Source organism: Nocardioides sp. NPDC047086 (assembly GCF_040643685.1).
Classification (GTDB): domain Bacteria; phylum Actinomycetota; class Actinomycetes; order Propionibacteriales; family Nocardioidaceae; genus Nocardioides.
This window is the reverse complement of sequence record NZ_JBEYUV010000032.1, coordinates 1-56989: the sequence shown is the minus strand read 5'-3', so window position 1 is coordinate 56989 and position 56989 is coordinate 1. Positions and strand designations below refer to the sequence as shown.

Below are 56989 nucleotides of genomic sequence, written 5' to 3'. Positions count from 1 at the left end.
GCCGACCGGCTGGTACGTCAAACCCGAGGATGGGAGTTACGTCATTGGTGCGCCAGACGATGCAGATGGTTTCTCGCCTGGTTCCGGGATCTTTAACGTTGGGACGACCCTTGCTTCTGACGTCGATGAGCTTGCAGAGGCGGCGCTATCGCGCGTGGAGACGGCCTACCCGGATGGGAAGCGACTTCCCGACGTGAAGTACGGCGGCAGCACTTTCTTTCACCTCCGCGGCACAAACGACACTGAAAGGTTCGATCACTACGGCACTGTGGTGGGCGGGTCGGAGGTTCTGGTTGCTTGGTCGTTCAACCCCAAGTGGGTCACGAGAGACGAAACTGACGAGCTCATCAACCAGGTGATGCCGTCGTTCAAGTTCGAGGGCTGATCGATGTCGGGTCGTTTGTGGTGGGCTTCAAGGTAGGCGACTGAACCGCCTCAGTAGGTAGGTCCCCAGTCCAAGGATCTGATGTCGGCGGTCACCGATAGGTTGCGGTCTGTGGTCGTACATCTGCACCGCGCACCGCGGACCGATCTGCTCGCCGACTCGCTCGGCGAGCTGCTGTCGGTGCCGCTCCGGGATCCGTTCGCGACGGAGGTCGTGGTGGTGCCGGCGCGGGGGGTGGAGCGGTGGTTGTCGCAGCGGCTCTCGCACCGGCTCGGGGCAGCGGAGGGGCGGTCCGACGGGATCTGTGCGGGGGTCGACTTCCGGACGCCGTGGTCGCTGTTCGCCGAGGTGGCGGGCACGGGGGATGAGGATCCCTGGGCGCCGGAGTCGCTGACCTGGCCGGTGCTGGCGGCGATCGACGCATCGCTGGACGAGCCCTGGGCCAAGCCCCTCGCGATGCATCTGGGGCACGGGGATGTGACGGAGGAAGGCGTACGCCGGAGGGGGCGGCGGTTGGCGCTGGCCCGGCGGATGGCGCGGTTGTTCGCTGCGTACGCGGACCAGCGGCCGGCGGTGGTCGCCGACTGGAGTGCGGGGCGGGACACCGACGGGCTGGGCGCGGAGATCGCCGAGGATCTCAGCTGGCAGCCGCCGTTGTGGCGGGCCGTTGCCGGGCTGGTCGGCGGTCCGACGCCGGTGGAGCGGCAGGCCGCGACGGTCGCAAGGCTGAAGGAGGCGCCGGGGGAGTTCGCGCTGCCGGAGCGGGTCTCGTTGTTCGGCCACACCAGGCTCTCGGCGACCGACGTCGAGCTGGTCGCGGCGCTGGGGGAGCACCGGGAGGTGCACCTGTGGTTGCCGCATCCCTCTGCGGCGCTGTGGGAGGCGCTCGCCGGGCTGGACGGGGCGGTCGCGCGGACGGCGGACCGGTCGCACGATGCGGTCGGGCACCCGTTGCTGGCGACGCTGGGGCGCGATACGCGGGAGCTGCAGCGGGGCCTGGCGGAGCTCGCGGCGGTTGACGACTGTGTTGGTTTCGACACGCCTTCTCCTAGCGGCTCCGGCGGCTCAACCAACGGCGGACTGCTCGGGTGGCTGCAGGAGGACATCCGGGCCAACACGCTGGGCGAGGCGGCCGAGCGGGCGCTCGACCCGGAGGACCGTTCGATCCAGGTGCATGCGTGCCACGGCGAGGCACGGCAGGTGGAGGTGCTGCGCGAGGTGCTGCTGGGGCTGCTCGAGGACGACCCGACGCTCGAGCCACGCGATGTCTTGGTGATGTGCCCCGACATCGAGACCTTCGCGCCGCTGATCGAGGCCGGTTTCGGGCTCGGGGAGATGACTGGTGCGACCGGACACCCCGCTCACCGGCTGCGGGTGAAGCTGGCGGACCGGTCGTTGACGCGTACGAACCCACTGCTGGACGTGGCCACCAGGCTGCTGGACCTGGCCGGCGGCCGGGCGGGGGTCAGCGACGTACTCGATCTTGCTCATCTCGATCCGGTGCGGCGCCGCTTCGGGCTCAACGACGATGCCCTCGAGCAGCTCGAGGACTGGGCCAAGGACGCCGGGATCCGATGGGGCTTCGACGCGGAGCACCGCGAGCCCTTCGGGCTGGAGACGTACGTCGCCAACACCTGGCGCTTCGGGATGGACCGGATCCTCACCGGGGTCGCGATGTCCGAGGACTCGGCGACCTGGCTCGACACGACGCTGCCGTTGGACGACGTAGGGAGTGGCAGCGTCGAGCTGGCCGGGAAGTTCGCCGAGCTCGTCGACCGGCTGGTGGGGGTGACCGACGAGCTCGCCGGGGTGCATCCGCTGGAGCACTGGTTGAAGGTCATCGAGGAGGGTGTCGCCGCGCTGACGTCGGTCTCGACCGACGACGAGTGGCAGTCGGGCCAGGTGACTCGTGAGCTGTCCCGGGTCAGAGACGCCGCCCAGAACCACGAGGTCGACGAGCTGCGCCTGCCGGACGTGCGGGCGCTCCTGGGGGCTCGGCTGGCCGGGCGCGCGACGCGCGCCAACTTCCGCACCGGCACGCTGACCGTGTCGACGCTGGTGCCGATGCGGTCGGTGCCCCATCGCGTGGTCTGCCTGCTCGGCATGGACGACGGGGTGTTCCCGCGGGTCGGGATCACCGACGGCGACGACCTGCTGGCCCGCGACCCGCAGACGGGCGAGCGCGACCTGCGCAGCGAGGACCGGCAGCTGTTCCTCGACGCCCTGCTGGCGGCGACCGAGACGCTGGTGGTGACCTACACGGGCGCCAACGAGTACTCCGGCCAGCCGCGGCCGCCCGCGGTGCCGCTGGGAGAGCTGCTGGACACGCTGGACGCGACGGCCGTCTCCGCCGACGGGAGGCCGGTCAAGGAGGTCGTGACAACCAGGCACCCGCTGCAGCCGTTCGACCCGCGCAACCTGACTCCCGGGGCGCTGGTGGCCGGACACTCCTTCTCCTTCGACAAGGCCGCCGAGGCCGGCGCTCTCGCGGCGCTGTCCGACCGCGTCGAGCCGCCGGAGTTCCTGCCCGCGCCGCTGGCGCCGGCCGCAGCCGGAGACCTGACGCTCGAGGAGCTGCTCGCCTTCTACCGCGCGCCGGTGCGCGCCTTCTTCCGCGACCGGCTGGACCTGGCGCTGCCGCGTGATGACGACCCGCTCTCCGACGGTCTGCCGGTCGAGCTCGACGGTCTGGGGCAGTGGTCGGTGGGCGACCGGCTGCTCCACGACCTGCTCGCCGGGATGTCGGAGGAGCAGGCGACCCAGCAGGAGTGGCGCCGCGGCGTACTGCCTCCGAAGTGGCTCGGCTGGCGCATCCTCACCGACGTGATCACCAAGGCGAAGCCGATCGCGGCCGAGGCGCTGCGGGTGCGACAGGCGGGCATCTCGACCGGACAGGCGCGAGCGGTCGACGTCGAGGTCGATCTCGGCGACGGCCGCCGCCTGACCGGCACCGTCCCACAGGTCTATGGCGACAGGCTCGCTCCGGTGACGTACTCCCGCCTGGGCGCCAAACAGCGGATCGAGTCGTGGGTGCAACTGGTCGCGCTGGCCGCCTCCGACGAGGACCGGGCCTGGAGCGCCTGGACGCTGGGCCGTCCCGGCAACTCCCGTTCGCGTACGCCATTCGGGCTCTCCCAGCTCGGGCCGCTCGACCACACCGCCGTCGACGTGTTGCGTGACCTGGTGCGCCTGCGCGACCAGGGGCTCGCCGCGCCGCTGCCGCTGCCGCTGAAGACCTCGCTCGCCTACGCGCGCCAGCGGCGGACCCAGGCCGGCATCGACGACGCGCTCTACAAGGCCGGCTGGGAGTGGAACGACGGACGGTTCGAGGGCGAGGAGTCCGATGTGGAGCAGGTGCGGGCCTGGGGCAAGGGGTCCGGGATCCCCGGTCTGGGTGATCTCCCAGGGCCCGGCGAGGAGTTCGACGGGGAGACGTCCCGCTTCGGTGCGCTCGCGATGCGGGTGTGGTCGCCGCTGCTCACGGCCGAGCAGGGGAGCTGGTGATGGACGGTTTCGACCTGACCGGTCCGCTCCCGACCGGAACCATGCTGATCGAGGCGTCGGCCGGCACCGGGAAGACCTTCACCATCGGCGCCCTGGTCACCCGCTACGTCGTCGAGGGGGAGGCGACGCTCGACGAGATCCTGGCGATCACCTTCGGTCGCGCCGCCTCCCAGGAGCTGCGTGACCGGGTGCGCTCCCACCTCGTCGAGGCCGAGCGAGCCTTCGCGGCCGCGGTCGCCGGACAGCGCCCGACCCCGCTCGACGCCCACCTCGAGCTGCTGCTGGAGGTGAGCGACGAAGAGATCCTGGTACGCCATGAGCGCGTGCGCGACGCGCTCGCCTCCTTCGACGGGGCGACGATCGCGACGACCCACCAGTTCTGTCAGCTCGTGCTGCGTTCGCTGGGCGTGGCCGGTGACACCGACGCCGGTGCCGAGCTGGTCGAGTCGCTCGACGAGCTGGTCGTGGAGGTCGTCGACGACCTCTACCTGAAGTGGTTCGGCGAGGCCCGGGAGCGGCCGCCCTTCGACCGCGACGACGCGTTGGGGCTGGCGCGCATCGCCGTGGAGGACCCGCAGTCGGTGCTGGCCCCGGCGCCGGCCGAGGACCCGGTCGCGGGCGCGCGGGTGCGGTTCGCCGAGGCGGTGCGGGACGAGGTCGACCGGCGCAAGCAGATGCGCGGCGTGCTGTCCTACGACGACCTGCTCTCCCGGCTCGCGGTCGCGCTCGAGGACCCGTCGGCGCCGGCACGGGCACGGATGCGACAGCGGTGGCGGATCGTCCTGGTCGACGAGTTCCAGGACACCGACCCCGTGCAGTGGCAGGTGCTCTCCCGGGCGTTCGACGGCCACGCCACCCTCGTGCTCATCGGTGACCCGAAGCAGGCGATCTACGCCTTCCGCGGCGGCGACGTCTTCACCTACCTGACGGCCGCCCGAGCCGCTGAGACGCAGGCGACGCTCGACACCAACTGGCGCAGCGACGCCCCCCTGGTCGAGCGGCTCCAGGTGGTCCTGCGAGGCGCCGCGCTGGGCTCTCCCGAGATCGTCGTCCACGACGTGAAGGCGCATCACGACGGGTCCCGGCTGGCCGGTGCCCCGAATCCCTCGCCGTTCCGGATCCGCCGGGTGGGCCGCAGAGGCTTCAAGCTGACCCGCGGCAAGATGATCACCGCCGGCGACGCCCGCAACCACATCGCCCGGGATCTCGCCGGGGACATCGCCGAGCTGCTCGGCTCCGGGGCCACCTGGTGCGATGCTCCGGTCCAGGCAGGGGACGTCGCGGTCATCGTCGCGGTGCGTTCCCACGGGCTGCTGGTCCAGCGCGTGCTGCAGGAGCACGGCATCCCGGCGGTGATGGCCGGCGGCGGCGACGTCTTCCTGACGCCCGCCGGCGAGGACTGGCTCGCGCTGCTCCAGGCGCTCGACTCACCCCATCGGACGCCGCTGGTGCGGGCGGCTGGGCTGAGCGTGTTCTTCGGCTACACCGCGACCGAGCTCGACGCGGGCGGAGAGGCCCTGACCTCGCGCATCGCCGACACCCTGCGTGGCTGGGCGCTGCTGCTCCGCGGCCGAGGTGTCGCCGCGCTGATCGAGGCGGCCGAGGAGCGCGGGCTCACCGCGCGCGTGCTGCGGCGCACCGACGGGGATCGGCTGCTCACCGACGTACGTCATCTGGGGCAGCTGCTCCACGACATCTCGGTGCGCGACTCGCTCGGGCTGCCGGCGCTGCTGGCCTGGTTCCGTGACGAGCGGCGGCGTTCTGCCGCCGCCGAGCGGCCGCGGCGGCTCGACTCGGACGCCGCGGCGGTGCAGATCGTGACGGTGCACGGGTCCAAGGGCCTGCAGTACCCGATCGTCTACCTGCCCTTCGCCTACGACTTCTTCGTGCGTGACCCCGAAGTCGCCCGATTCCACGACGCCCAGGGGCAGCGGACGATCGATGTCACCCGGACCGGTGCGCAGTGGGCCCAGCACCTGGCCCGACACCAGGCCGAGGAGCTGGGGGAGGAGCTGCGCGACCTCTACGTCGCCCTGACCCGGGCGCAGTCGCAGGTCGTCGCGTGGTGGGCGCCGACCGCCAACACGGCCACCGGCGGACTGCACCGGCTGCTGTTCGGGCGCGGCCCCGGCCAGGCGACGGTTCCCGACACCGTGGCCGTGCCGAGCGACGGGGACGCGGCAAGCCTGCTGGGCAACGTCGCTCGCCACAACGGCCCGACAGCCGAGGAAGCGGTGCCGGTGACGGCGGCGACGCCCGTGCGTGAGGCGCCTTCCGGCGTCCTCGCCGCGCGGCCGTTCACCCGTGAGGTGGACGCTGAGTGGCGACGTACGTCCTACTCGGGGCTCATCCGGGTCGACGAGGGCGTCGCGGCGACCTCGGAGCCCGAGGTCGAGGGCAAGGACGACGAGCCGATCGCCGAGGACGTCGATCTCGTCGAGGCCCCTGCGGAGGAGGAGCACCTCTCGCCGATGGCCGAGCTGCCCAAGGGCGCCGGCTTCGGATCGCTGGTCCACGCGGTCCTGGAGCACACCGACCCGGAAGCCCCTGACCTCGCCGAGGAGCTGCTGGCGAAGACCCGCGAGCAGCTGCGCTGGTGGCCGGTGCCTGCCACCGCCGAGGACCTCGCGACCGCGATCCTGCCGCTCAACCTGACCTCGCTCGGCCCGCTCGCCGACGGGCTGACGCTGGCCGAGATCCCGCTGCGCGACCGGCTGCGCGAGCTCGACTTCGAGATCCCGTTGGCGGGTGGCGACGGCCACGACGGAGCCGATGTCCGTCTGCGCGACCTCGCTCCGTTGCTGCGGGCGCATCTGCCGGCGGACGACCCGATGGTGACGTACGCCGACCGGCTCGAGGCTCCGCCGCTGGGCGAGCAGTCGTTGCGGGGCTATCTGACCGGCTCGGTGGACGTGGTGCTGCGGCTGCCGAGCGGCAGGTTCGTGGTGGTCGACTACAAGACCAACTTCCTGGGAGTCGAGGCGATGGACTACACCCAGCCGAAGCTCGCCGAGGCGATGTTGCACTCCCACTACCCGCTGCAGGCGCTGCTCTACTCCGCGGTGGTGCACCGCTTCCTGCGCTGGCGCCTGCCCGGATACGAGCCCGAGCAGCATCTCGGCGGCGTGCTCTACCTCTACGTCCGCGGGATGCTCGGACCGGACACCCCTGTCGTCGACGGCATCCCGACCGGCGTCTTCACCTGGCAGCCGCCCGCCTCCCTGGCGGTCGCGCTGTCCGACCTGCTGGACGGAGGCACGGTCGCATGATCGAGCGCTGGGAGTCCGAGGATCCCTTCGACGTACGCCTGGCCCGGTCCGCGACCGGCCTGCTCGCGTCGTTCAACAGCGAGGGCGTCCTGACCGCTGCCGATGTGCACGTCGCCACCCGCGCCGCCGCGCTCGCGGGAGAAGAGCGCGACGAGGTGCGACTGGCGGTGGCGCTGGCGGTCCGGGCCGTACGGCACGGATCGGTCTGCGTCGACCTGGCCGCGCTGCGGGAGACCGAGGAGACGCTGCCCTGGCCCGCCGCAGCCGGCTGGCTGGAGGCCGTCGCCGACAGCCCCTTGGCCGCGCAGTCCCTGGTGCAGGTCGAGGACGGCCTCCTCTACCTGGACCGCTATCACCGCGAGGAGGGACAGGTACGCGACGACCTGCTCGCCCGCCTGGCCTCACCCCGACCCGTGGCCGACGAGGCCATGCTGGAGGCGACCGCGGCCCGGCTCTTCCCGGGCGAGGGCTACGCCGAGCAGCGCGCCGCCGCGCTCGCCGCCGCCCGGCAGTCGACGACAGTCCTCACCGGCGGACCCGGCACCGGCAAGACGACGACCGTCGCCGGGCTGCTGGCGCTGCTCACCGAGCAGTCCCCGACGCCGTTGCGGGTCGCGCTGACCGCACCGACCGGCAAGGCGGCCGCGCGGCTGCAGGAGGCCGTCGAGGGCGCCCAGCTGGCACCCCAGTTCACCTCCGAGGATCGCGCCCGGCTCGACGGGCTGAGCGCCTCGACCCTCCACCGGCTGCTCGGCTGGCGGCCCGGCTCCTCGACGCGCTTCAAGCACCACCGCACCAACCGGCTGCCGCACGACGTGATCGTCGTCGACGAGACCAGCATGGTCTCGCTGACGATGATGGCCCGGCTGCTCGAGGCCGTACGTCCGGAGGCCCGGCTGATCCTCGTCGGCGACCCCGACCAGCTCGCGAGCGTCGAGGCCGGGGCGGTGCTCTCCGACCTCGTCGCCGGGCTCGCCGTGCGCTCGCCCGACGCCGTCGCCGCCCTCCGCATCACCCATCGTTTCGGTGGCGCGATCGGCGCCCTCGCCGAGGCGCTGCGGGTCGGCGACGCCGACGCGGCGCTCGATGTGCTCAAGTCGGGCGATCCTGCGGTCGAGCTCGTCGACCCGGACGACGAGGCCCGGGGTGCCGAGGTGGAGCGCGACCTGATCGCTCACGCCGCCGCTCTTCACGAGGCTGCGCTCACGGGCGACGCGGAGCGCTGCGTACGGATGCTCGACGAGTCGCGCCTCCTCTGCGCCCACCGCGACGGTCCCTGGGGCGTCGCCCACTGGAACCGGCAGATCGAGCGGGGCCTCGCCGAGACCACCGGTGAGCCGCTCGGCATCGGCTGGGGCCACGAGTGGTATCCGGGCCGGCCCGTCCTCGTCACCGCCAACGACTACGGCCTCGGTCTCTTCAACGGCGACACCGGCGTCACCTACACCGACGCCGCCGGTGACCTCCGCGTCGCCATCGCCGGGGGCGCGACCTACGCGCCCTCGAGGCTCGGCGACATCGAGACCCTGCACGCGATGACCGTCCACAAGTCGCAGGGCAGCCAGGCCAGGTCGGTCACCGTCCTGCTGCCGCCCGACGACTCACCGCTGCTCACCCGTGAGCTCTTCTACACAGCGGTCACCCGGGCCCAGGAGCGGGTACGCATCGTCGGCACCCCCGACGCCGTCACCGCCGCCATCACCCACCGGGCCCAGCGCGCCTCCGGCCTCCGCCAGCGGCTCGGCCACCACTGACGCCGAGACGTCACGCAGGACGACCGAGACGTCACGCACGTCGGCCGAGCCGGCGCGCGGGTGCCAACTCGGCCGGCCCAGGTGACGTCTCGGCCTGCAGAAGTGACGTCTCGGCGAGGGTTATGAGCGGGCGATGGAGGTGGCGAGGGAGGCGAGGTGGCCGAGACGGGCCAGCTCTGAGTCGAGGAAGTCGGGGCCGCCGCGGCGGCCGATGATGACGATCTCGTTGCCGTCGATGCGGGCTCCGGCGAACATGTTCTCGTCCTCGCCCTCGACCTCGATCCGCTCGGGGCGGTCGAGCTCGATGAAGGGGACGTGCTCGGGAGAGCCGTCGGTGGACCGGGCGATGCCCTTGACGCGGTGGACACGGATGGCCCAATCGGCACGGAAGGTCAGGGGCAGCACGTCCACGAGCCGGTCGAGCGCCTCGTGGGCATTCTCGGTGAGGTCCTCGACGGCCTCGAGGTCGAGGAAGAGGTTGCCACCGGCGGCGTAGCGGGAGATCCAGACGACGTGCACGCCGTCGAGCTCGTTGCACGCCGACACGATGGAGTCCGGCATCGTTCCCGGTTGGGTCTCGAGGAGCACATCGTCGACAGCTCTCCCGTCGACCTTGTTCTTCTCGACGATCTCGATCGCCTCGATGTCGCCGCCGGCTTCACCGATGGCGGAGGCGAGGCGACCGAGGGAACCCGGGACATCGGGCAGCTCGACGCGTAGCAGGAACGGCATGGCCATAGACCCTAGCGTCGTGAACCGACAGTCGTGGCACTGTCCCGGTTACACACCGGTCAATTGGTGACCTATTTGTCGGCCGGCTCCAGCAGGAAGAGCGGGAAGATCCGGGACGTGTTGGGCTGGTATTCGCCGTACGTCGGCCAGGTCTTCACGGCATAGTCCCACCACTCGTCCCGCTCGGCCCCGGAGAGCTCGCGCGCGACGTACGCCTTCTTGGTGTCGCCGTCCTGGAGCACCATGTCGGGGTACGCGCGGAAGTTGGCCACCCAGGCGGGGTTCTTGTCGCTGCCGCCCATCGAGGCGACCGCGAGGTAGCGGCCGTCGCGCTCCACGCGCATCAACGGGGTCTTGCGGATCGCGCCGGTCTTCGCGCCGCGGTTGGTGATCAGGATGATCGGCTTGCCGTCGCGCTCGAGGACGTTGGCCTCGGTGCCGTTGGAGGCCTCGAACGCGGCAACCTGCTCGCGCACCCAGTCGGCCGTGCTCGGGACGTATTCACCTTGCAGTTCGGTCATGCTCTCTAGAACACCAGCAGGCGTCGCCTATTCCAAGGGGACTCGCGATCAGGCCAGAGCCTTGTCGAGCTCGCGGTCGAGATGCGACTTCGGCCGCGCGCCGACCATCTGCAGCACAGGCTTCCCGCCCCGGAAGAGGAGCATCGTCGGAACCGCCATGACCCGGTAGTCGGCGGAGGTGGCCGGGTTCTCGTCCTGGTTGAGCTTCACCACCCGTAGGCTGCCGACCCGCTCGGCGGCGATCTTCTCGAGGATCGGTGCGAGCTGACGGCAGGGCGGGCACCACTCGGCCCAGATCTCCACCAGCACCGGCGTCTCGGACATGAGTACGTCCTCGACGAACCGGGCATCGGTGATGTCCTCGATCACGACGGTCTGACTCATTGCTTCTCTCCTTCAGGGTGATAGGACTCGGCCTCGTGCAGCAGGCCGGCGAGCTCGCCACGCAGGGCGGTCAGCTCTGCGACCCGCCGGTCGATCTCGGCGATGCGCTGTCGATAGGCCTCGAGCGAGGCTGGGCACACGTCGGCACGGTCGTTGCCGGCGCGCAGGCAGTCGACGAACGGCAGCGTCTCCTCGGCGGTCAGGCCGAGGGACAGCAGAGCGCGGATCTCCCGCACCACCTGCACATCCACCTCGGCGTAGTCGCGATAGCCGTTGCCCGCTCGTCGCGGCATGAGCAGCCCGCGCGACTCGTAGTAGCGCACGGCCTTCACCGTCACACCCGCCTGATCCGCGAGCTCCTTGATCTGCACGCGTACGACCGTAGACCTTGCCCCTGGGGGCAAGGTCAAGCCCGCGATAGCCCGGCCGGATAACCTCACCCCATGAGCGCCATCGAGGGAGTCTCCGACACGTTCGACCCGAGCCGCTGGGACGAGGTCCCCGGCTTCGAGGGTCTGACCGACCTGACCTATCACCGGGCCAAGGAGCACGGCACCGTACGCATCGCCTTCGACCGCCCCGACGTGCTCAACGCCTTCCGCCCGCACACCGTCGACGAGCTCCTCCGCGTGCTGGAGCACGCCCGGACGTCCGCCGACGTCGGCTGCGTGCTCCTGACCGGCAACGGGCCCTCGGAGAAGAACGGCAAGTTCTCCTTCTGCACCGGCGGCGACCAGCGCATCCGCGGCAAGGCCGGCTACCAGTACGAGGAGGTCTCGACAAGCTCGACCACCAATCCGTACGCCGCCGGCCGGACCGGCGCGGAGGAGCCCACCCCGATCGACAAGGCGAAGCTCGCCCGGCTGCACATCCTCGAGTGCCAGCGACTGATCCGCTTCATGCCGAAGGTCGTCGTCTGCGTCGTCCCCGGCTGGACCGCCGGCGGCGGCCACTCCCTCCACGTCGTCTGTGACCTCACCCTGGCTTCGGCGGAGAACGCGCGCTTCAAGCAGACCGACGCCGACGTCGGGAGCTTCGACGGCGGCTACGGCTCGGCCTACCTCGCCCGCCAGGTCGGCCAGAAGTTCGCCCGCGAGATCTTCTTCCTCGCCGAGGAGTACTCGGCCGAGGACGGCGTCCGCATGGGCACCGTCAACCGCGCCGTCCCTCATGCCGAGCTCGAGGACGTCGCGCTCGAGTGGGGCCGCAAGATCAACGGCAAGTCGCCCACCGCCCAGCGGATGCTCAAGTACGCCTTCAACCTGCTCGACGACGGTCTCGTCGGCCAGCAGATGTTCGCCGGCGAGACCACCCGTCTGGCGTACATGACCGATGAGGCCCAGGAGGGCCGCGACCAGTTCCTGGAGAAGCGCGAGCCCGACTGGTCGCCCTACCCCTGGTACTACTGAGGGGCTCTCCACCGACTGACGCCCGACGCGTCACACAGGCTGCGTGATGCCGATGACCGGTGGGTGAGGTCGCATGGAGTGATGACCTCCATCGAGACGCAGGCACCTGGACGCCTCCACCTCACCCTGGCGGAGCGGGCATCGGTGGGCCGAGCGGCGCGGGCGGAGGTCCCGCGCTCGGTGCACGGCGAGTGGCAACCGGCGACGGACCGCGCCGACCCTGTCGCCCTTCTCGAGGAGCAGGCAGCCAGTCGGGTGCCGGAGCTGGTGCCGCTCCGCTACGGCAGGATGCTGGTGTCGCCGTTCACGTTCTACCGTGGCTCCGCCTACCTGATGGCGGCAGATCTGGCGAGGGTGCCGCGCACGGACCTGACCGTCCAGCTGTGCGGCGACGCGCACCTTTCGAACTTCGGGTCGTACGCAGCACCGGACCGCCGCCTGGTCTTCAGCCTGAACGACTTCGACGAGTCCTTGCCGGGCCCCTTCGAGTGGGACGTCAAGCGGATGGTGGCGAGCTTCGCGGTCGCGGGACGTGACCGCGAGTTCGACGACGCCGTGCGCGGGGCCATCAACCTGGCTGCCGCATCGTCGTACCGAGAGGCGATGCAGGATCTGGCGCGGATGCGCAAGCTCGACGTGTGGTACGCCCGCTTGGATATGGACGAGCTGGAGGCAGTGGTGCGCTCCCAGGTTGACGACAAGCAGCTCAGGCGCTTCCGCAAGAACGTGGCCAAGGCGCAGTCGAAGAACAGCATGAAGGCCTTCTCCAAGCTCGTGGAGATCGTGGACGGCCGGCCGCGCCTGATCAGCGATCCTCCGGTGATCACGAGGATCGAGGACCTGATGCCCGACCACGAGTCCCGTGACGTCGAGGAGACGCTCCATGCCCTTCTGAACACCTACCGTCAGACGCTGCATGGAGATCATCGACACCTCCTCGAGGGGTTTCGCTTCACCGACGCGGCCCGCAAGGTGGTCGGGGTGGGCAGCGTCGGCACCCGCGCCTGGATCGTCCTGCTGCTCGGCAACGACGACCAGGACCCGTTGTTCCTCCAGGCCAAGGAGGCCCAGGCATCGGTCTTGGAACCCTTCCTCGGCAAGAGCGCCTTCGCCAACCACGGTCAACGGGTCGTCGAGGGGCAGCGACTGATGCAGTCTGCCAGCGATGTGCTGCTCGGCTGGGTGCGTGCGGCCGGGCTCGACGGAGTCGAGCGGGACTTCTTCGTCCGGCAGCTGTGGGACGGCAAGGGTTCGGCGACCGTGGAGGCGATGGATCCCGCTGCCCTGACCGGTTACGCCCGGCTGTGCGGGTGGACGCTGGCAAGGGCCCACGCACGCTCCGGTGACCCGGTCGCCATCGCGAGCTACCTCGGTTCCGGTGATCGGTTCGACCGGGCCATCTCGAGGTTCGCCGAGGCGTACGCCGACCAGAACGAGCGGGACTACGCAGCGTTCCGTCGCGCGATCGACGAGGGGCGGCTCGTGGCTCGGAGAGGCTGAGCGCCGGCTGGCATCACAGCTGGTCCGCGTCGAGCACCCCCAGCCGGCGCACCGTACGCGACGCCGACCGCCCGAGCAGGGCGCCCACCGCCGCTCCGACGAGGACGTCGCTCGGGTAGTGCACGCCCGTGTACACCCGCGAGAACGCCACGACCGAGGCTGCCGCCAGCAGCGGCCTTCGATGCGTCGGCAGCAGGTCACCGACCGCAACGGCGAAGGCGGCCGCGGACGCGGAGTGGCCCGATGGAAACGACGTCGAGGACGGCATCCGCACCCGCCGCCGCGGCGGGACCCGGAGAGCATCCCAGTCGGGCCGGGCGCGTGCGCCCGCCGATTTCATGGGTCGGTTCACCACCAGGGACGCAGCGCCGAGAGCCGCGAGCCCGGTGAGCGCGCCGCGTCGTCCCCGTCTCCCGCCGCGGAGCGCGAGGCAGCCGGCGTAGAGGAACCACGGCTTGGAGTGGTTCGCGAAGTCGGAGACCCACCTCAGCGGCGCGTCCAGCAACGGTGTGGAGAGCCCCGCCACCGATCGGTACCCGGCACGGTCGCAGCTGCCGAGGCGTCGTAGGACGTCGACCAGCAGCGAGGTCGTGCCCGTCTTGGCCCGATGGATCGTGAGCCGGTCGGCCAGCCGTACCTCAACCGGCGCTGATCCCGACGGGACGCTCACCCTGCTTCTCTCACCACTTCAGCTCGATCTCGACCTCGCGTTCGTCGTCCCCGATCTCGACCTCCAGCTTGAAGTCGACCTCGTCGGGTACGTGCACCTTGAAGCGCAGTCCTCCTCGTTCGAACTCGACCTCGTTGTTGCTGGCGAGCGCGTCGGCCAGGGCGTGCAGGCGCTTCGCGACGTCCTCACGACGCAGCCTCGCCCGTTCGGTGACTTCCATCAGGTCCATTGCGATCTCCTTGTTGTGACGTTGAGGATTTCTGCTCTCGGCCGAGCGCGATCCGCGCCAGCTCGACGACCCCAGCCCGGATGCCGTCGGGAAGGATCGCCGAGGGGGATGTGCCCGGGTGCTTGCGGGCCACGCGAACGCGCAGTACGCCCGGTCGGATGCTGAAGTCCAAGGGTGGTTCCAGGATAAGCGCCTCGCCGTCGATCCCGGCGGCGATCGGTCGCTCTGCATCGACCCGGAACGTCGGCGCAGACCACTCGCGCCACGGCCGCTGCAACGCGCGGCCCTCGTCGTCACGCCACGAGACGGCACCGACGACGGTGATGCCGAGCAGACCGTCGTCGATGCGTGGCCGCGTGCCTGAGCCGACCGCCCGGCCGAGCCGGTAGCGGTTGTTCGAGACCAGCACCGCGGCGCCACCGCGGTGCACGTGGCCTCCCGGACCGCGCCATCGCATGGTGAGCTCGTCACCGCTCGGGCCGAGAACGTCCGGCACGGTGTCGAGCAGGGTGCGGATCTTGGCGTCCCGGTAGCCCTTGCGCTGAACTGCCTCGGCGTACAGCCCGAGCGAGACGTTGTTGACGAACACGCGGCCGTTGACATCCCCGACGTCCACCCGCCGCTCACCAGCGTCGACGAACGCATCGAGCGCGCCGACCACGTCATCGCGGTCCACGCCGAGATCGAGGGCGAAGTGGTTCCGGGTGCCGGCGGGCACGCAGGCGTACGGCAGCCCGAACTCGGCAGCGACCGCGGCAACGGTGGCCTGCGAGCCGTCCCCGCCCGCCATCGCGAGCCCGTCCGCGCCGTGTGCGACCGCTTCTCGGACGAGCACCTCGAGGTCGTCGCCGGCTCTCAGCTCGATCGGCTCGATGCCACGTGCGCGCGCCTCCTTGGCGAGCTCGAAACGCTCCGCCTTCCCACCGCCGGATCTGAGGTTGAAGAACAGCACCGGGTGGCGGGGTGCGGGGGCGCCCGGCAGGTCCACGTGCACCGCCAGCGTGCCGCGCGCCGCCGCCAAGTTCGCCAACACCCCGGCCACCACCAGCAGGTCGACCAGCGGAGCCCCGCCCACCACGATGATGCCCATCGCCGCGACGATGGCGAGGCCGGCGACGGCCAGCCCCGCCACCCGCGCAGAACGGCGCCGGAGAATGCCGTACCAGGCGCTCGCCCCGGCGATCAGCACGCATCCGACCAAGACGACGCCGCGCGGGAACTCGGCGACCGCGACCACCACGGCGAGCACGAAGGTCGCCGCCCCCACCACCAGCGTGGTGGTCGCCAGGAGTCGTCTCACCAGACAGGTCCTCCCTGAGCAGGGATGCCATGGAGGAACCCCAGCGCCGGCGCCGGCGGCGAGCACTGCAGCGTTGGCATCATCGCAAGCTACCCACCGACGTGGAGACCGGCGTCATACAGAACGTGTGAACCCGACCGGTGGCCAGCCAGTCCGACGGGCGGAGCTCGAGGGGAAGGACGGCTCGTCGCTGAGGTGGTGCACGATGGCGGGGCGGTCGCGAGCCGGACCGCGGTCTCGTCGGCCAGCAGATGTTCGCCGGGGAGACCACCCGCCTGGCGTACATGACCGATGAGGCCCAGGAGGGCCGTGACCAGTTCCTGGAGAAGCGCGAGCCCGACTGGTCGCCCTACGCCCCGCCGGACGCGCTCGGGAGCGAGGGGGGCCGCCGGCCCCACCGCTTAGACTCTGTTGCGTGGCAGGTGAGCATCTATGACGTCAGTCCCGAAAATGCCCGCTTATGCCGTGATCGCCGACCGGATCCGGGCTCGGATCCTGTCCGGTGACCTCCAACCGGGTGAGCGGCTGCCGAGCGAGGCCGAGCTCATGGAGGAGTTCGGGTTCAGCCGCAGCACGATCCGCGAGGCGACGCGCATCCTCGCCAGCGAGAACCTGGTCATCACCACGCGTGGCACCACCGGCGGCACGTTCGTCGCCGTCCCGGACATCAGCCGGCTGACGGCGCACGTGGGGAACAGCGTGGCGTTGATGACAGTCGCCCAGACCGTGACGGTCGACCAGCTGATGGACGTGCGACTGCTCACCGAGGTGCACGCCGCCGGGACGGCGGCTTACCTGCGCACCGATCGGCAGCTGCACGAGATGCGCGACTCCGTCGAGCTCCCCGGGACGTCGTCGAGCTATGAGGGCAACCAGGAGTTCCACCTGCAGATCCTCCAGGCGACCGGCAACCCGATGCTGGAGCTGGTCTGTGCGCCGGTGTTCCGGGTGCTCCGCGACCGGTTCGCCCGGGGCCGGGCGCAGGAGGACTTCTGGGCGAGCTCGAAGCAGGACCACCTACGCATCCTGGCCGCCATCGAGCGGAGAGACTCGATGGCGGCCATGGCGGAGATGCGGCGCCACCTGGATCTGCTCAGTGACGCCTACAAGGAGATGGACCTCCTCACCGGCGAGGCCTGACCTCCGCGCCGTCGTCTCCGGCGAACCGCTCGATGCTCACCGGAGGGCGGCGGGTGTGCCAGTCGGTCGCGTCCTGGTAGGCGCGACCGACGGTGAACAGTGCCGCCTCGTCGGCGAGCGCCGCGGTCAGCTGCGCCCCGATCGGCATGCCCGACGACGGGTGGAAGCCGACAGGGACCGAGAGGGTCGGCCCGGCGTGCAGCGACCACGGGTAGGAGAGCTGGCCCATCCGAGCCGACTGCTGCAGCACCGGGGCGCTCTCGTCGGCGAGCGGTACGTCGACGGGCAGCGTCGGCGTGACCACCACCTCGACCTCCTCGAACACGCGACGTAGGTCCGCTCGGAACTCGCTGCGCGCGACCATGGCCTCACGCCGATCTGCCGAGCCGATGTCCAACCCGACCCGGATGCGCTCCAAGGTCGCCGGCTGGAACAGGGTCGGGTCGGCGCCGAGCCGGTCGCGATGGACCTCGGCGAGGTCGGCGTACAGCAGCGTGTAGACGTGCGCCTGTGCGGTCTCCGAGCGTGGCAGATCGACCTCGACCACCTCGAAACCGAGATCACCGAGGGTACGGACCATGCCGTCTACGGCTGCGCGGATCGCGGGGTCGACGTCGTCGGTCACGAAGTGCCGCGGCACGCCGAGGACGCTCGGTCGCGGACGTGGACGGTGAGGCCGGTCGGTCAGCACGTCGAAGGCGCGCTCGACGAGGTCGACCGTACGTGCCATGGGGCCGACCGTGTCGAAGTCGGCACTGACCGGGTAGACACCCGTGACGTCGATCAGCCCCGGGCTCGGCCGCAGCCCCACGACGCCGCACGCCGAGGCCGGCAGCCGGATGGAGCCGCCGCTGTCGGTGCCCAGTGCGAGGTCGACCAGACCGGCTGCCACCGCAGCGCCGGAACCGCCGCTGGAGCCGCCGGGCACCCGCCGGGGGTCCCACGGGTTGCGTGGGCCCCCGGCGGCGGAGTTCTGCGAGGTGACTCCGATGGCGAACTCGGCCAGGTTCAGCGTTGCGATCAGCTCCGCTCCGGCCCCGCGCAACCGACGGACGACGGGTGCGTCGGCGTCGGCCACGTTGTCGGCGAGGAAGGCCGAGCCGCAAGTCGAGCGAACCCCGGCCACCTCGATGTTGTCCTTGACCCCGAACGTGAGCCCCGCCAGCGGCCCCGGTCGTGCCGTCGGTACGGGTGGGACCCAGCTGATCACCGTGTTGAGGCGGTCCTCCACGCGCTGGAGATCTGCGGGGGGAGTCCAGGTGGACGCTTCCCCGCCCGTCCTGGTCAGGCGGACACCCGCGCCGCGCGCAGCCGCGCCGTGGCCTCGTCGTCCACGGTCCAGGTCGAGGTGTCGACGACGACACCGTAGTCCCGCTCCGCATCCTCGGCGGTGAGGTACTCGTCCCACACGTCGGAGAGGACGGCGAAGGCGTCGCGCTCGAACGGGTCGCCGAAACCGCCGCCGGACGGCATCTTGATCTCGAGCGTGTCCCCGGCGCGGATCACCTCCTGGGTCACCTTCGAGAAGAGCACCTCCTCGCGGTCCGTGCCGACGTTGCGTACGAACGAGCCCGAGACGCCGTTCGAACCACTGAGCGCGCCGGCAGGGGCGTCGGTCCGGTTGTCGGCCTCGGAGCCCAGGAAGGTGTCGGTCTGCATCAGCCAGGTCCGTACGCTGCCGATCCCGCCCCGCCAGCGCCCGGGGGCAGGGGACTCGTCGCGGAGCTCGTAGCGCAGCGCCTGCATCGCGTGGTTGAGCTCGAGCTCCTCGATCGGGTTGTTGCGGGTGTTGGCCATCAGGGCGTCGACGGCGTCCATGCCGTCCTTGCCGTTGCGGCCGCCGTACGAGCCTTCGTTGATCTCGATGTAGACCCAGTACGACTCCCCGTCATCGGCCAGGCCGGAATAGGCGATGGCGCAGAGTGCTGCTGACGAGCCTGCCACGGCATGGTCGGGCAGCACCGGCGCCAACGCCAGGTTGATCGAGTCGAAGACGCGGTTGACCTGGGAGAAGCGAGCGAAGCAGGACGCCGGGAAGTCCGGGTTGAAGATCGTCCCCTCTGGCGCGTAGGCCTTCACCGGGCGGAAGCACCCGTCGTTCTGCGGCACGTACTCCTCGGTGACGGCCTCGTCGAGCAGGATCGTGCGGATCGCGCTCACGGCCACCGGCAGGACCGAGCCCTCGAACGGGACGTTGAAGGCGGTCTGGACCTGGTCGTTGGAGCCGGTGAGGTCGACCAGGACGTCCTCGCCGCTGACCTCGACCCGCACCGCGACCTTGAGCGGGACACCGCGGTTCTTGCCGTCGTCGTCGAGATAGCCGATCGGCGCCTCGTAGCTGCCGTCGGGGATCTCGCGGATCCGCGCGCGCAGCATCTGCTCGGAGTAGTCCATCCAGCGCTCGCTCGCGCTCATGACCGTGTCGATGCCGTAGCGCTTGAGCAGCTCGAGGAAGCGCTTCTCGCCGATCCGGGCGCACGCGACGAGAGCCTCGAGGTCGCCGCGGTTCTGCTCCGGCGTACGGACGTTGTCCAGGATGTGCTGGATCAGCATGTCGTTGCGGACGCCACCGTCGTAGATCTTCATGGAGTCCATCAGCTTGCCCTCGGCCCACACGTCGACGACGTCCATGCACAGGCCGGGGAAGTTGCCGCCGATGTCGGAGACGTGGCCGGTGCAGCCGGCGAAACCGACGTGCTCGCCCTCCCAGAAGATCGGGATCACGATGCCGTAGTCGGGGGAGTGGGCCGCACCGTGGTAGGGGTGGTTGTGCAGGATGACGTCACCCGGCTTGTACGTGCCCTTCAGGCGTCGGTCGATGCCACGGATGTACGCGGGGATCGAGCCGCAGTGCATGGGGGTGGAGTCGGACTCGCACAGCTCGCGACCGTTCACGTCGAAGATGCCGGCGCCGAGGTCCTCGGACTCGCGGATGAGGCTCGAGTAGGCCATCCGGTAGAGGACCTGGGCCATCTCCTTGGCCATCGAGTCGAGCGCTCCGCCGATGACCCGGAGCGTGATCGGGTCGACGTCGACGTCGTTCCAGGTCCGGGTCGCCTCGCCGGCCAGTGAGACGCCGGAGCGTGGCATAGGGGTCTTGCTCATGCGGAAGCCTCCTCGGCGGACCGGTCGGTGAGCCGGTCGATGATGATGTGGCCGACAGGGTCGACGGTCGCCCGCTGACCGACGCCGACGATGGTGGTGGAGTCGAACTGCTCGACGATCGCCGGTCCGGCGAAGGTGTTGCCGGCGAGGAGCTCCTCGCGGCGGTAGACCGGGGTGTCGTGCCAGGCCGGCTCGGTGGAGCCGGGCTCCCAGAACAGTGCTTTCGTGGTGGTCTTGATCGCGTGGGAGGCGTCGGCGCCGCCCTTCTCGATCTCACGGATACGCACGTGGGACATCGCCCCCACGCCGGTGACCCGGATGTTGATCAGCTGCACCGGCTTGTCGTCGAAGCGCTGCGAGTAGGTGCGGCCGTGGATCTCGTGGAACGCCTCGGCGGTCTGCTTGACCCACTCGGCGTCGATGTCACCGTCCGGCGCCGGGACGCGCAGCTCATACCCCTGTCCGAGGTAGCGGCAGTCGACGCTGCGCTCCAGGGTGATGCCCGTGGCGTCGACGCCGTCGGCGAGCAGCTGGGCGGTCGCCTCGTCCGCCAGCCGCTTCATCTCGGCTCCGATGAGGTCGACGTCGGGCTCGTCCGACGAGGTCCACACGGTGGTCGGGACCTCGTAGCGGATGTCGGTGGTCAGCAGACCGACGGCAGAGGTGATGCCGGGGTGGCCGGGGACGATCACCCGTGGAATGCCCAGCTGTTCCGCGATCTGCCAGGCGAAGAGCGGGCCGGCGCCGCCCTCGGCGACCAGCGAGAAGTCGCGCGGGTCGTAGCCCTTGCGCACCGAGTGGAGGCTGATGGCCTCGGTCATCGAATGGGCCAGGATGGTGAAGATGCCCATCGCCGCCTGCTCTAGGCTGGTGCCGAGCTTCTCGGCGACATGGGTGCGGATCGCGTCCTCGGCGAGGGCCGGGATCACTTCCATCGAGCCGGACAGGAAGCTGTCCTCACGGAGCCAGCCCATGACCACCATGGCGTCGGTGGACGTGGGCTCGGTGCCACCGCGGTTGTAGCAGGCGGGGCCGGGCACGGCCCCGGCGCTGCGCGGGCCGACCCGGAACATGCCACCGTCGTCGACCATCGCGATCGACCCGCCGCCCGCACCGATGGTGTCGACCTCGGCCATCGGGACCATCGCGTGGTAGTCACCGATCCGGGTGTCGAGCAGATGCTTCATGCGCAGCTTGCCGTCGGGGGCCACCCCGATGTCGGCCGAGGTGCCACCGACATCGAGGGTGATGACGCTCGGGTAGCCCGACGCCTCGCCGATGGCGCAACCGCCGAGCAGACCGGCGACCACACCGCTGGTGAGCAGGGAGACGGGGATCTCGCTGGCACTGCGGGAGGTGACCAGACCGCCCGCGGACGTCATCAGGTGTACGTCCTCCCCGACCTGCGCCTCCTTGGCCTTGCCGGCGAGGTTCTCGATGTAGCGCGACGTCTTCGGTCCGATGAAGGCGTTGAGGGCGGTCGTGGAGAAGCGTTCGTACTCGCGGTACTGCGGTGCCACCTCGCTCGAGAGCGACACGAACACGCCCGGGAACTCCTCGGCGATGATCTGCTTGACCCGCTGCTCGTGGGTCGGGTTGCGGTAGGCGTGCAGGAAGGCGACCGCGATCGCCTCGACGCCACGCTCGCGCAGCATCCGGACCTCGCGGCGTACGGCGTCCTCGTCGAGCGGGGTCAGCACGGCACCCGAGGCATCGATGCGCTCGGGCACGGTGCGGCGGTTGCGGCGGGGGACCAGCTGCCACTTCTGCCAGGGCAGGTCCTGGTAGTTGGAGTAGTTGAGCGGCCGCTTCTTGCGGGCGATGTGGAGCAGGTCGCGGAACCCGTCCGTCGTGATCATGCCGACGTCGCTGCCGTTGTGCTCGAGCACGATGTTGGTGGCCACCGTCGTGCCGTGGAAGAACATCTCGATCTCGCTCGGGTCGATCCCCGCCCGTTCGGCGAGGACCTCGATGCCCGCCATCGTGCCGATCGACGGGTCGTGGTTCGTCGACGGCGTCTTGTGCACCGTCACGGTGCCGTCGTCATCCCATAGGACGAGGTCGGTGAAGGTCCCACCGACGTCCACTCCAATGCGCTTCATCGCTGTCCGATCTGCTCGTTGCTGGGCCGTTCTCTCGACCCACTTGCCATGGTCCGCGGGACTGCTTCGGGCCCTTCACCGTCTCGTCAGACCGATGCCCGCCATCGTGCGCTACGTCACCTTCGCTTGGCAATACCTCTGATCAATTTCCTCAGAATCTTCGAAGAACGGGGTGTAGCACGACTGTTTCGAGACCCTTGCGCACTAAAAAGCAGAGGTATACGGTGCGTGTCATTCACCCGATCCCAGGAGGTTTCGTGACCGTCCATCCCGCCACCCTCGGCAGGTTCTTCGAGGAGTACGCCGTCGGCGACGTCTATCAGCACCCGTTCGGCCGGACCGTCACTGAGACGGACAACACCTGGATCACGAACCTCACGCTGAACACGAACCAGAACCACTTCAACACCCATCTGGCCGCGCAGAACCCGATCACCGGTGGACGAGTCATCGTGAACTCGGGGCTGACCGTCGCGCTCGTGCTGGGTCTGTCGGTCATCGACATGAGCCAGAACGCCGTCGCCAACCTGGCCTTCACCGACATCAAGCTCAGCCACCCGCTCTACGTCGGCGACACGATGTACGCCGAGAGCATCTGCACCGGGCTCCGCGAGTCGAAGTCGCGGCCCGAGGTCGGCATCGTCTCGATGATCACTCGTGGCCTGAACCAGGACGGCGAGGAGATCGTGACCTGGAAGCGCACCGTGATGGTCGCCAAGCGATCCAGCGGCATCGGCCAGGACTACTTCCCGACGGCCAAGAACGGACCCCTCGAGCTCCCCGTGGCCGACGGCGCCGACCAGGAGGTGGCGGTGTGAAACCCCTGCAGGACGTGCGCATCATCTCGCTCGAGCAGTACGGCGCCGGCCCCTTCGGCAGCGTGCACCTGGCCGACCTCGGGGCCGACGTCATCAAGGTCGAGGATCCCGCCGTCGGGGGAGACGTCGGCCGCTACGTCCCTCCGTACAAGCACGGTGAGGACTCACTGTTCTTCGAGACGTTCAACCGCAACAAGCGCAGCATCTCCCTCGACCTCAGCACGACGTCCGGGCGAGAGGTCTTCGAGGACCTGGTGCGTGGAGCCGACGCGGTCTACTCCAACCTGCGCGGCGACGTACCGAAGAAGATGCGGATCACCTATGACGACCTCAAGCACCTGAACCCGGCCATCGTCTGCTGCAGCCTCACCGGCTTCGGCATGACCGGACCGCGTGCCGCCGAGCCGGGCTACGACTACATCCTGCAGGGCCTGGCGGGCTGGATGAGCCTGACGGGCGACCCGGACGGGCCGCCGACCAAGTCGGGACTGTCGCTCGTGGACTACTCAGGTGGGTTCGTCGCCGCGATCAGCCTGCTGGCCGGGTTGCACGCCGCGCGCCGTGACGGCGTTGGTGGGGACTGCGACGTGTCGCTGTACGACACCGCCATGTCGCTGCTGACCTACCCCGCCACCTGGCAGCTCAACGCCGGCTTCGAGCCGGCGCGCACGCGCAACAGCGCGCACCCGTCGCTGGTCCCGTTCCAGGCCTTCGAGGCGGCGGACGGCTGGCTGGTGCTGGGTTGCGCCAAGGAGAAGTTCTGGACGCGGCTCGTCGACGTCCTCGAGCTGCCCGAGCTGGGCACCGACCCCCGGTTCGTCGACTTCAGCGCCCGTGACCGCCACCGCGACGAGCTGCTGCCTGTTCTGGAGAAGCGGATCCGGGAGGAGACCGTCGAGCACTGGCTCTCGCTGCTGCGTCCGGCCGGCGTGCCGTCGGGCCCGATCAACGACGTGGCCCAAGCCCTGGCCGAGCCGCACACGGTGGCGCGCAACCTGCTGGCCGAGACCGAGCACCCGCACTTCGGGACGATCCGCCAGGTCGTCTCGCCGGTTCGGTTCGGTGCCGAGCAGCCGACCTACCGGCGGGCGCCGCAGCGCGGTGAGCACCTCGACGAGGTGGTGGCCGAGCTCGGGTACGACGACGCGCGGGTGAAGGCGCTGACCGAGGCCGGCGCCTTCGGTGGAGGTCAGTCATGACGGCCGCCCCCACCGCCGCCCGGGCGCTGGCCGACTGGGCGGTTGCGCTGCGGTTCGAGGATCTCCACAGCGGCGTACGGCACGCCGTCTGCCGCCACCTGCTCGACGGCGTGGGCAACGCCGTCGGCGGGCGGCGGCTCGGTCTGGTGGCACCGGCCCGCGCCGTCGCCGAAGGGCTCGGTGGTCCGCCGGAGGCTCGCGTGCTGACCGGAACGAACGCCATCTCGGCGCCGGCGGCGGCCCTCGCCACCGGAGCACTCGTGCACGCGCTCGACTTCGACGACACCCACGGGCAGGCACTCGTCCACGCGACCTCCGTGGTGCTCCCGACCGCTCTCGCCGTCGGTCAGCAGACCCGTGCCACCGGCGCGCAGGTCGTCACGGCTGCGGCCGCCGGGCTCGAGACGGCATGCCGGATCGGCGCGGCGGTGCCCCACGGCTTCCACGCCCGCGGCATCCACGCGACCGCCGCAGTGGGTCCGTTGGCCGCATCGGTCACGGCCGGTCTGCTGCTCGGTCTCGGCGCCGACACGATCGTCGATGCGCTGGGTGTGGCGGGGTCGTCCTCGGGCGGGCTGCTGGAGTTCCTCGACACCGGCGCCGACACCAAGACGCTTCATCCCGGTACCGCGAGCATGGCCGGCATCGTCGCGACACGGCTGGCCGCCGCCGGTGCCAGAGGCCCGGACTCGGTTCTCGAGGGTCGGCGCGGCCTCTGGGCCACCCTGACGGATGCGACGCCCGACGTGGCGGTCGTGACCGGCGGTCTCGGTGAACGCTGGGAGGCCACCCGCATCGGCATCAAGCCCTACCCCAGCTGTCAGCTCATGCACGTGTCCCTCGACGCGCTGGCGGCGCTGCTCGGCGAGGTGGGCGGTGTCGAGGTGGGAACCGTGGCCCGGATCGAGGTGCACGTACACCCGGACTCCATCCCGATCGTGTGCGAGCAGCGAGACGGCGGCCGACCGCGTTCGACGTACGACGCGAAGTTCGACCTGGCCTGGTCGGTGGCGGCGCTGCTGATCGATGGCGCCGTCACCGTCGACACCTACACCGACGCATCGATCGCCCGCCCGGAGGTGGCGGCTCTCGCGCAGCGGGTGGAGGTCGTCGAGAGGTCGGCGCCGGTGCCCGCGGCCGATGCCGGCGGCGACGTCCGCGTGGTGCTGAGCGACGGGACCACCCACCGCGGGACCGTGGCGAGCAGCCGCGGAACCGCTGCCACGCCGCTCTCGGACGACGAGCTCGTACGCAAGCTCGTCCGCAACACCGGGGACCACCCCGACGCCGTGCAGCTCGGCGAGGAGGTCCTCGGCCTCGCCGAGGCGCCGTCCCTCGACCGCCTCCTCGAGCTCGCCGCCCACTGCGCGATCCCGCGCCCGTGACCGGGCTATTTCCGGCTTCCTCCAGCAACTGACAAGGACTGACATGGACTTCACGCTCAACAACGACCAGCGCGAGTTCCGCGCACTGCTGCGGAGCTTCGTCGACAAGGAGATCATCCCCGTCGCCCGCGAGTGGGAGCACAGCGGCAGGTATCCCACCGAGATCGTGCAGGGGATCGCCGAGATGGGCCTCTTCGGGATCACGATCCCCGAGGAGTACGGCGGGCTCGACCTCGACCCGGTCTCCTTCGCCCTCGTCTTCGAGGAGCTGGCGCGCGGTTGGATGGGCATCGCCGGCATCCTGGGAAGCCACTCGCTGGCGTGCCGGATGATCGCCATGCACGGCACCGAGGAGCAGAAGCAGGCCTACCTGCCGGAGCTCGCCACCGGCGCCCGGCGTACGGGCATCGGCCTCACCGAGCCCGACGCAGGCACGGACCTGCAGGGCATCCGCACGACCGCACGGCTCGATGGCGACCACTACGTCGTCAACGGAGCCAAGATGTGGATCACCAACGCTCGCTACGCCGACCCGCTTCCCGTGCTGGTGAAGACCGACCCCGCAGCAGACCCGGCCCACACCGGCATGAGCATCCTCCTGGTCGACACGTCGCTGCCTGGGTTCGAGGTCACCAAGGACATCCCGAAGCTCGGCTACAAGGGCACCGAGTCGTGCGAGATCGTGCTGGAGAACGTCCGCGTGCCCCGTTCCGCGCTCCTGGGTGGTGTCGAGGGCATCGGCATGAAGCAGGCACTGTCCGCGCTGGAGTGGGGGCGGGTCAACATCGCCGCCCGGTCCGTCGGCATCGCCCAGCGTGCCCATGAGGAAGCCCTCGCCTACGCGGGTCAGCGGCGTGCCTTCGGCACGACGATCGGCAGCTTCCAGGCGATCCAGCTCAAGCTCGCCACCCTGGCGACGAACCTGCAGGCAGCCCGCCTGATGGCCTACTGGGCGGCGGATGCCGTACGGGCCGGTCGAGCCGACGGCAAGACCGGTATGGCCAAGATCTTCTGCTCCGAAATCGCCCTGGAGGCGGCGATCGACGCGATGAAGGTGCACGGCGGCTACGGCTACTCCACCGAGTTCGAGGTCGAGCGGCTGTATCGCGATGCGATCCTGATGAGCATCGGCGAGGGCACCAACGACGTGCTGCGCACCGTCGTCGCCAAGTCGCTCCAGCGAGGCGAGACGGTCGTCGGATGACCCTTCCGCGCACCTACCTCTACGTCCCGGGCAACTCTCCCGACAAGCTCGAGGGCGCACTCGGCCGCGGTGCCGACGCCGTCATCGCCGACCTCGAGGACGCAGTGCCGATGGCGGAGAAGGACACGGCGCTCGACACCGTGCTCGGCTGGCTCCAGGCGCACGCGACCGACGGCCCCGAGCTCTGGGTGCGGCTCAACTCGGGCGAGCGCCGCCTCCACGAGGTCGCGAGGCTGAGGGAGTCGCCCGGACTCGCCGGACTGGTGCTGGCCAAGACGGCGGACGCTGCCGAGGTGACGGCTGTCGCCTCGATCTCTGGCGAGCTGGAGCTGATGCCGATGGTGGAGTCGCCGGGAGCGGTCCTGGACGCACGCGCGCTCGCCGCCGGTCCGCGCGTACGCCAGCTGCAGATCGGAGAGGTCGATCTGGCAGGTGAGACGCGACTGCAGGTCGGCGAGGACGAGGCCGAGCTGGCGCCACACCGCGCGCTGGTCGTCCTGGGGTCCGCAGCCGCGGGCATCGCGCCACCGCCGGGCCCGGTCTCGCGAGAGATCCGCGACCTCGACCGGTTCGCTGTCTCGACCCGTCGACTGATCCGGCAGGGGTTCCACGGCCGGGTGTGCATCCACCCGGCGCAGGTCGCCGTCGTCCACGAGCTGATGGTGCCGACCCCGGCACAGATCGCCGAGGCGCAGGAGACGCTGGTGCTGCTCGACGAGGCGGAGGCGCGCGGCACCGGTGTCATCGTCGACAGCGCTGGTCGGCTCGTGGACCCCGCGGTGCTGCACTCTGCGCGGGCCGTGCTGGCCCTCGCGCGGCAGTCGGGCGTCGCCTGACCCGGCGAGGCGCGCGATCGAGGATCAGCGGGGCAGCGCGGCGAGCTCGCTCAGCTCGCGCCGGTAGGCGCGATAGGCCTCGCGCAGCGTCGCCGCGGGCCAGTCCGAGGGACGGAGCTCGACCGGCAGGAGCGGGTCGGTGCTGAGGTGGCGCACCATGGCGGCGGCGGTTGCGAGCCGGTGGGCGGGCTCAGGCGTCGAGGCAAGGCGGTCGAGCAGCTGCTCGGCCGTACGCGTCCAGCCGGTCAGGTCCCACAGCGAGGTAGCGAGCTCGCGTGGATCCTGGTCCGGCACCGAGGTGAAGGTCTGGAGCACCGGGTCGGAGAAGCGCGTCCGCTGGAGGTTGGCGGGACGCATCCACACGCCTTCGCGCAGCTCGGCGAGCCGGTGCGCCTTCAGGCCGTCGCGCAGGACGGCACGCTCCGGACCGGGGCGACCGGTGGTGACGACCACGGCCGTCTCCCAGGAGCCGTCCCAGGGCTTGTCGGCCGTGTGCACCGCCTCGTCCTGGTGGGCCTGCCGCGTGACGAGGCGGTCGCCGAGACGGTAGCCGCCGTCGGTGCGACGCAGGTCACCGTCGCTGACGGCGCGGGTGACCGCGACGCGCACGGTGGCGGGTGCGATGCCGAGGAGCTGGCCGGCGCGGGCGAGCTCGGCCGGCGTCAGCGGGTTCGGGTGGGCTCCGAGCATCAGGCTCAGGATGGCGGAGCGAGCGGAGAGCGGAGCGAAGTCGTCGCGCGCGGTAGCCACCTCGCCATCCTCTCATGCAACATTCATGGACACGACTGTAGTCATATATGTAACATCGTCGATGGATCGACCGCCAGCCGCAAGGGGTAGCCATGACCAGCACGCATGATGTGTTCAACCAGGTCCCGCCGTTGGTGGGCGACAACACGGCCGGCGACCCGGTCCTGCGGGAGGGTCTCGAGCGGGAGGGCGCCGCATGGGCCCTCCCGGAGATCGACGAGCTGGGCCGACTCGCCGGCACCGCCGAGGCGCAGGAGTGGGGGCGGCTCGCCGAGCGGGTGCCGCCGCGTCTCCACACCCATGACCGCTACGGGCACCGGGTCGACGAGGTCGAGTACGTCCCGGCGTACCACCAGCTCATGCAGACCGCGGTCGAGCACGGTCTACACGCCGCACCCTGGTCCGACGACCGTCTGGGAGCCCACGTCGCCCGGGCCGCGAAGTTCTACGCCTGGAACGTCGACGCCGGTCACGGCTGCCCGATCTCGATGACCTACGCGGTCGTCCCCGCGCTGCGCGCCAACCCCGAGCTCGCGGCGAGGTTCGAGCCGCTGCTGACGAATCGGGAGTACGACTTCGGCCTGCGTGACCCCGAGACCAAGCGCGGTCTGATCGCCGGGATGTCGATGACCGAGAAGCAGGGTGGCTCCGACGTACGCGCCAACACGACCACGGCGACCGATCAGGCCGACGGCACCTATGTCCTGCGCGGCCACAAGTGGTTCACCAGCGCACCGATGAGCGACCTGTTCCTCACCCTGGCCCAGACGCCCGCCGGCGTCTCCTGCTTCCTCGTGCCGCGCGTCCTGCCCGGCGGCGAGCGCAACGCGATGCGGTTCATGCGCCTCAAGGACAAGCTCGGCAACCGGTCCAACGCCTCCTCCGAGATCGAGTACGACGCAGCCGTCGGCTGGCTCGTCGGCGAGGAGGGCCGCGGGGTGCGCACCATCGTCGAGATGGTCAACATGACGCGCCTCGACTGCGTGATCGGCTCCTCGGCCGGCATGCGCACCGCCCTGACCCAGGCCGCGCACCACACCCGCCACCGCAGCGCCTTCGGCAAGCTGCTCATCGACCAGCCGGCGATGCGCAACGTGCTGGCCGACCTGCAGGTCGAGTCCGAGGCCGCGACGACCGCGATGCTGCGGCTGGCGGGCGCCAACGACAGGGCGATCCGCGGTGACGAGTCCGAGGCGGCGCTGCGCCGGATCGCGCTGGCCGTCACGAAGTACTACGTCTGCAAGCGGGCGCCGTTCATGGTCAACGAGGCCCTGGAGTGCCTGGGCGGGAACGGCTACATCGAGGACTTCGACGTCGCACGTATCTATCGCGAGATGCCGCTCCTCTCGATCTGGGAGGGGTCGGGCAACGTCGCGGCGCTCGACGCCCTGCGGGCGCTGGCGAAGGAGCCGCACACCCTGGACGCGTTCCTCGCGGAGGCCGAACTCGCCGTCGGCGCCGACGCCCGCTACGACGCGGCGCTGGACCGGCTGAAGAAGGAGTTCACCTCCTTCGACGACCTCGAGCTCCGGGCCCGGCGGATCGTCGAGCAGCTGGCCCTGGTCTTCCAGGGCTCCCAGCTCCTCCGGCACGCGCCGGCCGCCGTCGCCGACGCGTTCTGCGCCTCGCGCCTCGGCCGGGACTGGGGAGGCGCGTTCGGCACGCTGCCCCCGCGCGGTGACCTGGACGCGATCCTCGAGCGGGCGCTCCCGGCATGACGGTCGACGTCACCAAGGACGGCCCGGTCACGACGATCGGGATCAACCGTCCCGACGTACGCAACGCCGTCGACCGTGCGACGGCCGAGGCCCTGGTCGCTGCGTTCGAGGAGTTCGACGCCGATCCCGACGCCGCCGTGGCGGTGCTGCACGGTGAGGGCGGCACCTTCTGCGCCGGGGCCGACCTGAAGGCGGTCGCGGGCGGGGACCCCAACAGGTTCGAGCCCGACGGGCCCGGCCCGATGGGGCCGACCCGGATGCGGCTGGGCAAGCCCGTCATCGCCGCCGTCGCCGGTCATGCCGTCGCCAGAGGCCTGGAGCTGGCGATCTGGGCCGACCTGCGGGTGATGGAGGAGGATGCCGTCTTCGGTGTCTTCTGCCGCCGCTGGGGCGTACCGCTGATCGACGGCGGCACCGTCCGCCTGCCGCGGCTGATCGGGACGAGCAACGCCATGGACCTGATCCTCACCGGCCGTCCCGTCGGTGCCGAGGAGGCCCAGCGGATGGGGCTGGCCAACCGTGTCGTCCCACCTGGGCAGGCCCTCGCGGCGGCGCAGGACCTGGCCCGACAGCTCGCCGCCTTCCCGCAGACCTGCCTGCGGCACGACCGGCTCTCCGTGCTGGAGCAGGAGGGGCTCAGCGAGGAGGACGCCCTGGCCGCGGAGTACGACCACGGCGTCGTCTCGGCCACCGCGGACACCGTCGCCGGCGCGACCCGGTTCGCCGACGGAGCCGGTCGTCACGGCTCCTTCGGGGCCGGCTGACCGCGCTGATCAGGTGACGTACTGGCCCATCAGCACCTGGATCAGCCGGCGGCCGACGGCCGTGGCGTGGGCGCGGTCGGAGCCGGCGAGCCCGAGGAGCGGGTCCAGGCCGCGTACGTGAGGGCCGAGGGCGATGTGCGGGAGCAGCATGATGATGGCGGCGACGAGGGCGTCGCGGTCGGTGTCCTCGCGGAGGGCGCCGATGGCGATGCCGATGTCGACCATGCCGCCGATGACCTCGAGATAGTCGACATAGACGGCCTCGCGGACGGCGGCGAGCGCCTTCGGGTTGTGCTCGAGGTTGGCCGAGACCAGCATCTGCCGGTGGCGCGGGTGGTCGTAGAAGTAGTCGATCCACGCATCCATGAGCATCTTGACCGAGCCGAGGTAGTCGGTCATCCACGGGAAGTCGGCGCTCGCGGCCTCCACCGCCACACGGATGTCGTGGCTGGCCCGGGCGATCAGGTGGACGAAGAGATCGGACTTGTCGGGGAAGTACTGGAACAGGCTGCCCTTGGAGATCCCGGCCTCACGGCAGATGGTGTTGAGGCTGGCGGCGTTGTAGCCCCGGACCCCGAACTCTTCCTCCGCTGCGCGGCGCACGGCATCGCGTTTGGCCTCCGGGAGACGCTCCCAGGTCGGCGTAGGCAAGGGCGCCACCCGTCCTCTCTCATGGCTGAACGCTCGCATCGTAGCGTGCCGCCGACGTGTTCCTTGACCGTGCCGCGGCGACGCCCCTAGTCTATGACCGGTGGTCATGTGACCGCCGGTCATGTTTGGGTGGAGGCACGATGTCGAGCACTGGGTACCGCGCGTCGGGAGTCGATGCGATGTTCGGGAACGACGTCTTGAAACGCCGGTCCCAGGCCGTCGCGGAGGCCGTGGCGGCGCGCTTCGTGCCGTCGACCTACACGCAGATCGACCGGATGGGTGTCACCGTGGTCCGGCTGGCTCTGTCGCCCTATCTCGTCGAGTTCGAGCTGGACTGGACGGACGATCTGGTCGAGGTCTTCGTCGGGCCCCTGCAGCCGAACCAAGCCGTCGGGCACGGGCCCCGGCGGCGACTGGTCGGGATGCTCACCGCCTATGACCGTGCGCTGTTCGAGAGCGAGACCAGGCGAGCGGTCGGGCGCGGTGGTCTGCGTGGCATTGCCGCCCAGATCGATGCCGCTGCCCGTGCGTTCGAGCGGTTCTGCGACGACACCCCGGCCTGCCGCGAAGTCGGTCTCTGACGCCGAGAGCTCAGCCGAGGGGGAGCGGAGCGCTCTCCTTGGTGTTGCCGAAGGCGAAGGTGGTCTCGATCGAGGCGAGCGCCGGCATGGTTCGGAGGTTGTCGCGCAGGAACTTCTCGTACGTCTCGAACGACGGGGTGACGACCTTCAGCAGGTAGTCGTGGTCGCCGGCCAGGACGTACGCCTCGGTGACCTCGGGAATGGCGCGAAGATGCTCCTCGACGGTCTCGACCGCGTCGGTCGTGTGGGTGGCCATCTTGATGCGTACGAACGCGGTGATGTTCATGCCGACGGCGTGCGGGTCGACGACGGCACGGTAACCGCTGATCACGCCGGCCTCCTCCAGGGCGCGGACCCGGCGCAGGCACGGCGAGGGGGAGAGGCCGACGCGGTCGGCCAGCTCCTGGTTGGTCAGGCGGCCGTTCTGCTGCAGCTCCCAGAGGATGTGCTTGTCGGTCTCGTCGATCGTGCGCATGGTGGCAGATTCTGCCACTCATCGGCCTGATCCTGGCAGATCTGGCAATCATCTGCGCTGGTGTTTTCCCTATCGTGGCGCGACATGGGGAAGTATCTGGGTTGGTCGGCGCTGGGGATGACGGTCGTGCTCTGGTCGTCGTTCGCGCTGAGCACGCGCGGCATCGGCGGGTCGAGCCTGACCGTCGCCGACGCGGCGCTCCTCCGGTTCGCGACGCCGGTGGTCCTGCTGGCCCCGCTGCTGCCGAGCACGATCAGGGCCGTACGCCGCGAGCGACCGTACGTCCTCGCGCTGCTGCTCGTGGGCGGCCTCCCGCACTTCCTCGTCTTCGCGTTCGGTGCCCACCTGACCAGCGCCGCGCTCACCGGGATGCTGGTCCCCGGCACCGTGCCGCTCTTCGTCACGCTGCTCGCGCTGGTCGGCGGCCGGGCCCCGATGCCGCCCCGGCGTGTGGTCGCGCTGGGGCTCATCACGGCCGGCGTCGGGGTCAGCGGGCTCCTGGTCGGCGGCGGCGCGTCCCTGGGCGGGGTCGGGCTGCTCCTTGTCGGAGGGTTCGCCTGGGCCGTGTTCACGACCGGCCTGCAGCGGACCGGCCTGACGCTCCTGCAGATGGTGCTGACCGTCTGCACCGTCTCGAGCCTGGCCGCGCTCGTCCTGGCCTCGGTCGGCGCGATGCCGTCGCACCTGCTGGCCGGCACCGCCGAGATCGGCGACGTGGCGCTCCTCACCGCGCTCCAGGGCGTCGGTACCGGCCTGATGTCGACGCTCTGCTACGCCTTCGCCGTCAAGGCGCTCGGCAGCGGCCGGGCCTCCGTGGGTGGTGCGGTGAGCCCGGTGCTGACCGCCGTCGTCGCGGTCCCGGTCTTCGGTGAGCCGATCGGCCTCGGGCTCGCCGTCGCGCTCGCGCTCATCGTGGCCGGCGTGGCCACGTTCAACGGGATCGGGGCGGCGCGCGGCTCAGCCGACGATGCGACCGTCCTCGAACCGGAGGACGTGGTCCGCGGCGGCGATGCTCTCCTCGTCGTGGGTGACGCACACGATCGTGGCGCCGCGGTCGGCCTCCTCGGCGAGGATCTCGCGGGTGCGCTGCCGGCTGGTGGCGTCGAGCCCCGCGGCGGGTTCGTCCAGGAGCAGGATCTCCGCGCGCTGGACGATGCCCTGAGCCAGTAGCGCGCGCTGGCGCTGTCCGCCGGAGAGCTCGCCGAACGTACGTCGCTCGAGGCCGGCCATACCGACCCGGTCGATCGCCCTCGCGATCGCGTTCTGCCGGTCGGCCCACCGGATCCGGCGGCCCCAGGTTCCGATCGCGGCGACGTCGTGGACGGTCACCGGTAGGGCCTCCGGCGTCGAGGGTCGCTGCACGACTAGGGCGAGCCGCCCGTGGCGGGCGACGGAGCCGCGTCGCGGGCTCCGCACCCCGGCGAGCAGCTCGACGAAGGTCGATTTTCCGGACCCGTTAGGCCCGGCGACGGCGGTGACCGTCCCGGCCCGGAATGCGGCGCTGACCTCGTGGATCACGTCTCGGCTGTCGTAGCCGAAGCAGAGGTCGTGGGCGGACAGGGAGGGGGACTCGGTCTGATCGAGGGGGAGCACGTGCCGCACTATAGCAATTGGTAACCATTCTCATTAAGCGCTAGAGTCCCGCCCCGTGCCATCGATCATCGAGCCCTTCCGGACCGACTTCATGCTGCAGGCGCTGGCCGGCGGGGTGCTGGTGGCGGCCATCTGCGGGGTCGTCGGCACCTGGGTCGTGATCCGCGGGATGGCGTTCCTCGGCGAGGCGATCGGGCACGGGATGCTCCCGGGAGTCGCCCTCGCGACGGTCCTCGGCGCCCCCGTCATGCTCGGCGGTGCGGTGAGCGCGATCGTCATGAGCGCGACGATCGGAGCGCTCCAGCGCCGTGGGAGGCTGACCTACGACACCAGCATCGGGCTGCTGTTCGTGGCGATGCTCTCGCTCGGCGTCATCATCATCTCCCACTCGCGCAGCTTCGCCACGGACGCGACGGCGATGCTGTTCGGCGACGTACTCGCCCTCGGGCCCGACGACGTCACCCTCCTCGCGATCGCCCTGGCGGTCACGCTGGCCATCGCCGTGGGCTTTCACCGGGCGTTCGTCGCCTCGGCCTTCGACCCCCGGATCGCCCGTACGTTGGGACTGCATCCGCAGCTGGCGCAGGTGATGCTCGTCGGTCTGGTGACCCTCGCCGTGGTCGCGTCCTACCAGGCGGTCGGCTCGCTGCTCGTGATCGCGCTGCTCCTCGCGCCGGCAGTGGCCGCCGGACGGTGGACCACGCGGATCCCGGCCACCATGGCCTGCGCCGCCGTGATCGGCGCCGCCGCGGTCCTCATCGGCCTGACCGCGTCCTGGTACGCGGGAACCGCAGCCGGAGCGTCGATCGCCTGCGCGGCCATCCTCACCGCGGTCGCCTCGGGGCTGCTCAACAGCGCCCTCGGTCTGCTTCGACGTCCGTCCCCCACCTCCGAAAGGACCTCATGCACCGCAGGACACTCGCCGGCATCGTCACCGGGCTGACGCTGGCTACCACCGCAGGATGTGGCGGCGCCGACGTCGGCGCCGACCCGGGCCTGGGCAAGGACCACGGCGCCGTCGAGGGCGCCCGGGAGGTCGCCGAGCCCCAGCTGCACCTGACCACGATCGACGCCGACGGCGCGGTCGCCCAGCTCGACCTCCTCGAGGAGAGCCCGACCGAGATCGGGACGATCGGTGCCCCGGGCGCGGTCGAGTCCGACGGCCGCTACCTGTTCGCGACCACCGCCGAAGGCGTGGAGATCGTCGACAGCGGGATGTGGACCTGGGACCACGGCGACCACTTCCACTACTACCGGGGTGAGCCGACGCTGGTCGGCACGGTCACGGGCGACGGCGATGCGACGGTGGCGACCGGTCCGCTGTCGACGGCCGGCTCGACGGGGGTCTTCTTCCGGGACAGCGGCGAGGCCGTCCTGCTCCACAACGAGGCCCTCGCCGACGGTGAGGTGCGCGAGCTGTTCCGGATCGACGCCGGGTCGCACGACGGCCTCGTCGCCCCGATCGGCGACGGGGCCCTGGTCACGGTCGCCGACGGCGGCGCGATCACCGTGATCCGCTATCACGACGCCGACGGCAAGGCGGTCGGGGAGGAGACCCCTTGCGCTCGGGCGAGCGGAACCATCGCCACCAAGGTCGGCGTGGTCGTCGGCTGCGCCGACGGCGCGGTGCTCGCCACCGAGACCGACGGCCGGATCGGGTACGAACGGATCCCCTACCCGAGCGAGGCACCCCGAGCGACCCGGTTCGACGGTCGGAAGAACCGCCCGACGGTCGCGGCGCTTTCCGGGAAGAGCGGGATCTGGCTCCTCGACACCCGCGAGCGGAGCTGGACCCACCTCGACGCCGGCACATCGCTGCATCAGGTGGTCGCCGTCGACGACGAGGAGGGACACGTACTCGCCCTCGACACCACCGGCCGCGTCCGGGTGTTCGCGGCCGAGGACGGCAAGCAGCTCGCGGTGACCGAACCGCTGGGCACGAGCGAGTCCGCGGAGATCCAGCTCGACCAGGACCGCGCCTACCTCAACGATCCGGCGAAGGGGGTCGTCCACGAGATCGCGTATGCCGACGAGGCCCGGATCGCGCGGACGCTCGAGACGCCTACCGTGCCGGAGTTCTTCGCGGAGACCGGCCGATGAGGCGCCTGCTCGGGGCCACCGTCGCAGCCCTCGCGATGGCTCTCACCGGCTGCGCCGGAGCAGCCGGCGGCGACGACCGCCCCCACATCGTGGTGACCACCAACATCCTCGGCGACGTCATCGCCGGCACGGTCGGCGATGCGGCCCGGGTGACCACCCTGATGCGGCCGAACGCGGACCCGCACTCGTTCGAGATCTCGGCTCGCGAGGCCGCGATGATGCGCGAGGCCGACCTGGTCGTTTCCAACGGGCTCGGGCTCGAGGAGGGCCTGCAGCGCCACCTCGACCGGGCGGCCGAGGCCGGTGTCGAGACGTACGTCGCGGGCGAGCGGATCGACGTCCTCGACTACGCCGATGGGGAGTCCGCCGGGACCCCGGACCCGCACTTCTGGACCGACCCGGCGCGGATGCGCGACGTGGTCGACGGCCTCGAGGTGGCAGTCAAAGACATCGAGGGGATCGACGAGCAGGCCGTGGCGCAGTCCGCGGCCGCGTACCGGACCGAGCTCGAGGAGCTCGATCAGGAGATGACCGAGTCCTTCGCGAGCATCGCGGAGCAGCAGCGCAGCCTGGTCACCAACCACCACGTGTTCGGCTACCTGGCCGACCGGTTCGGGTTCCGGGTCGTCGGCGCGGTCATCCCGGGTGGCACGACCCTGGCCGCGCCCAGCGCCGCCGACCTGCGCGACCTGACCGAGGCGATCGAGCGGGCCGACGTACCGACGATCTTCGCCGAGTCCTCCCAGCCGGACCGACTCATCCAGGTGCTCGCCGACGAGGCGGGCGTCGACATAGAGGTCAGCGAGCTGTTCACGGAGTCCCTGACCGAGAAGGGCGAGGGCGCCGACACCTATCTCACCATGATGCGCGCCAACACCGAGCGCATCACCAGCGGGCTCTCATCAGGGCCCACCGATTGAAAGGCACATCATGCACACCCCACAGAACCGTGCCCTCCGGGCCATCACGGCGGTGGCCGGCGTATCGCTGGCGCTCTCGGCGTGCGGATCCACCGCCGAAGGCGAGGAGTCGGCGACCTCCGAGGCCGACAAGAGCAGCCGCCTCGCGGTCTCCTACGCCAACGGGATCGCCGTGCTGGACGCCGAGTCCCTCGAGGTCGTCGAGGAGTTCGAGACCGAGGAGTTCGTACGTCTCAACCCGATCGGCGACGGCCGCAACCTCACCGTCACCACCATCAAGGGCTTCCAGGTGCTCGACACCCGGACCCCCGAGCTGACCGACCTCCTCTTCCCGGCCGACACGGGTGGCCACGTCGTCCACCACGGCGACAAGACAGTCCTCTTCGCCGACGGCAGCGGCGAGACGACCATCTTCGAGACCGGCGCGCTGGGTGACGCCGACAAGCTCCCGGAGACCACCACCTGGACGGCTCCCGAGGCCCATCACGGCGTGTCGATCGTGCTCGAGGACGGCACTCTGCTGACCACGGTCGGCACCGAGGAGAGCCGCTCGGGAGCGATCGCCCTCGAGGCCAAGGGCGGCGGCTTCGAGCAGGTCGCCGCCAACGACGCCTGCCCGGGCATCCACGGCGAGGGCACCGCGGCCGGCGAAGCAGTCGTCTTCGGCTGCGAGGACGGCGCGCTCCTCTACCGGGACGGTGCGTTCGAGAAGCTCCAGGCGCCCGACGAGTACGGCCGGATGGGCAACGCGTACGTCTCCGAGACCAGCCCGCTCATCGTCGGCGACTACAACACCGACCCCGACGCCGAGGGCTACCTGCTCGACACGGTCACCCTCATCGACACCGAGAAGAGCACCCTGAAGCCGGTCGCGCTCCCCGAGGGCGTCGAGTACACCTTCCGCGATGTCGCCCGCGGCCCGGAGGACCTCGCCTACATCCTCGCCACCGACGGCTCGATCCATGTCCTGGACCCGGCGACCGGCAAGGTCACCGACGAGTTCCCGGTCGTGAAGCCCTGGGAGGGGCCCGCCGAGTGGCAGGACCCGCACCCGGCGATCAAGGTGAGCGGCGACCTCGCCTACGTCACCGAGCCGGCCGCCAACACGGTTCACGCCGTTGACCTCACCTCCGGTGAGATCACCGCCTCGGTCGAGCTCGACAAGCAGCCGAACGAGATCGCGATCGGCTGATCCTCGTCCTGTCGTGCTCGGCTCAGTCGCTCGCCGGAGCCACCATCGGCGTACCGGCGACCGGGTCGGGCACGACGACGCAGGGCAGCCCGAACGCCTTCTCGACGACCTCCGCGGTGACCACCTCGGCGGGCGGCCCCTCGGCGAGGATCCGGCCGTCCGCCATGACCACGAGGTGGTCGCTGTAGCGGCAGGCGAGGTTGAGGTCGTGCAGCACCGTGACGATCGTGCGCCCGGTCTCGCGGTTGAGCGTACGCAGCAGCCGCAGCAGGTCGACCTGATGACTGATGTCGAGGTACGTCGTCGGCTCGTCGAGCAGCAGCAGATCCGTCTCCTGGGCGAGCGCCATCGCGATCCAGACCCGCTGACGCTGACCTCCGGACAGCTCGCGCAGCGGGCGGTCGACGAGCTCGCCGGTGTCGGTTGCCTCGAGCGCCGCCGCGACCGCCTCCTCGTCCCGGGCGCTCCAGTGCCGGAACCACCCCTGGTGCGGGTGGCGTCCGCGGGAGACCAGGTCACCGACCGTGATGCCGTCGGGCGCGACCGGGGTCTGGGGGAGCAGGCCGAGGATCCGGGCGACCTCGCGCGAGCCGCGGTCGAGGATCGGGGTCCCGTCGAGCAGCACCTCGCCGGCGGACGGACGCAGCAGCCGGGCGAGGCCCCGCATCAGCGTCGACTTGCCGCAGGCGTTGGCACCGACGATCGCCGTCACCCGCCCGTCGAGCACGTCGAGATCGAGTCGGTCGACGACCACCCGGTCGTCGTAGCCCAGCGACAGCTCGCGCGCCGCGAGCCGCGGCGCCGGGGTTCTCTGCGGCCGGTTCATCCGCCCATCCCTCTCCGGTTGGTGGTGGCGATGAGCCACAGCAGGTACGGCGCGCCGACGGCGCCGGTGACGACACCGGTCGGGACCTCGACCGGCAGCAGGTTCATGGCGATGTAGTCCGCGACCAGGCACACGATCGCGCCGACCGCACCGGCGGCGACGATGCCTCCGCGGGCGCTGCCGAGCAGCCGGTCGGCGACCGGCCCGGCCACGAGGGCGACGAACGCGATCGGCCCGGCGACCGCGGTGGCCAGCGAGACCAGCAGGACGCCGGTCGCGATCAGCGCGAGCCGGGTCGCCTCGATGCGTACGCCCAGACCGCGGGCGGTGTCGTCGCCCAGCTCGACGGCGCGGAGCATCCGCTGGAGCAGCGGCACCAGCGGCACGAGCACGACGACGGCGACCAGCAGCGCGTTGTTCTCCGCGTCGCCGGCCTGCCCGATCGAGCCGGTGAGCCAGTGCAGCGCGGCCCGGGCCTCGGTGAGCGAGGTGCGGGTGAGCAGATAGCCGGTGACCCCGGTGCAGAACGCCGCGGTGCCGATCCCGATCAGCACGAAGCGATAGCCGGTGATGCCGTCGCGCCAGGCCAGGACGTACATCACGATCGCGGTCAGCAGCCCGCCGCCGAAGGCCAGCAGGGGAAGGCTCACCCCGGCGAGCGTCGGCACCGCGATGCCCGCGACCGCCGCGACGCTCGCGCCCGCGGAGATGCCGACGAAGTCGGGCGAGGCCATCGGGTTGCGCAGCAACTGCTGGAAGATCGTGCCGGCGGCGCCGAGGGCCAGCCCGACACACACGGCCGCCTTGACCTGCGGCCCGGTCAGGTCGCGCACGATGAAGTCGACCGCGGCATGGTCGCGCAGATGGAGCAGCGAGGCCAGCACCTGGTCGAGGCTGAGCTGGACCGAGCCGAAGCAGAGCGTCAGCAGGGCCAGCACGGCGGCGACGACCAGCAGGACCGCAGGTACGAGGCCTGCCCGGATCCGGCGGTGGCGACGCGTCCGCCGTAGGGCCATGACGGTCTGGGTCGTGACGCTCATAGGTCCGCCAACCGGGCGTAGCGGACGAGGATCACGAAGAACGGGGCGCCGAGGATGCCGAGGACCACGCCGACCTGGAGCTCCCCGGTGCCGCCCAGGACGCGACCCAGGATGTCCGCCCCGAGCAGCAGCAGCGTACCCAGGACCATCGAGTAGGGGAGGACCCAGCGGTAATCGGGACCGCACAGGAAACGCGCCACGTGCGGCACCACCAGACCGACGAAGACGACGGGACCGCACGCGGCGGTCGCGGCCCCGCAGAGCAGCCCGACGACCAGGAACGACAGGATCCGCGTACGCGTCAGGGAGACGCCCAGCCCGCGGGCGGCGTCGTCGCCGAGGGCCAGTGCGTTGAGCCAGCGCCCGCACAGTAGCGCCAGGGCCACGCCGACCAGCAGGAACGGAGCCACACCGGTCACGATCGGCGCGTACCGGCCGGCCAGCGAGCCGACCTGCCAGAAGCGGTACTGCTGCTGGGCGTCGAGGTCGGTGAGCAGCAGCCCGGTCGTCACCGCGGTCAGCCCGGCGGTGATCGCGGCGCCGGCGAGGGCCATCTTCACAGGTGTGGCACCGTCACGGCCGAGCGACCCGACGGCGTAGACGAGGACCGTCGCTGCGAGCGCCCCGGAGAACGCCGCGACGACGTGGAACCCCAGCGAGCCGATGCCGAGCAGGGTGATCGAGGCGACCACCGCGAAGGCGGCCCCGGCGTTGACACCCATGATCCCCGGGTCGGCGATCGCGTTGCGAGTCAGGCCCTGCAGGAGGGTGCCCGCGAGCCCGAGGGCCGCGCCGGCGAGGAGTCCGAGCACGGTCCGGGGGACCCGCATGCGAACGGTCACGGTGTCCTCGACCGAGGAAGAGCCGGCGCTGTGTGCATTTCCGGGCCGGAAGGCGTCGAGGACCTCGGTCAGCGCGATGTCGCGCGACCCGAGGGTCACGCTGAGGAAGGCGAGGACGGGCACGAGGGCGACGAGCAGCAGCAGGCCGACGGCGAGCCCGGAGGCTCGCCGTCGTACCGGTGCGGGTGCCGCGGTGGCGACAGAGGTGGTCACCGCCGGGGTCAGTCGCCGATGGTGTCGTCGACGTCGGCCAGATCGGCGGTCAGCTTGGTCAGGGCCTCGGCGTAGTCGGCGTAGGTGTGCAGCCAGAAGGCCGGCCACTCGATGACCTGGCCTTCCTTCGCCGCGCGGATCGACGTCCAGGTCGGCTGGCCCTCGGCCGTCTTCGTGGCGTCCACGAAGGTGCGGCTGTCGATCAGCAGCACGTCGGGCTGGTACTTGTCGGCGTTCTCCCAGCTCAGGTTCTCCCAGTAGGGGAAGTCCGGGTCCGGCGAGTCGGGCGTGACCACCTGCAGGCCCCACTCGGTGAAGTCCAGCAGCTCCGGGGCGTACTCCGGGTTGGCGGCGTAGAGCAGGTCGTCGGCGGGGGAGACCGCCAGCGCGGTCAGGTCCTTGTTCTTCATCTCCGCGATGAAGCCGTCACGGGCCTTCTCGAAGGCCGCCTTGTCCTGGGCGCCCGGGGAGCTCTCGATGTCCGCGCCGAGGCTCGCGGCGAGGTCCTCGTAGCCCTCGGCCAGGTTGAGGATGGAGCCGCCCTGGGACGGGCCGACGACCGGCGCCAGCTCGGCCAGCTTCTTGCTCTTCGCCTTCGTGCCGTTCTCCAGCCCCGAGTGTGCCTTCTCGGCCGGCCACCAGTCGGCGACGATCAGGTCGGGGCTCAGCGTCGACGCCTTGGCGACGTCGATCGAGCCCCACTCCTCGCCGAGCACCTCGATGTCGGTCAGGTCGACGCCGTCCAGGTTCGGATCGGTCTCGACCGGCTCGTCGCCGTAGATGCCGACCGGGCGGATGCCGTACGAGATCAGCGCGGCGGCCGCCGGGGCGTGCGCGATTATCCGGGTCGGTGTCTTGTCCGACTTCACGACCTCGCCCGAGCCGTCGGTGAAGCTCCACGGACCGTCGGGAACCGAGGACGCCCCCGACGCCGGTTTCGCACCACCGTCGTCGGCGATGTCGGAGGAACAGGCAGTCAGTGCCAGGACCAGGGCGGCTGCCGTGGCGGCGACGAGGTGGGGTCTCATGAGGTGAGGCTAACCTAATTTCGCCTCACCTGGGGGTGATCGGTCGTCTAGGAGAGTGCCCGGCGGGAGCTGTCGAGGAACGTACGGAAGGCCTTGCGGTCCTCGGGGCCGAGGTCGGCCAGCATCTGCTCCTCCAGCTCTTCGACGCGCGGGTCGTAGGTGTCGAGGAAGGCGCGGCCCTCGGTGGTGAGGCTGATCAGCATGCGGCGCCGGTTGTCGGGGTCGGTGCGGCGCTCGATGAGGCCGCGGCGCTCGAGGGCGCCGATGAGATCGGCGGCGGACTGGGCGCGTACGAACGAGGCGCGGGCCAGGTCGGCCGCGCTCATCGTGGGGCGGCGCTCGAGTACGGAGAGGGCGGTGTACTGCAGGGCGGTGACCCCTGATTCCTTCAGGACGGCGTCGAGGCGGGCTCGGGTCGCGAGCTCGCTCGGGGTCGAGCGGTTCTTCGATGGCCTCGAGCCGGACGTACGCGCTGTCGTCATCGACGCCGACGGCGACCACTTCTGCGCCGGGCTCGACCTGTCCGAGATGACCGAGCGCGACACCCTCGCCGGCGTCAGCCACTCGCGGATGTGGCACCGGGTCTTCGAGAAGATCGAGTTCGGGCCGGTGCCGGTCGTGGCGGCGCTGAAGGGCGCGGTGGTCGGGGGCGGGCTGGAGCTGGCCGCTGCCGCGCACGTCCGGGTCGCGGAGGAGTCCACCTTCTACGCGTTGCCCGAGGGGCAGCGCGGGCTCTTCGTCGGCGGCGGAGCCTCGGTACGCGTCCCGCGGCTCATCGGGGTGTCCCGGATGGCCGACATGATGCTGACCGGCCGTCGCTATGACGCGCAGGAGGGGCTGGCCCTGGGACTGAGCCAGTACGCCGTGGCCGATGGTCTGGGCCGCAAGACCGCCCTCGAGCTGGCCGGCCGGATCGCCCGGAACGCGCCGCAGACCAACTTCGCCGTCGTGCAGGCGCTGCCGCGCATCGCCGAGGCCAACCCCCGAGACGGCTTCCTGATGGAGTCGCTCATGGCCGCGATCGCCCAGGGGACCGACGATGCCAAGGGCCGGATGCAGGACTTCCTCGCCGGACGCGCCGGGAAGGTGACGGACCAGTGAGCATCGAGCAGGGTGACATCGTCTGGACCCCGTCGGCGGACGTGCTCTCCACCTCCCGCGTCGGTGAGTTCCTGGCCTGGCTCGCCCGCGAGCGGGACCTGGAGATGACCGCCCACGAGGAGCTGTGGCGCTGGTCGGTGACCGACCTCGACGATGATCAGAACCGCGCCACCCGCACCCATGGGGTCAGTATCCCGACAGCGGCGGTGCATCGCACCGCCAATCCGCCGCTGAGCCGAACGTCTAGGAGACGGTCTCGACGATGCAGAGGGCCAGCGTGGAGAAGTAGACGACCCCGGCGAACACGGCGTGGAAGCTGACCCGGAAGGGCAGCCGGCCCTTGAACATCGAGCGGAGGGCGAGCTTGTAGGTGTTGACCGTCGAGAGGTGGCTGCCACCCATCCGTCGCGTACGCCACAGCAGCATGTTGTCGCCGAAGCCGTTGCCGACGGTGATGAGCGCGAAGGCGGCCCACGCCCAGAGGATCTGGCCGGCCAGGACGTACGCGGTCCAGGAGGCGAGCCCCAGGACGGAGAGGCCGACGTGCGTGAGCACCACCGGTGGACGGACGCGACCGTGCCGGAACCAGCCCGTCAGCAGCAGGACTCCGACCGTGGCCTGGACGAGCCACGCCACGAGGACGACGTACGACATGGTGCGACCGTACGGGCCCTCGAGGCGCGGCGGACCGACCGAGCGGGCCATCCCCGATAGAGGGGACGCCGTCGGATCGGAGCGTCAGAACGGGGTGAGCGTCACCGCCATCTCGGAGGCGTTGTCCTCGACGTAGGAGGCGAAGCCGCCGACGTCGTCGAAGGCGAACCCGTAGGCCTTCCCGTCGACCGTGTTGTCGTGCATCGCCTTGGAGTACGCATGGACCGGCGGGCCCTGGTAGAACCCGCCCGGGTCGCCGGTGGGCTGGTCGGCGGAGGCGAGCAGCGTGGTCCGGTTGAAGCCGGCGCCGAGCACGGCGGCGACCGGACCGGTGATGCCGTCGTTGGGTGCGGCCAGCGCTCCGTCGCAGAAGAGCACGTCCCGGGTCGAGGGCCGGCTGAAGGCCTTGACCCCGCCGTCGAAGACGAACTGGTCGCCGCTGACCCTGCCTCGGAAGGTGGTGTTGTTGGCGTTGACGACCAGGTCCTTGCCGGCGTACGTCGACCACACCTGGTCGATGTAGGAGTCGAAGAACGTCGAGGAGAACCTCCCGGCGTCCAGCCCGTGTCCCGGCGCGATGATCCGGCGGTCGTCGACCACCAGCGAGCCGAAGTCGGAGGAGGCCGAGACGGCGGAGAAGATCTTCGCGCGGCCGCCCTCGACGAGGGTGCCGGTGGTCGGGGACTGCTCACCGGTCAGCGCGATCGAGAGCGGGACGCTGAACATGTCGACCATGGTGGTGTTGCAGTAGATCCGGCCGCTCTTGTAGGTGAACTCGACGCAGTCGTGGAGCACGCCGTAGCTGGGGTCGGACTCGACCCACGCCGCCGGGTAGGCGAGTGCGTTGCCCTCGTTGACCTTGAACTTCAGCTTGTCGCCGAGCGAGAAGTAGATCCGGCCGGACATGTCGGCGGGGATCTGGGAGAGCGTGTCGCCGCTGCCCGCGAACGGGATCGCGTAGTCCGCGTAGCCGTCGGCGCCGTTGTCGGCGAGAGAGACGGGCACGAGCGTGCCCTCGGGCGTGACCCGGGACTGCGCGCCCGTCGCCAGGTCGGTGCCGACGATGTAGAAGTGGATGGAGGCGTTGTCGTACGCGCCGGTCCGGTTGGCGAAGCGGAGCTGGATGCCGGCCTGGGCTCCGAGCCGTTGCGGGCGCATGGCTTGTGCGGCTTGCCATCCGGTCCCGCCGAGGAGCGGCACGGCGACGGCGGCAGAGGTGGCGGCGAGTACAGATCGTCTGGTCAGCATGGGACCTCCCGAGTGGGGAACTGTAGGAACGCGAATTACAGTAAGGGTCCTTTACAGTAAAAGTCCATACCCTTGGCCGGCGGCGTCGGGACGGCGTCGGTTCGATCACAAATGCCGATCACGTGACCAAAACCGCCTTCCGGGGGCAGCGGATGTTTCGTCAACCTCGCTAGCCTGAATGCTTGTGAAAGTTGTCGTGCTCACCGGAGCCGGGATCTCCGCCGAGAGCGGTCTCGCGACCTTCCGCGATGCCGATGGGCTCTGGCAGGGTCACCACGTCGACAGTGTGGCGACGCCCGAGGCGTTCCATCGCGATCCCGCGACGGTCCATCGGTTCTACGATGACCGCCGCCGCGAGCTGCGCGCGGTGGTGCCCAATCCGGCCCACATCGCGCTGGCCAGGCTCGAGCAGGTCCTCGGCGACGAGCTCCTGGTGGTCACGCAGAACGTCGACGACCTGCATGAACGCGCCGGCTCCCGCAGGGTGGTGCACATGCACGGCGAGCTGCTCTCGGCCCTCTGCGACTCCTGTCAGGGCCGGTTCGCCTGGGATGACGACCTCGCCGACGCCCCGGCCTGCCCGGGGTGCGGCAACGACACGCTGAGGCCCGACGTGGTGTGGTTCGGCGAGATGCCCTACGACCTCGACCTGATCGAGCGGGCACTCGCCCAGGCCGACCTCTTCGTCGCGATCGGCACCAGCGGCGCGGTCTACCCGGCCGCCGGTTTCGTACGCATGGCCGCCCGCGCCGGGGCCAAGACGCTCGAGCTCAACCTGGACTCGTCCGAGACCTCGCACCTCTTCGACGATGCCCGTCAGGGGCCGGCCGGCAAGCTGGTGCCCGAGTGGGTTGCCGACGTTCAGGCCCTCGCGCGTTGACCCCTTCGTAAACTCTGTCACGATAGGCCGCGTGTTTCGCCATGCCGTGCTCACGACTGCCCTCATCGTCGCGCTGACCAGCGCTCTCGCCGGCTGTGGTGACGAGGAGGGATCGCTGTCCCAGGCGCGTGAGTACGCCAAGGAGCCCGGCAACCAGATCGCCGAGGACGCCCGCACCGCGATGCACGACATCAAGACCGTGCACGTCGAGGGTGACGTGCTCGATTCGCAGAGCACCAAGATCACCGTCGACCTCGACGTCTCGGCCGACGACGCCTGCGTCGGCAAGGTCAGCATCGGCGACGGCGAGATCTCGCTGCGCTCCATCGACGGCTCGGCCTGGTACCAGGGAGACAAGGAGTTCTGGAAGTCCATCGCGCCCGCCAAGGGCGAGGGCGAGCGCATCGCCGAGCGGGTCGGAAAGAAGTGGGTGAAGCTCGAGGGCGAGCTGGCCAGCCTGCGCGCCTTCTGCAGCATCGACAGCCTCACCGCCCAGATGGTCCCGGCCGAGGCCGAGGCCCAGGCGATCGGTCCGGCGATGGCCGCCGACGGCCCCTCCGTCCGCCTCGACGTCACCCACGGCGAGACCGAGAGCCGGACGTACGTCCTGGCCTCGGAGCCCCACCGGATCGTGAAGTGGACCCAGGGCAGCTCCGGCGAGCTCACCTTCTCGGACTTCGACAAGGAGTTCCAGGTCGAGGAGCCCCCCGCCGACGAGGTCTTCGACCTCGCCGAGCTGGAGAAGTGACTGCCTAGGAATGAATCCGTGGTCGTGAGGATTGCTAAGTAATGTGCCTACCTCGATCAGACCCACGCGCAGCTCTGTAGGACTTCGGAGCGAACGCGGGCCGATCCTGCTCGCGGTGATGGTGTCGCTGAGCCTGGTCGCGATCGACATGACGATCCTGGCCACCGCGGTGCCGAGCGTGGTCAAGGACCTCGGCGGCTTCGAGCAGTTCCCGTGGCTCTTCTCGATCTACGTGCTGGCGACCGCGGTGACCACGCCGCTGTACGCCAAGGTCGCCGACCGGCTCGGCCGCAAGCCGGTGATGATCGCCGGGGTCGTCGCGTTCCTGGTCGGGTCGCTGCTGTGTGGGCTGGCGTGGTCGCTGACCGCGCTGATCATCTTCCGGGCGATCCAGGGGATCGGCGCCGGGGCGATCCAGCCGATGGCGATGACGATCGTCTCCGACATCTACACGCTGGAGGAGCGGGCGGTCGCGACGTCGTACGTCGCCTCGGTCTGGGCCACCGCCGCCATCGTCGGCCCGACGCTCGGTGGGGTCTTCGCCGACTACCTCGACTGGCGGCTGATCTTCCTGATCAACCTGCCCCTCGGGGCGGTCGCGCTGTGGCTGCTGCGGCACTTCCACGAGGACCGCCGGCCGGCCACCGATCCTCGGGCCATCGACTGGGCCGGTGCGGGACTGCTGACGGTCGGCGGGATCGCGCTGCTGCTCGGGCTGCTCGAGGGCGGGCACGCCTGGGGGTGGGCCTCGCCGGCCTCACTCACGATCTTCGCGGTGGGCATCGCGGCCCTGGTCGCCTTCGGGTTCGTCGAGCGCCGCGCCGCCGACCCGGTGCTGCCGCCGTGGGTCCTCGGCCACCGCGTCCTCGCGCCGGCCAACGCCGCCAGCCTGATCGTCGGCGTGGTGATGCTCGGGCTGACGACGTACGTCCCGCTCTATGCCCAGAGCGTGCTCGGTCACTCGGCGCTGGTGGCCGGATTCGCGCTCGCCGGGATGAGCATCGGCTGGCCGATCGCCGCCGCCACGGCCGGCCGGATCTACCTGTCCCGAGGCTTCCGGACCGCCGTCGGGCTCGGGGCGCTGCTCGTCCTCCTGGGCGGGGCGGTGCTGGCGACGGTCGGGGAGAACTCGTCGATCTGGCACCTGGCGATCCCGTGCTTCGTGCTCGGTCTCGGGTTCGGCTGGTCGGTCAACCCGGGCATCGTCGCCGCCGGGTCGGCGGTCGACTGGGAGGTGCGCGGGGTGGCGACCGGGTCCAACATGTTCGCCCGCTCGGTCGGCTCGGCGCTGGGCGTCGCGCTCTTCGGTGCGGTCGCGAACGGGCTGGTCAGGCATGAGTACGCCGGGGGAGAGGTGCCGCCGCTCGAAGCCCTGCCGGCCGATGTCCTCGCGCCGGCGCTGCATGTCGTCTTCCTCGTCGGTCTGGTCGTCTCGCTTCCGCTGCTGCTGGTGGCCTGGCGTACGCCGGTCCGGATCACCAGATGAACAGTGGTTACCACCGGGTAACCACTGCGTCGTAGACTCCGAGGCATGCTGAAGCGCGACCACTATGAGGAAGACCACGAGGACTTCCGAGCCTCCGTCCAGCAGTGGCTGGAGCGTTCGGTCAAGCCCCACACCGACAAGCACATCGCCGACAAGGCGCTGCCCCGCGAGTTCTGGCTGGAGGCTGGCGAGAACGGCTTCCTCGGTCTCGCGATCCCGGAGGAGTACGGCGGCGCCGGCGCCGAGGACTTCCGCTTCAACGCGGTCCTCGCCGAGGAGCTCGCCAAGATCGGCGCGGCCTACCCGACCTGCGTCGGCATCCACTCCGACATCACCGCTCCCTACCTGGTCCGCCTCGGCACCGAGGAGCAGAAGCAGCGCTGGCTCCCGGGCGTGGCCTCCGGTGAGATCCTGCTCGCGATCGGCATGACCGAGCCCTCCGGCGGCTCCGACCTGGCCGCGCTGAAGACCACCGCGGTCCGCGACGGCGACGAGTGGGTCATCAACGGCTCCAAGACCTTCATCACCAACGGCTACTCCTGCGACCTGGTCATCACCGCGGTCCGCACCGACCCGGAGAAGGGCGCCAAGGGCATCACCCTCTTCGCGATCGAGGCGACCAAGGAGGGCTTCTCCCGCGGCCGCAAGCTCGACAAGGTCGGCATGGAGGAGTCCGACACCGCCGAGCTCTTCTTCGAGAACGTCCGCGTCACCGACGCCGAGATCATCGGTGAGCTCAACCGCGGCTTCATCCACATGATGGAGGAGCTCCCGCAGGAGCGCGTCTCGTGTGCGGTCGCCAACATCGCGCAGGCCAAGCAGATCCTGCTCGAGACCGTGCAGTACGCCAAGGACCGCAAGGCCTTCGGCCAGTCCATCGGTGCCTTCCAGCACAACAAGTTCCTGCTCGCCGAGCTGGTCACCCAGATCGAGGTCGCCGAGGCGTACGTCGACAAGTGCGTCGCCGCCCACGCCCGCGGTGAGCTCACCCCGGTCGAGGCGTCCAAGGCCAAGTGGTGGTCCTCGCAGGCGCAGTCCGAGGTCCTCGACCACTGCGTCCAGATCCACGGCGGCTACGGCTTCATGAACGAGTACCGCGTCGCTCGCGCTTGGCGCGACGCCCGCGTCACCAAGATCTGGGCCGGTTCCAACGAGATCATGAAGGAGCTCATCGGCCGCGACCTCGGCTTCTGAGTCGTCTCTTTCGTACGTCGCTGACGGGCGTCCACCTCGAGGTGGGCGCCCGTCGGTGTGTTTCGGGGTGTTTCGACGCTGCGACGGCCTGTTGAAATCTCGCGCTGTCTATTGTCAACAATCAGCGCATTCGGTCACGATGATCTGGTGGCGGGAACGGTGTTGGTGTGGTGAGCGTCTTCGGCCCCGGGGAGTTCGCGGAGCGGCTGGGGAACGTGCAGCAGCGGATGGTGGAGCGGGGCTGGTCGGCGCTGGTGGTCGCGGACCCGGCCAACCTCTACTACCTGACCGGCTACAACGCCTGGTCGTTCTACGTACCGCAGTGTGCGGTGGTGCCGGCTCGCGGTGAGCCGCACCTGTTCCTGCGGGCGATGGACGCGCACGGCGCGACGCATACGGCGGTGCTGCCGGAGGAGCGGATCCATGCCTATCCGGAGGAGCTGGTCCACCGGCCCGACATCCATCCCTACGACCACATCGCCGCACAGGCGCGGGAGCTCAATCTATTTGTCGACAATCCTGATGCGGTCGTCGCGATGGAGCTGGACGCCCACTATCTGCCGGTGCGCGGCTTCCTGGCGGTGCAGCGGGCCCTTCCGCACACGCGGATCGTCGACAGCGAGGAGCTGGTCAACTGGGTACGCCTGGTGAAGTCGCCCGCCGAGCAGGACGAGCTGCGGGCCGCCGGCGAGGTCGCCCAGCGGGCGATGACCGCGGCGCTGACGGGGGTGCGGTCGGGGCGGCGGGAGTGCGACGTCGTCGCCGATATCCAGGCCGCCCAGACGGTCAGCGTCGGCGGCGTCGGCGGTGACTATCCGGCGCTGGTGCCCCTGCTGCCGACCGGCGACAGCGCCGACACACCCCATCTGACCTGGACCGACAGGGTGCTGCGGCGCGGTGAGGCCACCACGGTCGAGCTCGCCGGCGTACGCAACCGCTACCACGCCCCGCTCGCCCGCACCGTCTGCCTCGGCCCACCGTCCGCCAAGCTCCTCGACTGCGCCGCCGCGACTGCCGAGGGCATGGAGGCAGCCCTCGGCTCGATGAAGCCGGGGGCTGCCGGTGCCGACGTCCATGCCGCCTTCACCCGGGTGATCGCCGCCCACGGGCTCAGCAAGGACTCCCGGATCGGCTACTCGATCGGGGTCGGCTTCCCGCCCGACTGGGGCGAGCGGACGGTGAGCCTCCGGGCCGGCGAGGAGACGGTTCTCGAGCCCGGGATGGCCTTCCACGTGATCCTCGGGATGTGGATGGACGGCTGGGCCTACGAGCTCTCCGAGTCGGTCCTGGTCACCGAGCACCTGCCCGAGCCGCTGACCTCGATGCCGCGTCAGCTGATCATCAACGATTGAGGAGCGTCACCTTGTCTGCAATCCGCACGGACGCCCGGCTGCCCCTGGCAGCACGCAGCGAGCAGCTCGTCGGGTCGGTGATCGACTCGAGCACCTCGCTGCTGGCCGAGCAGACCCACGACATCGTCCGCCTCGCGATGGGCAGCCCGGCCCAGGACTCGATCCCGGCCGCCGCGCTGGCCGAGGTCCCGCTGGAGCCGCACGCCTTCGACTACGCCGCCACGGAAGGCGACCCGGTGCTGCGTGAGGCCCTGCTGGCCCAGCTGGCCGGCACCAGCGACGCGACCACACCCGACCGGCTCACCATCACCTCCGGCGGGATGCAGGGCCTCGACCTCGTCCACAAGCTCTTCACCGACCCCGGCGACCTGGTCGTCATCGAGGCGCCGACCTACACCAACGGCACCGCGACCGCGCTCTCCTACTCCGCAGACCTCCTCGAGATCCCGGTCGACGAGGAGGGCCTCGACGTGGAGCGGCTGGAGGCAGAGGTACGCCGCACCGACCGCCGCCCGAAGTCGATCTATGCCATCCCCACCTTCCAGAACCCGTCCGGGGCGACCCTGTCGCTGGAGCGGAGGGTCCGGCTCATCGAGCTCGCCCGCGAGTGGGGCTCGATCCTGATCGACGACGACCCCTACGGTCTGCTGCGGTTCGCCGGTGATCCGCTCCCGACGCTGCACGAGCTGGCTGAGGGAGACCCGCTGGTCTTCTCGGTGCGCACCTTCTCCAAGACCGTCGCACCCGGGCTGCGGGTCGGCTGGGTCGACGCCGACCCGTCGCTGGGGCAGCTCCTGATCAACGCCAAGCAGGCGATGGACACCTGCACCAACCTGCCGGCGCAGCGGCAGCTCGCCGGTTTCCTCGACTCCGGCGGGTTCGACGCCCACGTCGCCGATCAGCGGATTGTCTACAAGGAGCGGAAGGAGGCGATGCGCGCGGCGCTGACCGAGCACTTCGAGGACCGTGCCACCTGGACGGACCCCGACGGCGGCTTCTTCCTCTGGGTCACCTTCGACCCGCCGGTCTATACCACCGCGCTGTTCGAGGTCGCGCTCGCCGAGGGGGTCGCGCTGATCCCCGGCAACGCGTTCTCGCCCGGTGGGCTCTTCCCGCACGCGATGCGCCTCTGCTTCGCCTCCACCCCGCCTGCCCGGATCGCCGAGGGCATCGCCCGGCTGCGCCGGGCGGTCGACCGTTTCGCCCGGGAGGCGCGGTGACGGCGGTCGATCCCGAGGAGGTGGTCGCGCTCGCCCAGCGACTGGTACGCGCCCGCTGCCAGAACCCGCCGGGGGAGGAGGCCGCGACCGTCGCGGTGCTCGCCGAGGAGTGTCGACGGCGAGGGTTCGAGGTCGTTCTCGACGAGGTCGCGCCCGGCCGCGCGAACCTGATCGCGCGGGTCGGGAGAGGGCCCGGTCCGGGCCTGCTCGTCGTGAGCCACTCCGACGTGGTCCCGCCCGGCGACGGTTGGAGCGGCGACCCGTTCTCCGGTGACGTACGCGACGGGCGGCTGCACGGGCGCGGCAGCGCCGACACCAAGGGCGGCCTGGCGGCTGCGATCGTCGCATTGTCCACAGTCGACAAAACCCTGGACCGGCCCGCCATCACCCTCGCCGTGCTCGTCGACGAGGAGGAGCTCGGCTTGGGCATCCGCCACTTCGTCCGCCGTGATTTATCGACAAATAGCCACTCGGCCTGCGTGGTCGTCGAGCCGACCAGTCTCCAGCCCGTGATCGCCGCCCGCGGCGACGCCTACCTGGAGATCACCCTCACCGGCCTGGCCGCCCACTCCGGGAACCCGTCCGACGGCCACAACGCGATCCACGGCATGGCCCAGGTGATCGCGGAGATCGAGCGCTGGCACGACGAGCTGGCTGCGAGCCCGCACCCGCTGTGCGGTCCGGCCACCTGGAGCGTCGGCACCGTCGAGGGCGGCCAGGCAACCTCGACGGTCGCCGCACGCTGCCGGATCACCGCCGACCGCCGCCTGCTCCCGGGTGAGCTCGCAGGGGACGTACGGAAGGAGGTCGAGCGCCGTCTGGAGGCCCTCGGCCTTGCCGCCCGCGGTCTCACCCTCGACGTGCGGATGACCATGGACATGCCCGGTTTCGAGACCCCTGTCGACGATCGGATTGTCGACGAAGTCGCCGCAGCGCTGACCGCAGCCGGAGCACGGCCCGCTGAGCCCACCGGCTGGACGGCTGCCTGCGACGGCGGCTTCATCGCGAGCGTGGGCATCCCGGTCGTCGTGCTCGGTCCCGGCTCCGTCGCCGAGCAGGCCCACCGCCCCGACGAGAGCGTCGAGATCACCGAGCTGGCCATTGCCGCACGCGTCTATGCCTCTCTCTTCCAGCACCACGGTCGACGGACGGCGCCGCGCTCACGGTAAAGACATCGACAGACTGCCGGAGACCGGCATGATGACCGCCATGACTCAGCGTTCCTCTGTCGCCATCACCCGTGCGTACGTCGTCCCGGTCTCGGGCGAGCCGATCGAGAACGGCACGGTCGTGATCGAGGACGGGGTGATCACCGCGGTGGGAGCAGACGTCGCCATCCCTGACGGCATCGACACCATCGACGCGCAGGGAAAGTGGCTGCTCCCCGGATTCGTCGAGGGACACGGCCACATCGGTACCCACGAAGAGGGCGAGGGCTGGGCCGGTGACGACACCAACGAGATGACCGACCCCGACGGCGCTGGCCTGCGGGCGATCGACGCGATCAACATCGAGGACGAGGGCTTCCGCGACGCCCTCGCGGGCGGGGTGACCACGGCGGTGATCAAGCCCGGGTCGGGCAACCCGATCGGCGGCCAGACGGTCGCGATCAAGACCTGGGGCGGGCGGACGATCGACGAGCAGGTCGTCTCCGACGCGGTCTCGGTCAAGAGCGCCCTCGGCGAGAACCCCAAGCGTGTCTACGGCGACCAGAAGAAGACCCCGTCGACCCGGCTCGGCGTCGCCAACGTCATCAGGAAGGCCTTCGTCGACGCCCAGAACTACGCCGCCAAGGCGGCCGCCGCCGAGGAGAAGGGCGAGCCCTTCGATCGCGACCTCGGCAAGGAGACCCTGGCCCGCGTGCTCGCCGGCGAGCTCGCCTGGGACCAGCACACCCACCGCGCCGACGACATCGCCACCGCCATCCGGCTGAGCGAGGAGTTCGGCTACCGCCTCGTGGTCAACCACGGCACCGAGGGCCACCTGCTCGCCGACGTGCTCGCGGAGAAGGACATCCCGGTCATCTACGGCCCGATGTTCGTGTCCCGCTCGAAGGTCGAGGTGCGCAACCGCGCCAACCGCAACCTCGCCGCCATGGCCGCCGCCGGTGTCCGGGTGGCGATCACCACCGACCACCCGGTCATCCCGATCAACTTCCTGGTCCACCAGGCCTCCTTCGCCGTACGCGACGGCCTGCCGCGCGAGACCGCCTTGGCCGCGATCACCACGAACCCGGCGAGCTTCCTCGGCCTCGACGACCGGGTCGGCGCGATCGCGCCGGGTCTCGACGGCGACGTGGTCATCTGGTCCGGAGACCCCCTCGACACCGACCACCGCGCCGAGCGCGTCTTCATCACCGGGACCGAGGTCTACACCTGGGACAGCGAGGCCGATGCGGGGCGCGGAGGCGGGCGCACGCGCGAGCGTGTGACGCGGTTCGGGAGCTGATCGTGCGCAACGAACCTCGAACCGCTGACGTACCCATGGGTATGACCCCCACCGAGACCAGCACCGACAAGCGCAGGATCCGCCCCGCGGCGTACCTGCTTCCCGTTCTGGCGCTGACCCTGGCGCCGACGTTGGCCGGATGTGGCTCCGAGGCGACCGACCCAGGCGCTAACGTGTCTGATGTGCCCACATCGTCCAGTCCGACGCCCGCCGAGGACCCGCAGGTCGCAGCTGCGATCGCCGACCTGGCCAAGCGCCAGGGGGTGAAGAGCGAGGAGATCACCGTCGTCTCCCACGACCAAGTGACCTGGCGCGACGGCAGCCTCGGCTGCCCCGAGCCCGGGAAGATGTACACGATGGTCCTGACCGACGGCGTCCGCGTGGTGCTCGAGGCTGCGGGGAAGACCTACGAGTATCACGGCGGCGAGAGCGGCCCGGTCCGTTTCTGCGAGAACCCGCAGGAGCCGGTCCCCGGCGAGGCGAGCAGTGACGCTCCACAGTGAGGGTGCCCACGCGGGGCACGGCGACGCCGAGGAGCGGGCCGAGGGCCTGAACAATCGGCTCAACTGGCTGCGCGCAGGCGTCCTCGGAGCCAACGACGGCATCGTCTCCACCGCCGGGGTGGTGATGGGTGTCGCGGGCGCGACCACCGATGACAGCACGATCCTCATCGCCGGCGTCGCCGCCCTGGTGGCCGGCGCGATCAGCATGGCGGCGGGGGAGTACGTCTCCGTCTCGACCCAGCGCGACACCGAGGAGTCGCTGATCGCCAAGGAGCGCCGCGAGCTGCGGGAGACGCCCGAGGAGGAGCTCCGCGAGCTCGAGGGGTTCCTGCGCGACCGCGGTCTCGAGCCCGACACCGCGGTCGATGTCGCCCGTCAGCTCACCGAGCGGGACGCGCTGCGCGCCCATGCGGCCCTGGAGCTCGGGATCGACGTCGACGACCTCACCTCGCCCTGGGCGGCGGCCGGGGCGTCGATGATCTCGTTCACGCTCGGGGCGCTGCTGCCGCTGCTGGCGATCACACTCCTCCCCGACAGTGCCCGCATCTGGGCGACGATCCTCACGGTCACCGTCGCGCTCGCGGTCACCGGCTGGACCAGCGCGCGCCTCGGCTACGCGCCACCCGTCCGGGCGGCGCTGCGCAACGTCGCCGGCGGCCTGCTCGCGATGCTGGTGACCTACGTCGTCGGCGACCTCCTCGGCACACAACTCGGGTGACCCGGCCCCGACCGCCGGGCACAATGGACAGTGATGAATCGAATGTTCGTGGCGGTGATCCCGCCGGAGTCGGTATCTGCGGATCTCGACGAGTTCTTGTCCGTACGCCGCGCCGCGGCCGCCTTTCGCTGGTCGGCGCCCGACCAGCTCCACCTGACGCTCGCCTTCGCCGAGCACGTCCCCGACAGGTCCCTCGATGACGCGATCGAGCGGCTGGAGACGGCCGCGGGGCGGCGTACGCCCTTCGAGTTGACCGTCACCGGCGGCGGCGCCTTCCCCAACGTGGCCGAGGGCAAGGTCCTCTACGCCGGCGTCGAGACCGACGCAGGCGAGGAGCTCGACCGGGTCGCCGCCGGGACCAGGAACGCGCTGGTCAAGGCCGGCGCCGAGGTGGACGGCGGACGGTTCCGTCCCCACCTGACACTCGCCCGCACCGGTACGCCGGTCGAGCTCAGCAACTGGGTACGGCTGCTCGATGCCTACCGTGGCCCGACCTGGACCGTCTCGTCGTTCGCGCTGGTGCACTCGCGGCTCGGCGAGGGACCGAGGAAGCATCCGGTCCACGAGGTCATAGCAGAGTTCCCCTTCGGTTGAGACAAGCCCCGGGCGGTACCGCTCGGAACCCCACATCGCTACCGTGTGCGGCCAGTTTCTGACCTGACCAGAGGAGAACCGGACATGAGTCGTCGAGTGGGGCGCAACGCCTACACCGGACTTTTCAACGACGTCGTACTGCTTGCCGCCCGCGTGGTGGTCGGTGGGATCTTCGTCGCGCACGGCTGGCAGAAGTACGACCAGGGTTTCGCCGGCACCGAGCAGTTCCTGGGCGGCCTGGGTGTCCCGGAGCCCGCGATCGCCGCCCAGGTCGCGACCTACATCGAGCTCGTCGGCGGCGCTCTGCTGGCCGTCGGCCTCTTCGCCCCGATCGCCGGGGTGCTGCTGGCCGCTCAGATGGCCGGCGCGATCTGGTACGCCCATCGCACCACCGAGGTCTTCGTCGACCAGGGCGGCTGGGAGCTCCCCGCCGCGCTCGGCGTCGCCGCCCTCGTGCTCGGCATGGTCGCCCCCGGCCGGATCACCCTCGACCAGCTCCTCACCTGGCCGTTCAAGGCACGCGCCGCCAAGCGCCGGGCCCGGGACGAGTCGGCCGAGGCCGAGGCCGCCGAGGTCCCGCCGCACGTCGAGGAGTCGGTCACCGTCAAGGCCTGACCCCCCCGCTGGTCGAGCCGCCGGAGCCGCTAGGCGGAGGCGTGTCGAGACCCTTCTTGGGCACCCAGATACGGCCGTCGTTACGCAGC

Annotated in this window: 53 protein-coding genes and 2 pseudogenes (1 of these 55 cut by a window edge); 34 read left to right on the top strand and 21 right to left on the bottom strand. The window is 70.5% G+C overall.

From position 1 onward, the window contains the following. The 4 genes from ABZ796_RS21000 to recD all read left to right on the top strand — a co-directional run. Positions 1-385, top strand: partial view of a hypothetical protein gene (locus ABZ796_RS21000; protein WP_357339479.1) — the 3' portion only. Its footprint begins 164 nt before the window's first position; the window shows 385 of its 549 coding nt (coding positions 165-549); its start codon lies off the left edge, out of view; its stop codon occupies positions 383-385. A gap of 111 nt (positions 386-496) precedes the next feature. Beyond that, positions 497-3889: an exodeoxyribonuclease V subunit gamma gene (recC, locus tag ABZ796_RS20995; RefSeq protein ID WP_357339477.1), complete on the top strand. Its 3393-nt coding sequence runs from the start codon at positions 497-499 to the stop codon at positions 3887-3889. Next, complete coding sequence (locus ABZ796_RS20990; RefSeq protein ID WP_357339475.1) at positions 3889-7158, top strand: UvrD-helicase domain-containing protein; 3270 nt, start codon at positions 3889-3891, stop codon at positions 7156-7158. The genes recC and ABZ796_RS20990 overlap by 1 nt, the downstream gene beginning before the upstream one ends. Beyond that, the gene (recD, locus tag ABZ796_RS20985; protein ID WP_357339473.1) at positions 7155-8912 is read left to right on the top strand and encodes an exodeoxyribonuclease V subunit alpha; all 1758 of its coding nucleotides are present in this window, start codon (positions 7155-7157) and stop codon (positions 8910-8912) included. Before ABZ796_RS20990 ends, recD begins: the two co-directional genes overlap by 4 nt. A gap of 120 nt (positions 8913-9032) precedes the next feature. Here the strand turns inward: recD and ABZ796_RS20980 are convergent, their stop codons facing one another. From ABZ796_RS20980 to ABZ796_RS20965, 4 genes are all read right to left on the bottom strand, one after another. Further along, positions 9033-9650: an amino acid-binding protein gene (locus ABZ796_RS20980; RefSeq protein ID WP_357339471.1), complete on the bottom strand. Its 618-nt coding sequence runs from the start codon at positions 9648-9650 to the stop codon at positions 9033-9035. A gap of 65 nt (positions 9651-9715) precedes the next feature. Beyond that, on the bottom strand, positions 9716-10165 hold the full coding sequence (locus ABZ796_RS20975; RefSeq protein WP_357339469.1) for a nitroreductase family deazaflavin-dependent oxidoreductase: 450 nt from the start codon (positions 10163-10165) through the stop codon (positions 9716-9718). Between the two features lie 48 nt (positions 10166-10213). Beyond that, a complete protein-coding gene (trxA, locus tag ABZ796_RS20970; RefSeq protein ID WP_357339467.1) occupies positions 10214-10549 on the bottom strand; it encodes a thioredoxin in 336 nt (111 codons plus the stop codon). Next, positions 10546-10920, bottom strand: coding sequence for a MerR family transcriptional regulator (locus ABZ796_RS20965; protein ID WP_357339465.1), 375 nt, complete (start codon positions 10918-10920; stop codon positions 10546-10548). Before ABZ796_RS20965 ends, trxA begins: the two co-directional genes overlap by 4 nt. Positions 10921-10992: 72 nt before the next feature. On the opposite strand from ABZ796_RS20965, the gene ABZ796_RS20960 reads away from it, so the two are divergent. Both ABZ796_RS20960 and ABZ796_RS20955 read left to right on the top strand, forming a co-directional pair. Next, the gene (locus tag ABZ796_RS20960; RefSeq protein ID WP_357339463.1) at positions 10993-11958 is read left to right on the top strand and encodes a 1,4-dihydroxy-2-naphthoyl-CoA synthase; all 966 of its coding nucleotides are present in this window, start codon (positions 10993-10995) and stop codon (positions 11956-11958) included. A gap of 81 nt (positions 11959-12039) precedes the next feature. Next, entirely contained in the window at positions 12040-13458 is a 1419-nt protein-coding gene (locus tag ABZ796_RS20955) for a DUF2252 domain-containing protein (RefSeq protein ID WP_357339461.1), read from the top strand. Positions 13459-13471: 13 nt separating this feature from the next. Here the strand turns inward: ABZ796_RS20955 and ABZ796_RS20950 are convergent, their stop codons facing one another. Genes ABZ796_RS20950 through ABZ796_RS20940 form a run of 3 tightly spaced genes read right to left on the bottom strand, consistent with a single transcriptional unit; the run spans position 13472 to position 15657 of the window. Further along, the gene (locus tag ABZ796_RS20950; RefSeq protein WP_357339460.1) at positions 13472-14128 is read right to left on the bottom strand and encodes a phosphatase PAP2 family protein; all 657 of its coding nucleotides are present in this window, start codon (positions 14126-14128) and stop codon (positions 13472-13474) included. Positions 14129-14138: 10 nt separating this feature from the next. Beyond that, positions 14139-14357 carry an amphi-Trp domain-containing protein gene (locus tag ABZ796_RS20945; RefSeq protein ID WP_357339459.1) on the bottom strand — a complete coding sequence of 73 codons (219 nt, stop codon included), beginning with the start codon at positions 14355-14357 and terminating at the stop codon, positions 14139-14141. After that, positions 14314-15657 (bottom strand): diacylglycerol kinase family protein, encoded by a 1344-nt coding sequence (locus ABZ796_RS20940; protein WP_357339458.1) that lies wholly within the window; start codon positions 15655-15657, stop codon positions 14314-14316. The genes ABZ796_RS20945 and ABZ796_RS20940 overlap by 44 nt, the downstream gene beginning before the upstream one ends. Positions 15658-15884: 227 nt before the next feature. Here ABZ796_RS20940 and ABZ796_RS20935 point away from each other — a divergent pair. Together ABZ796_RS20935 and ABZ796_RS20930 are read left to right on the top strand one after the other, a co-directional pair. Next, positions 15885-16010, top strand: a pseudogene (locus tag ABZ796_RS20935) (1,4-dihydroxy-2-naphthoyl-CoA synthase); the annotation flags it as partial. A gap of 97 nt (positions 16011-16107) precedes the next feature. Continuing rightward, positions 16108-16797, top strand: coding sequence for a GntR family transcriptional regulator (locus ABZ796_RS20930; protein WP_357339457.1), 690 nt, complete (start codon positions 16108-16110; stop codon positions 16795-16797). Here ABZ796_RS20930 and ABZ796_RS20925 read toward each other — a convergent pair. From ABZ796_RS20925 to ABZ796_RS20915, 3 genes are read right to left on the bottom strand one after another with little or no spacing between them, the layout of a single operon-like run. Beyond that, positions 16781-18028 carry an amidase gene (locus tag ABZ796_RS20925; RefSeq protein ID WP_357339456.1) on the bottom strand — a complete coding sequence of 416 codons (1248 nt, stop codon included), beginning with the start codon at positions 18026-18028 and terminating at the stop codon, positions 16781-16783. The two genes, ABZ796_RS20930 and ABZ796_RS20925, sit on opposite strands and share 17 nt — an antisense overlap. 53 nt (positions 18029-18081) lie before the next feature. Continuing rightward, positions 18082-19902 carry a hydantoinase B/oxoprolinase family protein gene (locus ABZ796_RS20920; protein ID WP_357339454.1) on the bottom strand — a complete coding sequence of 607 codons (1821 nt, stop codon included), beginning with the start codon at positions 19900-19902 and terminating at the stop codon, positions 18082-18084. Further along, positions 19899-22004, bottom strand: a complete 2106-nt coding sequence (locus ABZ796_RS20915; RefSeq protein ID WP_357339453.1) for a hydantoinase/oxoprolinase family protein — start codon at positions 22002-22004, stop codon at positions 19899-19901. The genes ABZ796_RS20920 and ABZ796_RS20915 overlap by 4 nt, the downstream gene beginning before the upstream one ends. Positions 22005-22261: 257 nt before the next feature. Between ABZ796_RS20915 and ABZ796_RS20910 the strand changes: the two genes are divergently transcribed. The 5 genes from ABZ796_RS20910 to ABZ796_RS20890 are packed head-to-tail and all read left to right on the top strand — an operon-like array spanning position 22262 to position 27446. Then, the gene (locus tag ABZ796_RS20910; protein WP_357339452.1) at positions 22262-22822 is read left to right on the top strand and encodes a MaoC family dehydratase; all 561 of its coding nucleotides are present in this window, start codon (positions 22262-22264) and stop codon (positions 22820-22822) included. Beyond that, positions 22819-24021: a CoA transferase gene (locus ABZ796_RS20905; RefSeq protein ID WP_357339451.1), complete on the top strand. Its 1203-nt coding sequence runs from the start codon at positions 22819-22821 to the stop codon at positions 24019-24021. The genes ABZ796_RS20910 and ABZ796_RS20905 overlap by 4 nt, the downstream gene beginning before the upstream one ends. After that, complete coding sequence (locus ABZ796_RS20900; RefSeq protein ID WP_357339449.1) at positions 24018-25406, top strand: MmgE/PrpD family protein; 1389 nt, start codon at positions 24018-24020, stop codon at positions 25404-25406. Before ABZ796_RS20905 ends, ABZ796_RS20900 begins: the two co-directional genes overlap by 4 nt. Before the next feature lie 43 nt (positions 25407-25449). Beyond that, positions 25450-26610: an acyl-CoA dehydrogenase family protein gene (locus ABZ796_RS20895; RefSeq protein WP_357339448.1), complete on the top strand. Its 1161-nt coding sequence runs from the start codon at positions 25450-25452 to the stop codon at positions 26608-26610. Beyond that, positions 26607-27446, top strand: coding sequence for an aldolase/citrate lyase family protein (locus tag ABZ796_RS20890; RefSeq protein WP_357339447.1), 840 nt, complete (start codon positions 26607-26609; stop codon positions 27444-27446). The genes ABZ796_RS20895 and ABZ796_RS20890 overlap by 4 nt, the downstream gene beginning before the upstream one ends. 24 nt (positions 27447-27470) lie before the next feature. On the opposite strand, the gene ABZ796_RS20885 is transcribed toward ABZ796_RS20890, so the two are convergent. Beyond that, positions 27471-28196 (bottom strand): PaaX family transcriptional regulator C-terminal domain-containing protein, encoded by a 726-nt coding sequence (locus ABZ796_RS20885; RefSeq protein ID WP_357339446.1) that lies wholly within the window; start codon positions 28194-28196, stop codon positions 27471-27473. Positions 28197-28288: 92 nt separating this feature from the next. Between ABZ796_RS20885 and ABZ796_RS20880 the strand changes: the two genes are divergently transcribed. Continuing rightward, entirely contained in the window at positions 28289-29914 is a 1626-nt protein-coding gene (locus ABZ796_RS20880) for an acyl-CoA dehydrogenase family protein (RefSeq protein ID WP_357339445.1), read from the top strand. Continuing rightward, positions 29911-30678, top strand: coding sequence for a crotonase/enoyl-CoA hydratase family protein (locus tag ABZ796_RS20875; RefSeq protein ID WP_357339444.1), 768 nt, complete (start codon positions 29911-29913; stop codon positions 30676-30678). The genes ABZ796_RS20880 and ABZ796_RS20875 overlap by 4 nt, the downstream gene beginning before the upstream one ends. A gap of 9 nt (positions 30679-30687) precedes the next feature. Here the strand turns inward: ABZ796_RS20875 and ABZ796_RS20870 are convergent, their stop codons facing one another. Further along, complete coding sequence (locus tag ABZ796_RS20870) at positions 30688-31329, bottom strand: TetR/AcrR family transcriptional regulator (protein WP_357339443.1); 642 nt, start codon at positions 31327-31329, stop codon at positions 30688-30690. A gap of 140 nt (positions 31330-31469) precedes the next feature. Here ABZ796_RS20870 and ABZ796_RS20865 point away from each other — a divergent pair, with 140 nt between their 5' ends. Continuing rightward, a complete protein-coding gene (locus ABZ796_RS20865; protein ID WP_357339442.1) occupies positions 31470-31910 on the top strand; it encodes a hypothetical protein in 441 nt (146 codons plus the stop codon). Positions 31911-31920: 10 nt separating this feature from the next. Here ABZ796_RS20865 and ABZ796_RS20860 read toward each other — a convergent pair whose 3' ends face one another. Further along, the gene (locus ABZ796_RS20860) at positions 31921-32385 is read right to left on the bottom strand and encodes an Lrp/AsnC family transcriptional regulator (protein ID WP_357339441.1); all 465 of its coding nucleotides are present in this window, start codon (positions 32383-32385) and stop codon (positions 31921-31923) included. Between the two features lie 84 nt (positions 32386-32469). On the opposite strand from ABZ796_RS20860, the pseudogene ABZ796_RS20855 reads away from it, so the two are divergent. Further along, positions 32470-33303 (top strand): annotated as a pseudogene (locus tag ABZ796_RS20855) (EamA family transporter); the annotation flags it as partial. A gap of 39 nt (positions 33304-33342) precedes the next feature. Here the strand turns inward: ABZ796_RS20855 and aztA are convergent. Next, complete coding sequence (aztA, locus tag ABZ796_RS20850) at positions 33343-33978, bottom strand: zinc ABC transporter ATP-binding protein AztA (RefSeq protein ID WP_357339439.1); 636 nt, start codon at positions 33976-33978, stop codon at positions 33343-33345. A 55-nt stretch (positions 33979-34033) separates the two neighbouring features. Here aztA and aztB point away from each other — a divergent pair, with 55 nt between their 5' ends. Genes aztB through aztD form a run of 4 tightly spaced genes read left to right on the top strand, consistent with a single transcriptional unit; the run spans position 34034 to position 38190 of the window. Next, the gene (aztB, locus tag ABZ796_RS20845) at positions 34034-34921 is read left to right on the top strand and encodes a zinc ABC transporter permease AztB (protein ID WP_357339437.1); all 888 of its coding nucleotides are present in this window, start codon (positions 34034-34036) and stop codon (positions 34919-34921) included. Then, the gene (locus ABZ796_RS20840; RefSeq protein WP_357339435.1) at positions 34882-36078 is read left to right on the top strand and encodes an ABC transporter; all 1197 of its coding nucleotides are present in this window, start codon (positions 34882-34884) and stop codon (positions 36076-36078) included. The genes aztB and ABZ796_RS20840 overlap by 40 nt, the downstream gene beginning before the upstream one ends. Further along, positions 36075-36998: a zinc ABC transporter substrate-binding protein AztC gene (aztC, locus tag ABZ796_RS20835; RefSeq protein WP_357339433.1), complete on the top strand. Its 924-nt coding sequence runs from the start codon at positions 36075-36077 to the stop codon at positions 36996-36998. Before ABZ796_RS20840 ends, aztC begins: the two co-directional genes overlap by 4 nt. A 10-nt stretch (positions 36999-37008) precedes the next feature. Further along, the gene (aztD, locus tag ABZ796_RS20830; protein WP_357339431.1) at positions 37009-38190 is read left to right on the top strand and encodes a zinc metallochaperone AztD; all 1182 of its coding nucleotides are present in this window, start codon (positions 37009-37011) and stop codon (positions 38188-38190) included. Positions 38191-38212: 22 nt separating this feature from the next. Here aztD and ABZ796_RS20825 read toward each other — a convergent pair whose 3' ends face one another. Genes ABZ796_RS20825 through ABZ796_RS20805 form a run of 5 tightly spaced genes read right to left on the bottom strand, consistent with a single transcriptional unit; the run spans position 38213 to position 42465 of the window. Continuing rightward, a complete protein-coding gene (locus ABZ796_RS20825) occupies positions 38213-39016 on the bottom strand; it encodes an ABC transporter ATP-binding protein (protein WP_357339430.1) in 804 nt (267 codons plus the stop codon). After that, on the bottom strand, positions 39013-40056 hold the full coding sequence (locus tag ABZ796_RS20820; protein WP_357339428.1) for an iron chelate uptake ABC transporter family permease subunit: 1044 nt from the start codon (positions 40054-40056) through the stop codon (positions 39013-39015). Before ABZ796_RS20820 ends, ABZ796_RS20825 begins: the two co-directional genes overlap by 4 nt. Continuing rightward, positions 40053-41111, bottom strand: coding sequence for an iron ABC transporter permease (locus tag ABZ796_RS20815; protein ID WP_357339426.1), 1059 nt, complete (start codon positions 41109-41111; stop codon positions 40053-40055). The genes ABZ796_RS20820 and ABZ796_RS20815 overlap by 4 nt, the downstream gene beginning before the upstream one ends. A gap of 8 nt (positions 41112-41119) precedes the next feature. After that, positions 41120-42139: an ABC transporter substrate-binding protein gene (locus ABZ796_RS20810; protein WP_357339424.1), complete on the bottom strand. Its 1020-nt coding sequence runs from the start codon at positions 42137-42139 to the stop codon at positions 41120-41122. 47 nt (positions 42140-42186) lie between these two features. Beyond that, positions 42187-42465, bottom strand: a complete 279-nt coding sequence (locus tag ABZ796_RS20805; protein ID WP_357339422.1) for a MarR family transcriptional regulator — start codon at positions 42463-42465, stop codon at positions 42187-42189. A 46-nt stretch (positions 42466-42511) separates the two neighbouring features. Between ABZ796_RS20805 and ABZ796_RS20800 the strand changes: the two genes are divergently transcribed. Continuing rightward, positions 42512-43240: a crotonase/enoyl-CoA hydratase family protein gene (locus ABZ796_RS20800; protein ID WP_357339420.1), complete on the top strand. Its 729-nt coding sequence runs from the start codon at positions 42512-42514 to the stop codon at positions 43238-43240. A 243-nt stretch (positions 43241-43483) separates the two neighbouring features. Here the strand turns inward: ABZ796_RS20800 and ABZ796_RS20795 are convergent, their stop codons facing one another. Together ABZ796_RS20795 and ABZ796_RS20790 are read right to left on the bottom strand one after the other, a co-directional pair. Beyond that, the gene (locus ABZ796_RS20795) at positions 43484-43894 is read right to left on the bottom strand and encodes a hypothetical protein (protein ID WP_357339418.1); all 411 of its coding nucleotides are present in this window, start codon (positions 43892-43894) and stop codon (positions 43484-43486) included. Positions 43895-43978: 84 nt separating this feature from the next. Continuing rightward, entirely contained in the window at positions 43979-45142 is a 1164-nt protein-coding gene (locus ABZ796_RS20790; protein WP_357339416.1) for a beta-1,3-glucanase family protein, read from the bottom strand. 178 nt (positions 45143-45320) lie between these two features. Between ABZ796_RS20790 and ABZ796_RS20785 the strand changes: the two genes are divergently transcribed. The 12 genes from ABZ796_RS20785 (at position 45321) to ABZ796_RS20730 (ending at position 56900) form a co-directional block, all read left to right on the top strand. Next, on the top strand, positions 45321-46022 hold the full coding sequence (locus ABZ796_RS20785; protein WP_357339415.1) for an NAD-dependent deacylase: 702 nt from the start codon (positions 45321-45323) through the stop codon (positions 46020-46022). Between the two features lie 46 nt (positions 46023-46068). Beyond that, the gene (locus ABZ796_RS20780) at positions 46069-46770 is read left to right on the top strand and encodes a hypothetical protein (RefSeq protein ID WP_357339413.1); all 702 of its coding nucleotides are present in this window, start codon (positions 46069-46071) and stop codon (positions 46768-46770) included. 118 nt (positions 46771-46888) lie between these two features. After that, on the top strand, positions 46889-48256 hold the full coding sequence (locus tag ABZ796_RS20775; protein WP_357339492.1) for an MDR family MFS transporter: 1368 nt from the start codon (positions 46889-46891) through the stop codon (positions 48254-48256). Positions 48257-48304: 48 nt separating this feature from the next. Then, positions 48305-49450 carry an acyl-CoA dehydrogenase family protein gene (locus ABZ796_RS20770; RefSeq protein WP_141796132.1) on the top strand — a complete coding sequence of 382 codons (1146 nt, stop codon included), beginning with the start codon at positions 48305-48307 and terminating at the stop codon, positions 49448-49450. A 170-nt stretch (positions 49451-49620) separates the two neighbouring features. Next, positions 49621-50802 (top strand): Xaa-Pro peptidase family protein, encoded by a 1182-nt coding sequence (locus ABZ796_RS20765; protein WP_357339411.1) that lies wholly within the window; start codon positions 49621-49623, stop codon positions 50800-50802. 11 nt (positions 50803-50813) lie between these two features. Next, positions 50814-52022 (top strand): PLP-dependent aminotransferase family protein, encoded by a 1209-nt coding sequence (locus ABZ796_RS20760; RefSeq protein WP_357339409.1) that lies wholly within the window; start codon positions 50814-50816, stop codon positions 52020-52022. Then, positions 52019-53191 (top strand): M20 family metallopeptidase, encoded by a 1173-nt coding sequence (locus ABZ796_RS20755; protein ID WP_357339408.1) that lies wholly within the window; start codon positions 52019-52021, stop codon positions 53189-53191. Before ABZ796_RS20760 ends, ABZ796_RS20755 begins: the two co-directional genes overlap by 4 nt. A 40-nt stretch (positions 53192-53231) precedes the next feature. Then, on the top strand, positions 53232-54470 hold the full coding sequence (locus tag ABZ796_RS20750; RefSeq protein ID WP_357339407.1) for an amidohydrolase: 1239 nt from the start codon (positions 53232-53234) through the stop codon (positions 54468-54470). A gap of 2 nt (positions 54471-54472) precedes the next feature. After that, on the top strand, positions 54473-54973 hold the full coding sequence (locus ABZ796_RS20745) for a hypothetical protein (RefSeq protein ID WP_357339406.1): 501 nt from the start codon (positions 54473-54475) through the stop codon (positions 54971-54973). Beyond that, on the top strand, positions 54957-55691 hold the full coding sequence (locus ABZ796_RS20740; protein ID WP_357339404.1) for a VIT family protein: 735 nt from the start codon (positions 54957-54959) through the stop codon (positions 55689-55691). The genes ABZ796_RS20745 and ABZ796_RS20740 overlap by 17 nt, the downstream gene beginning before the upstream one ends. 33 nt (positions 55692-55724) lie before the next feature. Continuing rightward, positions 55725-56285: an RNA 2',3'-cyclic phosphodiesterase gene (thpR, locus tag ABZ796_RS20735; RefSeq protein ID WP_357339403.1), complete on the top strand. Its 561-nt coding sequence runs from the start codon at positions 55725-55727 to the stop codon at positions 56283-56285. An 84-nt stretch (positions 56286-56369) separates the two neighbouring features. Then, on the top strand, positions 56370-56900 hold the full coding sequence (locus ABZ796_RS20730) for a DoxX family protein (protein ID WP_357339402.1): 531 nt from the start codon (positions 56370-56372) through the stop codon (positions 56898-56900). Positions 56901-56989 lie beyond the last annotated feature (89 nt).

Coding starts and splice junctions, on each gene's coding strand:
- ABZ796_RS20795 (WP_357339418.1), bottom strand. CDS start 43,894: ATGTCGTACGTCGTCCTCGTGGCGTGGCTCGTCCAGGCCACGGTCGGA.
- ABZ796_RS20880 (WP_357339445.1), top strand. CDS start 28,289: ATGACCAGCACGCATGATGTGTTCAACCAGGTCCCGCCGTTGGTGGGC.
- aztC (WP_357339433.1), top strand. CDS start 36,075: ATGAGGCGCCTGCTCGGGGCCACCGTCGCAGCCCTCGCGATGGCTCTC.
- ABZ796_RS20930 (WP_357339457.1), top strand. CDS start 16,108: ATGCCCGCTTATGCCGTGATCGCCGACCGGATCCGGGCTCGGATCCTG.
- ABZ796_RS20775 (WP_357339492.1), top strand. CDS start 46,889: ATGGTGTCGCTGAGCCTGGTCGCGATCGACATGACGATCCTGGCCACC.
- ABZ796_RS20820 (WP_357339428.1), bottom strand. CDS start 40,056: ATGAGCGTCACGACCCAGACCGTCATGGCCCTACGGCGGACGCGTCGC.
- ABZ796_RS20975 (WP_357339469.1), bottom strand. CDS start 10,165: ATGACCGAACTGCAAGGTGAATACGTCCCGAGCACGGCCGACTGGGTG.
- ABZ796_RS20945 (WP_357339459.1), bottom strand. CDS start 14,357: ATGGACCTGATGGAAGTCACCGAACGGGCGAGGCTGCGTCGTGAGGAC.
- ABZ796_RS20915 (WP_357339453.1), bottom strand. CDS start 22,004: ATGAAGCGCATTGGAGTGGACGTCGGTGGGACCTTCACCGACCTCGTC.
- ABZ796_RS20980 (WP_357339471.1), bottom strand. CDS start 9,650: ATGGCCATGCCGTTCCTGCTACGCGTCGAGCTGCCCGATGTCCCGGGT.
- ABZ796_RS20805 (WP_357339422.1), bottom strand. CDS start 42,465: ATGAGCGCGGCCGACCTGGCCCGCGCCTCGTTCGTACGCGCCCAGTCC.
- ABZ796_RS20860 (WP_357339441.1), bottom strand. CDS start 32,385: ATGCGCACGATCGACGAGACCGACAAGCACATCCTCTGGGAGCTGCAG.
- thpR (WP_357339403.1), top strand. CDS start 55,725: ATGAATCGAATGTTCGTGGCGGTGATCCCGCCGGAGTCGGTATCTGCG.
- ABZ796_RS20955 (WP_357339461.1), top strand. CDS start 12,040: ATGACCTCCATCGAGACGCAGGCACCTGGACGCCTCCACCTCACCCTG.
- ABZ796_RS20920 (WP_357339454.1), bottom strand. CDS start 19,902: ATGAGCAAGACCCCTATGCCACGCTCCGGCGTCTCACTGGCCGGCGAG.
- ABZ796_RS20990 (WP_357339475.1), top strand. CDS start 3,889: ATGGACGGTTTCGACCTGACCGGTCCGCTCCCGACCGGAACCATGCTG.
- ABZ796_RS20810 (WP_357339424.1), bottom strand. CDS start 42,139: ATGAGACCCCACCTCGTCGCCGCCACGGCAGCCGCCCTGGTCCTGGCA.
- ABZ796_RS20890 (WP_357339447.1), top strand. CDS start 26,607: ATGACCCTTCCGCGCACCTACCTCTACGTCCCGGGCAACTCTCCCGAC.
- ABZ796_RS20900 (WP_357339449.1), top strand. CDS start 24,018: ATGACGGCCGCCCCCACCGCCGCCCGGGCGCTGGCCGACTGGGCGGTT.
- recD (WP_357339473.1), top strand. CDS start 7,155: ATGATCGAGCGCTGGGAGTCCGAGGATCCCTTCGACGTACGCCTGGCC.
- ABZ796_RS20840 (WP_357339435.1), top strand. CDS start 34,882: ATGCACCGCAGGACACTCGCCGGCATCGTCACCGGGCTGACGCTGGCT.
- ABZ796_RS20825 (WP_357339430.1), bottom strand. CDS start 39,016: ATGAACCGGCCGCAGAGAACCCCGGCGCCGCGGCTCGCGGCGCGCGAG.
- ABZ796_RS20865 (WP_357339442.1), top strand. CDS start 31,470: ATGTCGAGCACTGGGTACCGCGCGTCGGGAGTCGATGCGATGTTCGGG.
- ABZ796_RS20960 (WP_357339463.1), top strand. CDS start 10,993: ATGAGCGCCATCGAGGGAGTCTCCGACACGTTCGACCCGAGCCGCTGG.
- ABZ796_RS20750 (WP_357339407.1), top strand. CDS start 53,232: ATGACTCAGCGTTCCTCTGTCGCCATCACCCGTGCGTACGTCGTCCCG.
- ABZ796_RS20730 (WP_357339402.1), top strand. CDS start 56,370: ATGAGTCGTCGAGTGGGGCGCAACGCCTACACCGGACTTTTCAACGAC.
- trxA (WP_357339467.1), bottom strand. CDS start 10,549: ATGAGTCAGACCGTCGTGATCGAGGACATCACCGATGCCCGGTTCGTC.
- aztD (WP_357339431.1), top strand. CDS start 37,009: ATGCACACCCCACAGAACCGTGCCCTCCGGGCCATCACGGCGGTGGCC.
- ABZ796_RS20790 (WP_357339416.1), bottom strand. CDS start 45,142: ATGCTGACCAGACGATCTGTACTCGCCGCCACCTCTGCCGCCGTCGCC.
- ABZ796_RS20895 (WP_357339448.1), top strand. CDS start 25,450: ATGGACTTCACGCTCAACAACGACCAGCGCGAGTTCCGCGCACTGCTG.
- ABZ796_RS20875 (WP_357339444.1), top strand. CDS start 29,911: ATGACGGTCGACGTCACCAAGGACGGCCCGGTCACGACGATCGGGATC.
- ABZ796_RS20785 (WP_357339415.1), top strand. CDS start 45,321: ATGCTTGTGAAAGTTGTCGTGCTCACCGGAGCCGGGATCTCCGCCGAG.